The organism is Psychrobacter fjordensis (assembly GCF_904845995.1).
GTDB classification, from domain to species: Bacteria; Pseudomonadota; Gammaproteobacteria; order Pseudomonadales; family Moraxellaceae; genus Psychrobacter; species Psychrobacter fjordensis.
Genome location: NZ_CAJGYP010000001.1, coordinates 1730145 through 1787815 on the forward strand (window position 1 = coordinate 1730145; position 57671 = coordinate 1787815).

General features: G+C 43.3%; 50 protein-coding genes (2 of these 50 cut by a window edge). 24 read left to right on the forward strand and 26 right to left on the reverse strand.

Annotated features, from left to right (window positions below):
* A protein-coding gene (locus JMW61_RS07325) for a GAF domain-containing hybrid sensor histidine kinase/response regulator (RefSeq protein WP_227687383.1) crosses the window boundary here: on the forward strand, nt 1-1391 show its 3' portion. The gene continues 427 nt to the left of window position 1, outside the view; only the last 1391 of its 1818 coding nucleotides appear in the window; its start codon lies off the left edge, out of view; the stop codon is at nt 1389-1391.
* 145 nt (nt 1392-1536) lie between these two features.
* Here the strand turns inward: JMW61_RS07325 and efp are convergent, their stop codons facing one another.
* Entirely contained in the window at nt 1537-2109 is a 573-nt protein-coding gene (gene efp, locus JMW61_RS07330; RefSeq protein WP_110923222.1) for an elongation factor P, read from the reverse strand.
* A gap of 169 nt (nt 2110-2278) precedes the next feature.
* On the opposite strand from efp, the gene epmB reads away from it, so the two are divergent.
* From epmB to JMW61_RS07375, 9 genes are all read left to right on the forward strand, one after another.
* Nucleotides 2279-3286, forward strand: coding sequence for an EF-P beta-lysylation protein EpmB (gene epmB / locus JMW61_RS07335; protein WP_110923221.1), 1008 nt, complete (start codon nt 2279-2281; stop codon nt 3284-3286).
* 216 nt (nt 3287-3502) lie between these two features.
* The gene (locus JMW61_RS07340) at nt 3503-5260 is read left to right on the forward strand and encodes a hypothetical protein (RefSeq protein WP_201550111.1); all 1758 of its coding nucleotides are present in this window, start codon (nt 3503-3505) and stop codon (nt 5258-5260) included.
* 354 nt (nt 5261-5614) lie between these two features.
* Nucleotides 5615-7702 (forward strand): EAL domain-containing protein, encoded by a 2088-nt coding sequence (locus tag JMW61_RS07345; protein ID WP_197101693.1) that lies wholly within the window; start codon nt 5615-5617, stop codon nt 7700-7702.
* A 159-nt stretch (nt 7703-7861) separates the two neighbouring features.
* Nucleotides 7862-8353, forward strand: a complete 492-nt coding sequence (locus tag JMW61_RS07350; RefSeq protein WP_227687384.1) for a c-type cytochrome — start codon at nt 7862-7864, stop codon at nt 8351-8353.
* A 162-nt stretch (nt 8354-8515) separates the two neighbouring features.
* Nucleotides 8516-9475 (forward strand): AAA family ATPase, encoded by a 960-nt coding sequence (locus JMW61_RS07355; RefSeq protein ID WP_227687385.1) that lies wholly within the window; start codon nt 8516-8518, stop codon nt 9473-9475.
* A gap of 403 nt (nt 9476-9878) precedes the next feature.
* Complete coding sequence (locus JMW61_RS07360) at nt 9879-10892, forward strand: DUF58 domain-containing protein (protein ID WP_201550112.1); 1014 nt, start codon at nt 9879-9881, stop codon at nt 10890-10892.
* Nucleotides 10889-13177 carry a transglutaminase family protein gene (locus JMW61_RS07365; protein ID WP_201550113.1) on the forward strand — a complete coding sequence of 763 codons (2289 nt, stop codon included), beginning with the start codon at nt 10889-10891 and terminating at the stop codon, nt 13175-13177. Before JMW61_RS07360 ends, JMW61_RS07365 begins: the two co-directional genes overlap by 4 nt.
* Before the next feature lie 69 nt (nt 13178-13246).
* Nucleotides 13247-13666: a PACE efflux transporter gene (locus JMW61_RS07370; RefSeq protein ID WP_201550114.1), complete on the forward strand. Its 420-nt coding sequence runs from the start codon at nt 13247-13249 to the stop codon at nt 13664-13666.
* A gap of 46 nt (nt 13667-13712) precedes the next feature.
* Nucleotides 13713-14000, forward strand: a complete 288-nt coding sequence (locus JMW61_RS07375; RefSeq protein ID WP_197134325.1) for a DUF4031 domain-containing protein — start codon at nt 13713-13715, stop codon at nt 13998-14000.
* A gap of 83 nt (nt 14001-14083) precedes the next feature.
* Here JMW61_RS07375 and JMW61_RS07380 read toward each other — a convergent pair whose 3' ends face one another.
* Nucleotides 14084-14602, reverse strand: a complete 519-nt coding sequence (locus JMW61_RS07380; protein WP_201550115.1) for a DUF302 domain-containing protein — start codon at nt 14600-14602, stop codon at nt 14084-14086.
* A gap of 134 nt (nt 14603-14736) precedes the next feature.
* The gene (locus JMW61_RS07385; protein ID WP_201550116.1) at nt 14737-15624 is read right to left on the reverse strand and encodes a LysR family transcriptional regulator; all 888 of its coding nucleotides are present in this window, start codon (nt 15622-15624) and stop codon (nt 14737-14739) included.
* A 198-nt stretch (nt 15625-15822) separates the two neighbouring features.
* On the opposite strand from JMW61_RS07385, the gene JMW61_RS07390 reads away from it, so the two are divergent.
* Nucleotides 15823-16947 (forward strand): S-(hydroxymethyl)glutathione dehydrogenase/class III alcohol dehydrogenase, encoded by a 1125-nt coding sequence (locus JMW61_RS07390; RefSeq protein WP_201550117.1) that lies wholly within the window; start codon nt 15823-15825, stop codon nt 16945-16947.
* Nucleotides 16948-17096: 149 nt separating this feature from the next.
* Here the strand turns inward: JMW61_RS07390 and JMW61_RS07395 are convergent, their stop codons facing one another.
* Nucleotides 17097-17750: a DsbA family oxidoreductase gene (locus JMW61_RS07395; RefSeq protein ID WP_201550118.1), complete on the reverse strand. Its 654-nt coding sequence runs from the start codon at nt 17748-17750 to the stop codon at nt 17097-17099.
* A 417-nt stretch (nt 17751-18167) separates the two neighbouring features.
* Between JMW61_RS07395 and nfsB the strand changes: the two genes are divergently transcribed.
* Together nfsB and JMW61_RS07405 are read left to right on the forward strand one after the other, a co-directional pair.
* The gene (nfsB, locus tag JMW61_RS07400; protein WP_201550119.1) at nt 18168-18824 is read left to right on the forward strand and encodes an oxygen-insensitive NAD(P)H nitroreductase; all 657 of its coding nucleotides are present in this window, start codon (nt 18168-18170) and stop codon (nt 18822-18824) included.
* A 214-nt stretch (nt 18825-19038) separates the two neighbouring features.
* Nucleotides 19039-19575 (forward strand): GNAT family N-acetyltransferase, encoded by a 537-nt coding sequence (locus JMW61_RS07405; RefSeq protein WP_201550120.1) that lies wholly within the window; start codon nt 19039-19041, stop codon nt 19573-19575.
* A 123-nt stretch (nt 19576-19698) separates the two neighbouring features.
* On the opposite strand, the gene JMW61_RS07410 is transcribed toward JMW61_RS07405, so the two are convergent.
* The 5 genes from JMW61_RS07410 to JMW61_RS07430 form a co-directional block, all read right to left on the reverse strand.
* Nucleotides 19699-20313 (reverse strand): hypothetical protein, encoded by a 615-nt coding sequence (locus JMW61_RS07410; protein WP_201550121.1) that lies wholly within the window; start codon nt 20311-20313, stop codon nt 19699-19701.
* Nucleotides 20314-20453: 140 nt separating this feature from the next.
* A complete protein-coding gene (locus JMW61_RS07415) occupies nt 20454-21077 on the reverse strand; it encodes a hypothetical protein (protein WP_201550122.1) in 624 nt (207 codons plus the stop codon).
* Between the two features lie 256 nt (nt 21078-21333).
* Nucleotides 21334-22083, reverse strand: coding sequence for a PhnD/SsuA/transferrin family substrate-binding protein (locus tag JMW61_RS07420; RefSeq protein ID WP_201550123.1), 750 nt, complete (start codon nt 22081-22083; stop codon nt 21334-21336).
* Nucleotides 22084-22086: 3 nt separating this feature from the next.
* Nucleotides 22087-22581, reverse strand: coding sequence for a PAS domain-containing protein (locus JMW61_RS07425; protein WP_201550124.1), 495 nt, complete (start codon nt 22579-22581; stop codon nt 22087-22089).
* A gap of 177 nt (nt 22582-22758) precedes the next feature.
* On the reverse strand, nt 22759-23121 hold the full coding sequence (locus tag JMW61_RS07430; RefSeq protein ID WP_010201036.1) for a roadblock/LC7 domain-containing protein: 363 nt from the start codon (nt 23119-23121) through the stop codon (nt 22759-22761).
* A 643-nt stretch (nt 23122-23764) separates the two neighbouring features.
* Between JMW61_RS07430 and gdhA the strand changes: the two genes are divergently transcribed.
* Together gdhA and JMW61_RS07440 are read left to right on the forward strand one after the other, a co-directional pair.
* On the forward strand, nt 23765-25111 hold the full coding sequence (gene gdhA / locus JMW61_RS07435) for an NADP-specific glutamate dehydrogenase (protein ID WP_201550125.1): 1347 nt from the start codon (nt 23765-23767) through the stop codon (nt 25109-25111).
* A gap of 310 nt (nt 25112-25421) precedes the next feature.
* Nucleotides 25422-26000 (forward strand): PepSY domain-containing protein, encoded by a 579-nt coding sequence (locus JMW61_RS07440; protein WP_201550126.1) that lies wholly within the window; start codon nt 25422-25424, stop codon nt 25998-26000.
* 141 nt (nt 26001-26141) lie between these two features.
* Here the strand turns inward: JMW61_RS07440 and hutI are convergent, their stop codons facing one another.
* From hutI to hutU, 5 genes are all read right to left on the reverse strand, one after another.
* The gene (gene hutI / locus JMW61_RS07445; RefSeq protein ID WP_201550127.1) at nt 26142-27482 is read right to left on the reverse strand and encodes an imidazolonepropionase; all 1341 of its coding nucleotides are present in this window, start codon (nt 27480-27482) and stop codon (nt 26142-26144) included.
* Nucleotides 27483-27529: 47 nt separating this feature from the next.
* Nucleotides 27530-28576, reverse strand: a complete 1047-nt coding sequence (hutG, locus tag JMW61_RS07450) for a formimidoylglutamase (protein WP_201550128.1) — start codon at nt 28574-28576, stop codon at nt 27530-27532.
* Nucleotides 28577-28599: 23 nt separating this feature from the next.
* A complete protein-coding gene (gene hutH, locus JMW61_RS07455) occupies nt 28600-30162 on the reverse strand; it encodes a histidine ammonia-lyase (RefSeq protein ID WP_201550129.1) in 1563 nt (520 codons plus the stop codon).
* 221 nt (nt 30163-30383) lie between these two features.
* Entirely contained in the window at nt 30384-31748 is a 1365-nt protein-coding gene (locus JMW61_RS07460; protein ID WP_201550130.1) for a YjiH family protein, read from the reverse strand.
* 70 nt (nt 31749-31818) lie between these two features.
* The gene (gene hutU / locus JMW61_RS07465; RefSeq protein WP_201550131.1) at nt 31819-33537 is read right to left on the reverse strand and encodes a urocanate hydratase; all 1719 of its coding nucleotides are present in this window, start codon (nt 33535-33537) and stop codon (nt 31819-31821) included.
* 329 nt (nt 33538-33866) lie between these two features.
* Here hutU and JMW61_RS07470 point away from each other — a divergent pair, with 329 nt between their 5' ends.
* The 4 genes from JMW61_RS07470 to JMW61_RS07485 all read left to right on the forward strand — a co-directional run bounded on the left by JMW61_RS07470 (nt 33867) and on the right by JMW61_RS07485 (nt 37370).
* Nucleotides 33867-34610 (forward strand): UTRA domain-containing protein, encoded by a 744-nt coding sequence (locus JMW61_RS07470; RefSeq protein WP_201550132.1) that lies wholly within the window; start codon nt 33867-33869, stop codon nt 34608-34610.
* A 308-nt stretch (nt 34611-34918) separates the two neighbouring features.
* A complete protein-coding gene (locus tag JMW61_RS07475; protein ID WP_201550133.1) occupies nt 34919-35755 on the forward strand; it encodes an amino acid ABC transporter substrate-binding protein in 837 nt (278 codons plus the stop codon).
* A gap of 14 nt (nt 35756-35769) precedes the next feature.
* Nucleotides 35770-36513 (forward strand): amino acid ABC transporter permease, encoded by a 744-nt coding sequence (locus JMW61_RS07480; protein WP_110923335.1) that lies wholly within the window; start codon nt 35770-35772, stop codon nt 36511-36513.
* A 110-nt stretch (nt 36514-36623) separates the two neighbouring features.
* Nucleotides 36624-37370, forward strand: a complete 747-nt coding sequence (locus JMW61_RS07485) for an amino acid ABC transporter ATP-binding protein (protein WP_110923194.1) — start codon at nt 36624-36626, stop codon at nt 37368-37370.
* 115 nt (nt 37371-37485) lie between these two features.
* On the opposite strand, the gene JMW61_RS07490 is transcribed toward JMW61_RS07485, so the two are convergent.
* The 10 genes from JMW61_RS07490 to uraD all read right to left on the reverse strand — a co-directional run bounded on the left by JMW61_RS07490 (nt 37486) and on the right by uraD (nt 46950).
* Nucleotides 37486-38439, reverse strand: coding sequence for a DMT family transporter (locus JMW61_RS07490; protein ID WP_201550134.1), 954 nt, complete (start codon nt 38437-38439; stop codon nt 37486-37488).
* A 429-nt stretch (nt 38440-38868) separates the two neighbouring features.
* Nucleotides 38869-39516 carry an anthranilate synthase component II gene (locus JMW61_RS07495; protein WP_201550135.1) on the reverse strand — a complete coding sequence of 216 codons (648 nt, stop codon included), beginning with the start codon at nt 39514-39516 and terminating at the stop codon, nt 38869-38871.
* Nucleotides 39517-39594: 78 nt separating this feature from the next.
* The gene (locus JMW61_RS07500; RefSeq protein WP_201550136.1) at nt 39595-41007 is read right to left on the reverse strand and encodes an anthranilate synthase component I family protein; all 1413 of its coding nucleotides are present in this window, start codon (nt 41005-41007) and stop codon (nt 39595-39597) included.
* Between the two features lie 244 nt (nt 41008-41251).
* A complete protein-coding gene (locus JMW61_RS07505; RefSeq protein WP_201550137.1) occupies nt 41252-41527 on the reverse strand; it encodes a Trp family transcriptional regulator in 276 nt (91 codons plus the stop codon).
* A 222-nt stretch (nt 41528-41749) separates the two neighbouring features.
* Nucleotides 41750-42286: an ureidoglycolate lyase gene (locus JMW61_RS07510; protein ID WP_227687386.1), complete on the reverse strand. Its 537-nt coding sequence runs from the start codon at nt 42284-42286 to the stop codon at nt 41750-41752.
* Nucleotides 42287-42466: 180 nt separating this feature from the next.
* The gene (locus JMW61_RS07515; protein WP_201550138.1) at nt 42467-43303 is read right to left on the reverse strand and encodes a bifunctional allantoicase/(S)-ureidoglycine aminohydrolase; all 837 of its coding nucleotides are present in this window, start codon (nt 43301-43303) and stop codon (nt 42467-42469) included.
* Nucleotides 43304-43377: 74 nt separating this feature from the next.
* Nucleotides 43378-44358, reverse strand: coding sequence for an allantoinase PuuE (gene puuE / locus JMW61_RS07520; RefSeq protein WP_110923188.1), 981 nt, complete (start codon nt 44356-44358; stop codon nt 43378-43380).
* A 133-nt stretch (nt 44359-44491) separates the two neighbouring features.
* Nucleotides 44492-45853 carry a urate hydroxylase PuuD gene (locus tag JMW61_RS07525; protein ID WP_201550139.1) on the reverse strand — a complete coding sequence of 454 codons (1362 nt, stop codon included), beginning with the start codon at nt 45851-45853 and terminating at the stop codon, nt 44492-44494.
* Between the two features lie 171 nt (nt 45854-46024).
* Nucleotides 46025-46393, reverse strand: coding sequence for a hydroxyisourate hydrolase (gene uraH / locus JMW61_RS07530; RefSeq protein ID WP_201550140.1), 369 nt, complete (start codon nt 46391-46393; stop codon nt 46025-46027).
* Between the two features lie 35 nt (nt 46394-46428).
* Entirely contained in the window at nt 46429-46950 is a 522-nt protein-coding gene (gene uraD, locus JMW61_RS07535) for a 2-oxo-4-hydroxy-4-carboxy-5-ureidoimidazoline decarboxylase (RefSeq protein ID WP_201550141.1), read from the reverse strand.
* A gap of 284 nt (nt 46951-47234) precedes the next feature.
* Between uraD and JMW61_RS07540 the strand changes: the two genes are divergently transcribed.
* Entirely contained in the window at nt 47235-47900 is a 666-nt protein-coding gene (locus JMW61_RS07540) for a TetR/AcrR family transcriptional regulator (RefSeq protein ID WP_201550142.1), read from the forward strand.
* A 93-nt stretch (nt 47901-47993) separates the two neighbouring features.
* Here JMW61_RS07540 and JMW61_RS07545 read toward each other — a convergent pair whose 3' ends face one another.
* On the reverse strand, nt 47994-49400 hold the full coding sequence (locus JMW61_RS07545) for a uracil-xanthine permease family protein (RefSeq protein WP_201550143.1): 1407 nt from the start codon (nt 49398-49400) through the stop codon (nt 47994-47996).
* A 778-nt stretch (nt 49401-50178) separates the two neighbouring features.
* Here JMW61_RS07545 and JMW61_RS07550 point away from each other — a divergent pair.
* The 4 genes from JMW61_RS07550 (at nt 50179) to JMW61_RS07565 (ending at nt 57573) form a co-directional block, all read left to right on the forward strand.
* The gene (locus JMW61_RS07550) at nt 50179-52230 is read left to right on the forward strand and encodes a TonB-dependent receptor domain-containing protein (protein WP_201550144.1); all 2052 of its coding nucleotides are present in this window, start codon (nt 50179-50181) and stop codon (nt 52228-52230) included.
* 231 nt (nt 52231-52461) lie between these two features.
* Nucleotides 52462-53217, forward strand: coding sequence for a siderophore-interacting protein (locus JMW61_RS07555; RefSeq protein ID WP_201550145.1), 756 nt, complete (start codon nt 52462-52464; stop codon nt 53215-53217).
* Between the two features lie 535 nt (nt 53218-53752).
* Nucleotides 53753-56050 (forward strand): FepA family TonB-dependent siderophore receptor, encoded by a 2298-nt coding sequence (locus tag JMW61_RS07560; RefSeq protein WP_201550146.1) that lies wholly within the window; start codon nt 53753-53755, stop codon nt 56048-56050.
* Between the two features lie 173 nt (nt 56051-56223).
* Nucleotides 56224-57573, forward strand: a complete 1350-nt coding sequence (locus tag JMW61_RS07565; protein ID WP_201550147.1) for a PepSY-associated TM helix domain-containing protein — start codon at nt 56224-56226, stop codon at nt 57571-57573.
* A 74-nt stretch (nt 57574-57647) separates the two neighbouring features.
* Here JMW61_RS07565 and JMW61_RS07570 read toward each other — a convergent pair whose 3' ends face one another.
* Nucleotides 57648-57671 carry the final stretch of a hypothetical protein gene (locus JMW61_RS07570; RefSeq protein ID WP_197101774.1) on the reverse strand. It continues 300 nt past the right edge of the window, so only the last 24 of its 324 coding nucleotides appear in the window; its start codon lies beyond the right edge, outside the window — the gene reads right to left on this strand; the stop codon is at nt 57648-57650.

The window sequence follows — 57671 nt, forward strand, 5'->3', positions numbered from 1 at the left end:
TGGATATAAAGCCTAATCATGATTTCGACGATGAGCAATTACAGATATTGGCTCAATTTGCGATGATGGCAGCCGACGCTTTGCAGCTACAAGATAAGCAGCGTGATGCTAAACATGCTAATGAGATGAAGTCGAGTTTTCTGGCCAATATGAGTCATGAAATCCGTACACCGATGAATGGTATTATTGGTATGGTAGAAATGCTAGGTGATACTAAACTTAGCAAAGAGCAGCAAGATTGTGTGGATAATATCAAAGTTTCCAATGAACATTTGATGGCCATTATCAATGGCATTTTAGACTTGTCGAAAGTTGAATCTGGGAAAATGACAATTGATCATATTCCGGTCAATTTATCTGAATTATGTAATGAAGTTGCTAGTCTCTTCTCTGTCAAAGCACATCAGCGAAAATTGGTTTTAAACTACAATTATACCGAGTCCTTATCGCCCTATATAGAGGGAGACCCAGTACGTCTCAAACAAATAATTACGAATCTCGTCAATAATGCGATTAAGTTCACCCGTGAAGGTGGTCAAGTCAGTATTGATGTTAAACACGTACTTAATTGCCAGTGTGATGGTGTTGACGTGCATGGTACAGCAGATGAGCAACGCTCTCAAGCAATTCCAAACAGCACTTTGAATGAAATTACTGTTCACGATACGAGTATAAAATCTATTCCTCCTAAAGGAATGACGGTATGTATTGAAGTCACCGATACTGGCGTTGGTATTAAAGAAGAATCGTTGGACGCAATATTTAATGCTTATGACCAAGCAAATCAATTCACACATCGTCTCTATGGTGGCACGGGTCTTGGACTTTCAGTTTGTAAGTCTTTGGTCGATTTGATGGGTGGCCATATTGAGGTCAGTAGCGAAGTAGGTGTTGGCACTACTTTTACTGTTTTGTTGCCTTTACCTACTATTGATGAAGAGCACTACCAAAAATGGCAAGCAGAAAATGACTTCACTATGATGAAGCCGACGCAAGAACGTGCGGGTCATATACTGTTGGTTGAAGATGACACTGTCAATGCGATTATCGCGAAAAAAGCGCTAACTAATAGTGGTCATACTGTGACGCATGTCGCTGATGGGCAGCAAGCCATTGAAGCGTTTGTGCTGTCACCTGAGCGCTACGATGTTATCTTGATGGACCATCATATGCCTATTTTAGATGGGGTGCAGGCGACCATTAAATTGCATGAAATGTATGATTCACAATCATTACCACCTATTATTGCTTTGACGGCCAATGCGATGGATGGCGAACGCGAAAAATATCTAAAAGTTGGTATGCAAGACTATTGCACTAAGCCATTTAAACAAGAGCAGTTGAATGCATTGGTACAGTATTGGTTGATACAAAAACAATCAGCAGAGTAGCTGTATGAGAAATAGTTATTGAGATTGTCAAATTATTATTTTTATCATTGTTATAAGTAAAAAAAGCTGAATCCCTTGATAAGAGATTCAGCTTTTTTATGACATACTCAAAATAATATAGATTGCCTATTATTTTTACGTGATATTAGTTAACGCGAGTTTGATAGTCACCAGTACGAGTATCGACACGTACGACTTCACCTTGCTGTACAAATAAAGGTACACGTACGACAGCGCCTGTCTCTAGCTTAGCTGGTTTACCACCACCACCTGATGTATCACCACGTACACCAGGATCCGTTTCAGTGATCTGTAGCTCAACGAAGTTAGGCGGTGTTACTGATAGAGGTGCACCGTTGAATAAAGTGATGGTGCATGATGCGTTGCTGTTTTCTTTTAGCCACTGTATTGAGTCGCCCATCGCTGTTTTGTCAGCTTGGATCTGCTCAAAACTTTCTGGATCCATAAAATGCCAAAACTCGCCATCGTTATACAGATAGTTCATTTCAGTATCCATCACATCAGCAGCTTCTAAGCTGTCACCTGATTTAAATGTCTGTTCCAACACTTTACCGCTACGAAGATTGCGTAGTTTGACGCGGTTAAAAGCTTGACCTTTACCTGGTTTGACAAACTCATTCTCAAGAATAGAACAAGGATTGCCATCTAGCATAACTTTTAGACCAGCTTTAAATTCATTAGTAGAAAAATTTGCCACAAGAGACTCCTAGGGATGGTAAATATGATGATATAAATAATAAGGGTTTGGGGCTTACGGTAAAAAACCTGCTATTAAGCCTAGTGTAGAACGGGCAGTTGGTATACTTTGATAGGGCACACTCTAAGAGCGTATAATATCGGCTTTTGGGCACAGGTAATAGGCTGTCATGATAAACCATTTAATCACACAAAAAAACTGGCAAACGCAATTATCCGAGGCCATTACTTCTATTGATGAGCTATTAAGTATTTTGCAGCTCGAATCCCTACGTACCAGTGTCTATGTGCCTAAGCATTTTGAGCTGCGGGTACCACGGGGTTTTGTGGCAAAAATGACCGTTGGGGATAGTAACGATCCTTTATTAAAACAAGTCTTGCCAGATCAACAAGAGCAAATCAAGGTGACAGGCTATGTAGCAGACCCTTTACACGAGAATACACAAAACCCAGTAAAAGGTATGCTTCATAAGTATCAGTCCAGAGTATTGCTGACCATTACAGGCGCTTGTGCCATTCATTGCCGTTATTGCTTTCGTCAGCACTTCGACTACAGCGCAAATATGCCAACGGCCGATGCCAAAAAAAATATCATTAGCTATATTACTGAGCATCCTGAGGTCAATGAGGTGATTTTGAGCGGTGGTGATCCATTGAATGTGACGAATAGGCGTTTGTTCGCATGGTTGGATACGCTAGAGTCGATCCCGCAACTGACTACTATTCGACTGCATACTCGCTTACCATTGGTCATTCCAGCGCGTCTAGATGATGCGTTATTGACCAGATTGTCTCAAAGTAGCTGTCATATTGTCATGGTGATTCACTGCAATCATGCCAATGAGATAGATACTTTAACATCAGAATATTTGCAACGTGCGAGGTCCGCTGGCGTGACTTTACTAAATCAAGCGGTTTTATTAAAAAGTATTAATGATAGTGTTGAGACTCAAACACAATTAAGTCAACGTTTGTTCTCATGTGGTGTATTACCTTATTACTTGCATGTATTAGACAAGGTCGCTGGCGCCGCACATTTTGATAAAGACGAGCGGTCGTCAATCGAGCTTTACTGGTCATTACTGGCCGCATTACCAGGCTATCTTGTACCAAAATTGGTAAGAGAGCTACCGAACAAACCTTTTAAGGTGCCAATTAACATTTACAATGTAAATTAATGTAGGCACTATAGGGTATTAAAAAATAGTAAACAAAGAGTGTTTTATTTGAAGGTTTGCATGCTGACAAATAGGTATTGAATGTCTTTATGACTGCTAAAATCTTATCCTGTCAATTTTTGAGAGTAGTGGTTACTTTGCATTATTTTATTATTATAAGTGGTATGGCTAGATAGTTGCCTTTTACTAAGTTACTCAGAGTTACTAGGAAAAATGATGATAACTTTATCGACGTTTCAAGAGTATTTATCGTCTACAGAGCCACTACCGCCATTATCGATTCGAGCGGCAAATGGTCAAGAGAGTTACTTGCTCAAGCTGTTGGCAAATTTGCCTTCGCAAACGCAGGTACAGCAGGTTGAGCAACTAGAAAAGATACTGACGGTATTGCGCGTGGCTAATATAGATGAGCAGCAACGTCTTAAGTTAATGGCTACCGTGATAGGTGCCTCAGACAAATTAATTGCTGCATTGCGGCAGCATTGCATTTATGAGCCAAAAGGGTTTAATAGCGTTCAATTGGGTTATGTGAATCAGATAAAGTCACTGTATTATCTCATCATTATGGTCTATGACAGAGTTATACGGCATAGAATATCGCTATTAAACAGTCAGCATAAATACACGGCAAGTAATGGTTGGCAACGTTATTTCAATGGTGACAAGTCTTCATCACTGACACTTGCTATCGTTATCTATCAGACGTTGATGATGTATCAAAGACTCCTGTTTGCAGAAGCGCTTTGCTATCAAAAACCCTCTCCTTATTTATGGGCCAAAATCAATCAGCTATACTATCTTGCCTATCAATATCATGCCACTGAGATTGATTTAAGTAAAGTGATTGATGTTCAACGTGCGGATAATATACATCGCTTGTACTGTCAAATTTGTTTACACAGCTTACTAAATGTACGTGCTATGCGTCGTCCTAATATCTTGCTAGTACAACGTTTGTTGCCGGTATGGGCTGAGCATATTATTGCGACGATAGAACCACAAACTGATACTCGGATATACGTAGATTTACAAAGTAATAAGCCACCTTCTTATCTCACTGCCAATTCTATAATCAATCCATACGAAGATCGCTATCACTGCTTATTTATAGAGTTGGATCCAATGCTTGAGTATTTTAACTCGCGTAGCCAAGCATTAGTTAGGGACGGCAATGCAGGATTAGAGAGTTACTTACTCCAAAACATAGCAGCGACGATTCGTTATCGTTATCTAAAGTTGCCACTATCGGTAGCACCGAAACGCTATACAGAAAAAGAGGCTGTTTTGGTGACTGGTTTTAATAAAATCCATTACTGCGTGGGTCATTCACAAAGTTTTGCAAGCTTGATTGCTAAAAATGAATTGCCAGATGAGCATCAACCTCGTTACGATACCGTTAGTAAAAAACAAAATGATAGCGATATACTAGCCAATGAAATATTCGACCGTAATGATGATTTATCACTATTTCGCACACTGAAATTATTAGATAAAGTAACCAAGATAGATGAAGAAAGTTTAGAAGAAAACCATGGTAAAGAGAGTATAGAGGCAGTGACTACTGACGATGATGTCGCTATGACGGCACCACCGCCATTACATGTTATGAGTCTTCTATTAGTCTGTCGTGCTGACACCACCACACCGCCCGATTGGTCACTTGGTGTCGTGCGCTGGCTGAGCCTTGATATTGAAAATCCAGAGGTTGATTGGCAAATATTGGGACATCAATTAGTGGCTTGTGGTCTGCGTTTAGAAGGCACAGCAACACGCAGTCAACATTTTGTACCAGCATTCATCCTTGGTCGGGAAGAGCATCTGCAAACCACGGGAACTCTGATAGTACCAACGTCTTACTTCCAGACAGATGACAGAGTCATCATGCGTATCAACACCAAACAAACTTTGTTACGTTTGGGGAAGCGGCTACTGATTACGGATGAATTTAGTCAGTATGAAGTGGTGCAGTTGTAGCCTTTTGAAAGGATTGTCAAAAATAGAAAAGTAGTAATGTAAACACAGAATTGAATAGACTTTGTTTACTTGATTTCGGCTTCAATAATTAAAGTAGATCAGCACGTTAGATAATGATAAGTTAGTCAGCAATCATTAAAATTATTGTCTATAATGTTCGATATTATTGCTATTTCTTATAAAATATCTTTGGCTAAAAAGTATATCATCTTAATCCTAAAAGCATGCCAGTATCATAAAGATAGCTAAGCCTATTCCCCATAGTGCATTCTGTGCTAGGTTGATCTCCGGAACAGATGTAGGGTATTGACAGCAACATATAAAAATAAGATCACAAAGTTTAAAAGGCTTATTATGCGTACTCAATCTATCTTAAATCTATTAGTCATCGATGATGATCAGCTCTATGCTGAACGTCTTGTGCACTTATTAGGCTGTTATTATGACAGTGTGAATTTAGGGTTTTTAGATGATAAAGAAGAATTATTAAAATTACTGCGGCAGCCATGGGATGTCTTGGTATTTGGTAATGCTTACGATATGAATTTTACGGATGTAGTAGGTATCGTCCAAGAACAAAACATTGACCTACCTATGATCTGCTTATCAAATGAGGAGATGGTAGCGACCGCCCATAATAATGAGGGGCTGCCCAATATTATTAGCGGTACAATGGTCAAGGCGCTTAAAGTAGACGAAGAAATGGCCGTTGTGATGTCTATCTGTTTACAACATGATAATCTGCGTAGTCGCCGCGAGCTAAAAACATTGCGTCATGTACTCTCTGAAGCAGAGCAGCGTGCCAATGTATTAATCAAAAACTCTAAAAGTGCAGTGGCTTACATAGACCAAGGCATTCATATCTTCGCCAATGACCCTTATCTTCAGCTTTTTGGGTTTGCATCGATGAATGATGCCATCGGTGTGCCTATTATTGATTTGATTGCAGGCGGTGATAACGTTAAGGGCTTCAAGCAATTCTTACGTCAATTCGCGAAAGGAAACCGTCAAGAAGTAGAGTTTAAGTTTGAAAGTCTACGGACGGATGGGAGTACTTTTGAAGCAAAACTACAACTGGCAGCTGCGACCCTAGAGGGTGAGCCAGTTACTCAGGTCATCATCCAACAAAACAACAGTAACAGCGCTGAGGTGGCCAAACGTTTGGCAGCGGCTGAATGTAAAGACAGCTTGACAGGTATTAACAATCGACGCGGCTTTGAAGAGAAAATGGCAGTAATATATCAGCAAGCTCGCCAAGGAGAGCTGACGGCAGGATTATTATATGTCCAACTCGATAATATTGGTAAGATTCGAAGCAGTTTAGGCTTGCAAGGACTAGATGCAACTGTCAAGCAGGTCGCTTATGCGTTAGATGAGCTAGTAGTAGATGGGCATGTAAGCCGTTTTAGTGATACGGCTTTTACCATCATTGTAGAAGACAAAACAACAGCAGAGCTTAAAACGCTGGCTGAGCAAATCGGCTCGCGTATTAATGGTATGCTCATTGAAGTGGATAAACGCACGACCAGTACCACGGTTAGTATCGGTATTGTCAAAATCGAAAAAAATACAGCAGAGCCAAGCGTATTGCTTGAGCGTGCGATGGACGCTATCAACCAGATTATGATGGAAACAGCCAATAACGGGGCCACTTATCATTTATACGATCCAAGTGAACATGCTAATAGTGATGATCATGCGCTGGCTGAATCATTAATCGAGGCTATTACCAATAATCGTTTTGAGCTAACATTCCAGCCAATATATGATATTAATAACGATCGCAGCGACTTCTTTGAAGTATATTTACGCCTGCCATTGTCAGATGCTGAGAACACAGTGCTGACACCTGACCAGTTTATGGCGGTCGCCAAAAAACATAAGCTGCTCGAAAAGATGGATCGCTGGGTATTGATTAATGCCTGTAGAAAAGTAAACGATGTACGTAAAACACATCCTGAAGCTAAGCTGCTAGTGCAATTGACGAGTGCTTCATTAATAGATAAAAAACTGTCTAGCGTGGCTAGCCAGCTGATAAAAGCCGTGGGCGGTGCAGCAGGCGTGCTTACCTTACAATTTAATGAAAAAGACATTGCAGATCATTTGACGGTCGCGAAAACTCAGTTTGCAGCGCTTAGTCAAGCCGGTTGTCAGATGGGTATTAATAACTTTGGCTCTTCTGCCAAATCCATAGAAATTGCCAGTTTTGTGCAGCCAGATATGGTACGTCTACCGCGTAGCTACGTAGAAGATATTGATTCGGCAGAGAATTTGGAAACGGTCAAATCACTCATCATACGTACTAACGAAGTCAACGTTGATGTGCTGATGCCTTATATTGAAGATGCCGCGACCATGTCTGTCGCTTGGAGCGTAGGTGCACGCTACCTGCAAGGCTATTATTTGGAAGAGCCTAGAAAAATAATGAAAGTTGCGACCTAGACACTACATAATATTTTTCTTCATATCCGTCATTCAAGTATTATTTATCAGTTTAGATCCGATAAATAATGCTGTATTTCTATAAGCAGCCATGTATACGTGACGATTGATTGAGTTCTGTGTTTCTTAACATGGTCTCAATATATATGTCATTCACACATGGCTGACATCCTCTACTCAAAGATTGCTAAAATGCCTATCACTCGTAAATATCAAATGAGCAGTCTGCTTGCCGCTATTTTATTACTCAGTGCTTGCGATCGTACGCCACCTGATCACCGTGCTTCTGTGACATTACCGCTATATACTGACGGTGATGCAGATAATGGTGCTATTATTTATCAAGATGCCTGTGGGCAATGTCATCAGCTCAATGCTGGACTCAATAAAAAAGGTCCACAGCTGATGAATATCTATGGTGCCCATGCTGCTCAGCTAACAGACTACACCTATAGTAAAGGGTTGAAGCAGTCAGAATGGGTATGGGATGCTGAGACGCTCGATCCTTATATTGCTGACGCGCAAAAAGTCATGACAGACTCAAAGATGCTATCAAATCCGATGCCAGATGCCAAAGAGCGTGCTGATGTGATTGCCTATCTATCAACTCTCCGTGAGGCAGTACCAGTCGTTGAAAGCGAAGAAAAGTAGCTTCTCATTTATAATGAAAGCCTGTATTCGAGTCCATAAATTGAGACTTATCTAACGACATGATTCTTACCTTATACTGACCAAATAATGTCTATCTCAATTCTATGACTGAATGTTCAATATGCCCCATTATTTCCATAAAAAATGAGCCGATGATTCACTATGACAATTGTAACCACCGACTACGCCGCTAATCAGCAAAAAATTACGCAGTTAATGATACAACTGAATCAAATTGTATTGGACAAACCTCAAGTGGTGAAGTTGGCACTTAGCGGCATATTGGCAGGTGGACACTTACTATTGCAAGATTTGCCCGGCATGGGTAAGACTACCTTGGCTCAAGGGCTGGCACAGTTATTGGGTCTAAGTTTTAGTCGAGTCCAATTCACTAATGATATGCTACCTGCAGATATCTTGGGTATGAGCATCTATGACCAAAGCAAACTGAAATTTGAATTTCGTCCCGGTCCTATTTTCACTCAGCTCTTGCTCGCTGATGAGATTAATCGTTCCAGTCCTAAAACACAAAGTGCACTACTCGAAGCCATGGAAGAGCGACAGGTAACCCAAGACGGTCAGACCTATCGTTTGCCTCAGCCATTTTTTGTGATTGCAACCCAAAACCCATTGCAGCAAGCTGGTGTATATCCGCTTCCTGAGTCGCAGCTCGATAGGTTCTTACTATGTTTATCGTTGGGTTATCCTTCACCCGCTGCTGAGCGTGAGCTGCTAAAAGGTCAGGATCGCCGTGAGTTATTGAAAGGTTTAGATGCTGTGCTTGATACCGAGGCTGTGTTGTTAGCACAGCAAGGGGTCAAGCAGGTTTATGTCGCAGATGTGGTCTTGGATTACATACAAAGACTGGTCGCAAAAACACGAGCAAGCCAAGAATATCATGGGTTATCACCGCGTGGAGTGTTGTCACTACAACGTGCCGCACAGGCTCATGCCTATGTATCAGGGCATATGGAGATGACCCCTGAAGATGTCCAAGCCGTGTTTGCAGCAGTCACGGATCATCGTCTTGGTCAACGCTTTGTACCGGCGCATGTGACGGGTGGACTAATGACGAAGACTATCGCACAACGTATTTTGGCAGAAGTGCCAGTCGTTATCTAAATGCCTTTTGAGTGAAAGCCGTCTAAGTAAAAGTTAGTTAATTGATTATAGGCTCGAGGGCGTGTCTTCATTTCAAAAATGGTGATAAAAATGAGATAAATTGCCGTCAAACAAGGAAAATAGCACAAATAATATCGGGATATTAACCAGCTATTTGACGATGTTTGGCAAGATTTAGCCATTTTTAGCCCATTGAGATGACTATCGAGTGAATTGAAGACACGCCCTAGTAGTTGAGTTATTTATCAATGAATTAATCAACTAATCAATCAAAGGCTATTGAAAGTTTCTCACTTAACAAAAATTGTGTTCTTTCTAAGTAAATACTCGAAAGGCATCTGTTGTCAAAACTGTCGTCCAATACCGACGATATTATCAATTCTATGGTAAGGATAGGGTAGTCATGAGTCTTTTGCCAAAAGCCTTAACCGTACCAATCAAGTCAAAACTAAGCCGTTGGTTTGCGTCGCGTGCACCCAAAAGTGATAGTGCTACGCTGAACTTGCGCAACGTGTATATCTTCTTTAGTCGCGAAGGGATGCTGTTTGCAGTGTTATTAATCATCACCTTTATCGCTGGCATTAATTATGGCAATAATCTGGTGCTGGGGTTATGTTTTTATCTCATCAGCATTTGGCTTATTAGTTTTCATGTAACCTTTGCCCATATCTCAGGGTTGAAAGTGCATTTATTAGAAGTCACCATGGCAGAGGCAGGTACTCCAGTCTGGGTTACCTTACAACTGCGTAGTGAGAGTCGCCAACCTAGACGACAGCTATTATTTGGCTTTGAAAATTTAAATACGATGGTTGATAGTAGCGTGGACATTCCAAGCTCTGTCTTGGTCACAAGGTTGCAAGGCGAGCAAATCATTAGGTTGCCTGTCCAGACCAATGCCCGTGGGCAGTTCGAATTACCACGTCTCAGAATAAAAACAGTTTATCCTTTGGGTATTATGAAGGCATGGTCTTATGTCTATTTTTCCCGTACCGCTTGGGTATATCCAAAGCCTGAAGCATTTGATTGGGAAACGCAGTATGCCATTGCAAGCTCAGAGGATTTGCCAATAGGTGGGCAATATCGCCAAGGCCAAGATGACTTTGAACGGCTCGATAACTACATAGAAGGTGAGTCGCTGGCACGTGTCTCTTGGGGGCATGTAGCTCGCGGTCAAGGAATGCTTACCAAGCACTTCGCTGACCCTATTGGTCATGAGCAGACACTAGACTATGCCGATATGCCTGCCGCACAACATGAACAAAAGCTATCACAATTGGCGTATGGCGCGATGACGTTGGGTCAGCTAGGTGTGCCATTCAATATGTGCTTACCCAATGATGCACCCTTTGTTACAAAGATGGGTGAAGGTGATGAATTTGCGCAAGATTGCTTGCTAAGGTTGGCAAAAGCACCATGATTAATTCTAAGCGCTTGTCTTCGAGTAAAGATGTGGATGCATCTAACAGTACCTTTACAGCAGACTCTATCAAATCTGCAAGCTTTGAGCAGTTGGCTTTAGGTCAACATCTTACCACTCATGTTGCATTAGGTAGTGGCACTAAGTCAGGCAGTAACGCTAAATGGTATCGCAAGCTACTGGCACTGCCAGCGTATTATTGGATAATAATTGCGCAAGTTATTGTTATTTTGCCGCATGCTGCCCATTTACCATTATGGCTCATAGGCTTTGCTGTGGTGAGTATTATCGCCCAGCTACCTCGTGTAAAGGCTCGATTTCAAAAGACAGCTCATTTAAAGCGTGTCTATCAAGGCATGCAAATGCTTGGCTTCTTATTGGGTCTTTTAGGATTGTGGTTGACCTACAATACGGCATTTGGGCTAGATATGGGCGTGGCATTTTTAGTGCTATGTCTCATCAGTAAGCTCTGGGAATTGTACAAGCGTCGTGACGCCTATGTGGTATTGAATTTATCGCTATTTGTGTTGGCAGCACTGTTTTTGATGGATCAAGGGCTGCTTACGACTTTAGAGGTAATGATAGGGGCAGTCATTGTATTACTGACATTTATTGCGCTAAACGATGATAGCAATGATCGGGGTGATGGTCGCCTGCGCACTTTAGGTGTATTAGGCATTGGTGCGTTACCATTATTGGTGGTGCTATTTCTGTTTTTCCCACGCTTGCCACCGCTATGGTCGGTACAGCTATCAGGCCAGCAAGCGACCACGGGTGTCTCCGACAGCATGTCACCTGGTGACTTTGCTAACTTAGGACAATCAACGGAGTTGGCATTTCGGGTAGAGTTTGAAAATAACCGTCCACCACAGCAGCAGCTCTATTGGCGTGGATTGGTATTTAGCGATTTTGATGGCGTCACGTGGCGTCGTAACCCTCAACAACGACAGTGGCAACCTTCAGAGCAACGTCCTGCTTGGATTGATCATGCGTTTGCTACCATTCCCGAAGAGGCGCAAGTTGCACCAAATAACTATCAAATTATCTTAGAGCCTACTCAGCAAAACTGGCTATTTGGTCTCGATTATCCTTTTGCTCAGCAACAAGATGTCAGCATTACTTCAGATTTCACGTTATTAAAAGACGAGCCTGTCACTCAGCAGCTGCGCTATGACGTATTGCAGTTTTCACCGATGAATATCGATCCTATCCTTACGGATGAGTCGCGGCGAATGAATCTTGCACTACCAAATGATGGGAATCCGAAAGCAAGAGCATTGGCTCAGCAGCTTTTTGCGCAGTCAGGCTCAGACCCTACGCGTTATATAGCAGCTATCGAGCACTGGATAAATCAAACAGATTTTCGCTATACGTTATCGCCGCCACGCTTGAATAACAATCGTATTGACGAGTTTTTGTTTGAGACCAAGGCGGGGTTCTGTGAGCATTACTCTTCAAGTTTTACTTTTATGATGCGGGCAGCAGGTATCCCTGCCAGAGTCGTCGCAGGCTATCAAGGTGGTGAGCCGAGCCGTGGTGGTAATGTGTGGGAAGTCCGGCAGATGGATGCGCATGCGTGGACTGAGGTTTGGCTTGAGGGGCAAGGTTGGGTACGTGTCGATCCAACTGCTTTTGTAGCGCCAGAGCGCGTCGAGCAGGGGATGGATGCGATGACGCAGTCACAAGGTGCTGCGATGTTTGGTGATGGCGCTGGTGCACAGATTGACTATCAACAATATCAAATGCTACAAACCTTACGTCGTCTCTCAGATCAAGCGAGCTACTATTGGCAAAAAGACGTCGTTGGCTACGATCAAGACAAACAAGCAGACTCGTTATTTAAATGGTTCAATATTAGCTCCATCACGCAACAAATTATTTGGTTAGCCGCGAGTGCTATTACGGTTATGATTATCTTGGTGTTTATCATTTGGCAACGTCGCCGTAAACGCTGGCACCCAGTAGATTTACCACTTGCTCAGTTGTCGAAACGTATAGGTAAGCAAGATAAGTCACTGGCTCGTATTGATAATGAAGGTCAGTTAGCGTGGCTTGAGCGCTTAGCGATGGCCATTGATTCTAGTGCCTCAAATGACACTGATGCGAGCAATACCAGTCAATTAACAGACAGTGATCACCCTAAAGTTATTCAAGATAAAATCACCCAAATCAAACAAGACTATCGTCATCTACGCTATGGACGCTTAAGCACTGTTGAAATCAGTGATAATGAGTACCAGAAAGTGCTTAAGCAGTTAAAGAAAAACTTACACGAATTGTTGTAAGTCTATTTAGCCAGTAGCACTTATTAGAAATAGTGAGTAGGTAAATGATAGATAGGTTTGGAACAAATAATGCGTAGTACTAAAGATCGTATTCGCCACGCCTTAGCGTTTGAAATCATTGGGCTACTTATTTTCGCACCACTGGCAAGTTGGGTGTTCGGTTTTGAGCTGCACTCAATGGGTGTGATAGCGATCGCTGGCTCTATTGTCGCGACCGTGTGGAATTATTTTTATAATGTCTTATTTGATAATGCTATGCTTAAGGTCCGCGGTGAGGTAAAAAAGACCGTTCCCATACGAGTGCTACATGCCGCGCTATTTGAAGGTGGTCTGCTAGTGTTATTCTTGCCAGCGATTGCTTGGTATTTGGATATTAGTCTGTGGGAAGCATTTAAAATGGATATTGCTATGGCGACATTTTATTTGGTATATGCTTTTGTGTATAACTGGATTTATGACAGGGTATTTCCTATCGCTGAAGCCGGCTAACGGTGGTTTTATCCAGATATGTAGAACGTATTAAGGAGCCAGTTATATGGCAATATATGTAGATTTTATGCAGATAGAATTTAAAGGTTATAAGTGGTGCCACCTGCTGGCTGATACGTTGCAAGAGCTGCATGAGTTTGCGGCATTCATTGAATTAGATGAGCGTTTGTTCCATCGTAATGCCAGTTATCCGCATTATGACGTCACTGTACAAATGCGAGAAACCGCGATTGAGTACGGCGCGATTCCTGCTGATCGCAGAAAAATTATCGAGTGTGCTAAAAAATTAAAAGTAGAATTACATGCACAAATAGCGCAGTCCGATAGTTTCTAATAACTTCTAATAAGTGCATGAACAAATAAAAAAGGTGGGTTATGCTTTCGCTAACTCACCTTTTTTTTTAGATTTTTTGACTTTTACTTTGCCACTGCTGCTGTACTGAGGCCATTTAGGGCTTTTGAGATGTTATCTATAACGGTGTCACAACCTTTAATATTATGACGGGTTTTTAAGTACTGAGGATCGTTATACGATAGCCATACTTTTTTATCTGCATCTTCACTGATGAGAATTTTTTGTGGCAAATCGATAGCGACGCTTTGCTCACACTGCATTAATGGCGTACCAGCTTTAGGGTTACCAAACATAATAACTTGTGTTGGTCTTAAGGTTAAATCGACACCTTGTGCATTTTTTTGATGATCGACGCGCGCAAATACTTTCATGCCTTTACTTTCGATAATGGCGGCCAGTTTATCAGCAGTCTCTTGGACAGAATGATGACTTTGCATGGTTATCAAGCCTTTTTCGGCGTTGGTAGCAGTCATCGTTTTTGTCACCGAGGGCGTGTCGCTGGGTGAATGTAAAATATTTTCAACACTGGCACAAGAGGCCATGGTCAAAGCCAAAGCGGCGATAGAGACAAGTTTAATCATAAATTTACCTATAGGTTATCCGTAATAGTTTGTAGCATCACATATTTATTATGCATCATAATATTGTGCGTAATAAACGCTGCTTAGTAAAGAGCCGCATTGCAACCTGCCTTAATCAATTACTAAGCCAATTACTAAGCCAAGTGCTCTGCTAGATAGTCTACCAATAGCCTGATTTTTGGTGATAACTGGCGGTTGTGTGGATAAATGGCCCAAATACTTTCTTCAGGCTCTCTATAGTCATCCAACAAGCTTGTCAGCTCCCCAGACGCTAGGTATTTTTGCACATAATAATCTGGCAGCTGGACGATGCCCAAACCTTTTAGGGCAGCATCAACTAAGCTATGACCACTATTATATTGAATGCTCCCCGAGACGCGCAAATTCCTTTCTTTACCTGCGTCACTAGCACGTGGGTCAGTATCTATAAAGTGCCAGTAGTCACGCGTGCCAAGTAAGCAGTTATGTTGACTCAGCTCGCTCAAAGCGTGCGGTGTGCCATATTTATTAAGATAAGAGGGTGCCGCGCAGACAAAGTTGGTGCGATGACTGAGTTTTTTTGCCATCATCGTGGAGTCGCTTAATTTGCCGATACGAATCGCTAAGTCGTAACCACCCTCAATCAAATCGATCTTTTGATTACTCAAAAAAGCCGTCACTTCGATATCGCTATACTGAATCATAAAGTCATTGACCAACGGCAATAATTGCTGCTCGCCATAAGTGACAGGGGCGGTCAGTTTGATCCTGCCTTGCGGTTTTGATTGCAAATTACTGACAGCTTGCTCAGCAGCATCCAAGCCATCGAGCACACTACGGCAATGCTGATAGAACACGCGACCTTCTTCTGTTAATGATACTTTGCGTGTTGTACGATAGAGGAGTTTAATATTAAGGCGTTTTTCTAACGCGCTTATTTGCCGGCTTACTTGTGCCGTTGAGATACCTAGTTCTTTGGCGGCGCGCGTAAAACTCTCGTATTCTGCGACGTAAACGAACTCGCTAACACCATCCCAGCGCATGATTATTACCAATATGTAAAAGATATTTGCAAATATAGCATATTGTTATCACCCTAGAAATAACTATAATGGTAAGCATCTACTCAAGCAGTTGATTGTAATCTAGCGGACTGCAATCATTTGTGAATGAGTATCCTAAAAATAGTGGCCTGCTTCTTATAGGCTGTAAATAATAACTAATTAAAAAGAGAAATTCTTATGTCAGATAAATTTATTAAATCAAAAGCCGCCATCGCGTGGGGGCCAAATCAGCCACTATCTATCGAAGAAGTGGATGTCATGCTGCCACGTAAAGGCGAAGTATTGGTCAAAATCGTGGCCAGTGGCGTTTGCCATACCGATGCATTTACGCTCTCTGGTGAAGACCCAGAAGGTGTATTCCCTGCGATTTTGGGTCATGAAGGTGGCGGTATTGTTGAGCAAATCGGCGAAGGCGTAACTAGTGTCCAAGTTGGCGACCATGTCATTCCGCTATACACCGCAGAGTGTGGCGTTTGTAAAATGTGTACATCAGGCAAAACCAATCTATGCTCAGCGGTACGTGAAACCCAAGGTAAAGGCTTGATGCCGGATGGCACCACACGTTTTTATAAAGACGGCGAACCCATCTATCACTATATGGGCTGCTCAACCTTCTCTGAATATACGGTCTTGCCAGAGATTTCTTTGGCCAAGGTCAACAAAGAAGCACCGTTAGAAGAAGTTTGTTTGCTTGGTTGCGGCGTGACTACCGGTATGGGCGCAGTGATGAATACTGCCAAAGTCGAAGAGGGCGCAACGGTTGCTATCTTTGGTCTTGGCGGCATTGGTCTGTCAGCAGTTATTGGCGCTGCGATGGCAAAAGCCAGCCGTATCATCGCGATTGATATCAACGAAAGCAAGTTTGAATTGGCCAAAAAGTTAGGCGCAACTGACTGCATCAATCCTAAAGATTACGACAAGCCAATTCAGGACGTGATTGTTGAATTGACTGACGGCGGGGTTGATTACTCATTTGAATGTATCGGTAACGTCGATATCATGCGTTCAGCGCTAGAGTGCTGTCACAAAGGCTGGGGCGAGTCGGTCATCATTGGTGTCGCAGGCGCAGGACAAGAAATCTCAACCCGTCCATTCCAGTTAGTGACTGGTCGAGTCTGGCGTGGATCGGCGTTTGGCGGCGTAAAAGGTCGTTCAGAATTACCAGGCTACGTTGAGCGTTACTTAGCTGGTGAAATCCCACTACAAGACTTCATTACGCATACTATGCCATTAGAAGACATCAATGAAGCGTTTGACTTGATGCATAAAGGTGAGAGTATTCGTACGGTCATCCATTTCTAAAAAATATTGTGCAAGAGCAGTATCTGACAGTAACGTTAGATATTGCTCTAAAAATACGGTTTTAAAAATAAAAAGGCCGCTTCGATTTCGAAGCGGCCTTTTTTAAAGCTTATAACATCATTATTTTATATGTATGGTTACAGACCTATTCACTCAGTCATATTAGCCAATTGCTCTAAGATACTGACGTAATTCTCGACCCCTTGCGCACCGCTAACCAGATGACGTTCATTGAAAATGATAGCCGGTACACTTTGAATACCTTGTTGTTGCCAATGCTGTTCTTCAGCTCGTACTTCCTTAGCAAAGAGCTGACCCTCTAATATTGCTAGCGCTTCACTACGATCAAGTCCAGTCTCTGCTGCAATATCAGCAAGCACGTTGATATCTGAAATATCTCTGTTATTGGTAAAATGTGCGGCAAACAATGCTTGTTTTAACTCATGCATGCTTCCTTTCTGATCAGCGAAATGTAGCAGCTGATGCAAATCAAAGGTGTTGTGCATGCGCGTGTCATCATTGAAATTAAATTCAAAGCCAACTTCCTGTCCGGCTTCCGCCATTCTGATTCGACTAGCATCTGACTCTTGCTTGGTCGAGCCATACTTTTCGATGATGTGCTCACGTAGGTTTTGACCCTCGCTTGGCATGTTTGGGTTTAGCTCAAACGGGTGCCAATGGATAGTGTGGGCCGTGTTGGTTTGCTCAAGTGCTGCTGCCAATTGACGATAGCCAACGACGCACCAAGGGCAGACGACGTCTGAGACGATGTCTATTCGGAGTGGTTTTTCTGATGTGCTCATATTTCCTCGCAGGGATTGTTATTTGTATTTTATTTAAGGCTTCTAATTGCTCATATATCTCATCTAAATGTGTCTGCTTAGAGATGGTCGTCGACCAAGAAGCCTCAGTAATAATCATGCTTTAAACATCAAGCGTTAATGAATATTCAAAGCACAATCAGGTGAATACAATGCGCTCTGAGTGACTCATTTGCTCACTGGATTGCTATTATTCATAGATGCTTTTTTGCGATAAGGCAGTCAAAAATCAACCTCTGATAACAAAACGTATGAATATTTAACCAATCTGTCATGGCCATGAAATGGGTTTTTCTCTACAGTAGCTTTGCTGACATGGGTAGTCGTGACTTATAACTCATGCTAACACCAAGTATTTAGCAAATAATAAAAACTTAATATTCGATATAGGATGCACAAATGAAGACTATTACTGAAGCGATGAACTGGCGTTACAGCACAAAAGCATTTGATACCAATAAAAAAATCTCAGCAGAAGACTTTCAGAGTCTAAAAGATATCTTGCGTCTCAGTCCTTCGAGCACCAATATCCAACCTTGGCATTTTGTGATTGCTGATGATGAGGCTGGTAAAGCTCGAATCGCTAAAGGCACGGATGGCATGTATGAATTCAATACGGCAAAAGTAAAAGACGCTTCACATGTCATCGTATTCTGTAGCCGTGTCTATGCTGATGACGAGTTTTTAGATGAGATACTAGACAAAGAAGACGCTGATGGTCGTTTTGCCGAACCAAAATTCAAAGAGCAGATGCACCAAGTGCGTAAGATGTTTTTGGATATTCGCCGTTATGAGCAAAAAGACGAGCCACACTGGTTGATAGAGCAGCTATATCTCAACATGGGCGCTTTGCTACTCGGAGCTGCGACTTTAGGTATTGATGCTGTGCCGATGGAAGGGGCGGATTTGAAAGCACTTGATGAAGAGTTTGATTTACGTAGCAAGGGCTATACGGCTGTTGCGGTCGTATCGCTTGGTTATCGTAGTGAAGATGACTTTAACGCTGAGTTGCCAAAATCACGCTTTGATGAAGAGAGCATTATTACAAAAGCTTGAGCTATCATGACGGCTAAAGCTTTCACGACAGTTTAATGAAAGGATGTGGTTAATCCTGAATAAAATGGACACACGATACTATATTAGTAGGGCCAGTAGAAATAGTAGGGTCAGTAGAACGTGATGACTGTATGTACTACTTTTATTCTGGCTTGGCTATATCGCCCCTATGTGAATATTCAATACGCCCTGATGAGAGAGCCCAACCACCAACATGATAGAAACAGAACGCTTATATCTTAGACAGTGGCGAGCAAGTGATTTTGCGATATTCGCTCAAATGAATGCCGATCTTGAAGTAATGAAGTACTTTCCCAAGCCATTATCGCCAAAAGTGAGCGATTTGATAGCCAATAAATGCTCGCAGCTTATTAAAGATAAAGGTTGGGGGTTTTGGGCGGTCAGTCTAAAAGAGACAGATATCTTTATCGGCATGGTTGGCTTAAATGAAGCGCATGCTGATATGTCATTTGCGCCTGCTGTTGAGATTGCTTGGCGACTACACAAAGATTATTGGGGACAAGGTTATGCAACAGAGGCGGCACGGGCTTCATTAAATTTTGCATTTGACACATTAGGACTCGATGAAGTCGTGGCCTTTACTGCAGTGATTAACGAGCACTCACAACTCATCATGCAGCGTATTGGCATGAGTAATACACAAGAAAACTTTTATCATCCAATGCTTGAGCCTAATCATCGACTTGCTGAGCACGTTTTGTATAAGATTACTCCGGAGCAGAGGCCGTAAGCTTACTCTCAGTGCATTTTTTCACGCGAGAATTGGTAAATAATAGACCCATAATAAGAGTGGAAAAAATAAGTAGTTTAAGGGGTGTTAAATATGAAGACACTCACTAGCTAGGAAATCTCCCTAGTTAAGAAATCTCAATCCAGAGGTTTTGAGTGCCCATACCAGCTCTACAAAGGCGCGACTATTCGTCAGAGGCTCACCATCGATAATGAGCACATAGCCTGAACCATCAATCCATAAGAATACAAAACTGGTCTCAGGAATGAGCAGATCGACCTGCTGAAAGAAAGAGATCGCTTGGCTTTCTACGGCCCATCCGCGTTGCTTTTGTCGTAGCATAAATCCTGAAAAATCAGCTGCCGCGACACTGAGCATGTCTGATTCTTCTTGGCTATAGCCAATACGTGCCAAGCAAAATCCTTCGTCAGAGCCAATAGCAGCACGGCGTTTGCCCGATAAGCTGGCAACCACATAGGGTAAAAACTGATCTAGTGGCAGATTGGGCGCTGGTAACAGAAGAGACAGTTTCTCAATCCAACCTTGTTCTATGAAATTTTGCAGCCATTCATCAGAGTAACGTTCAAGCCAGTCGGCAGCGAGTAACGTCTGCGCATAGGATAACAAGTCTTGTAGTGATAGCTGCTCCTCAGTGGGCTCACCTTGTGAAAATGCCTCAAAAATACCGGCTGGGGTTAGAGTCAGATACGTTTTATCAGCATTTAAATAAGAAGACATAGCAGCTACCATTATGATGAAGGTTATAGAGTGGTGATAAATTAGGTTTTCATATAGTTGAATTCAAATAATTTTGATACAAGGAAACCGAGTACAAGTTATACATTAGTATGCTTGGCGAGGATGACGAGGTAGCGAATTTATATGGATTTGACTATAGTTTGATCAAGGTGCTGCTGACAGTTGTTCCAACGCGCATCGAATTGCCAGTCACTTTTGCCCAAACGAAACCATACTAAAGAGAAAGCAAGGCGATCATTGCGAGCGATACAGTGTGCAAAGAACTCGTTTTCGACTTGCTCAATCGTACCCCAATCCTCATTAGTACGTGCTTGCATTAGCTCAGCTGTGATTTCTTTGGAGATTTCCTTGGCATCATCGCTACTGATACGTAGTCGTTGTTTTTGCTCATTGAGAGACGGTGATATCAATACACTCCAGCGGGTCGCGAGCATACTATTGCGTTGAATATATGCTTTTTTATCAATACAGTCGCGGAACCCTTGTTGAATATGAGGGTACAGGCGATCTTTGACACGAATGAACAAGTTATTCACATCATAAGGTATGTCATACCAGCAGCCATAAAAGAAGTCTGCAACAGCACCTTGCAGCGGCTCTCTCTCCGTCAATAGTAGCGCCGCATTGATGCGTTGTTCATGAAAGTGACGGTTGTTGGGTGCCAAAAATACTTTGCGCGAGTATAAGCGGAATACTCGGCGCGCTTCCCTTTCATTTTCTTTAATAAGATCCGAGTCAGACATAACAGTATCCTTTGAGTCACGGTCGCTATATAGTCAAATTCATATAAATCCGCTACATCGTCATCCTCGCTAAGCATACTAATGTATCACTTACACTCGGTTTACTTGTATCGACATTATTTGAATTTACTACAGTCAATTCCATATAAATCAGATAGAGTGTCAGGCCCGTTCAGTCTACTGTTTATAGTGCTCTTACTTGTAGTGCTCTTACCTGTCTTCTATTGCGTATGTAGCCCAGTAATTAGTCCAACCATTAATCTAGCAGTGTCTGCATCAAATCTATCATAAATTCGGCATCTTCTTCATTCATCGCTTCAAACCCTTGAGGCATACCAAGTTCGGCCAAGGCTTCTTTGCCATCATCATCATTGTGCAGATTGAGAATGGCTTCTATAAAGATTTGGGCATCAGGGAAGCCGTCTTTAATAAGTAGCACGTGACTGATGTCAGCCAAGTCACTTTCGATAAGTACGGAGAGCTGGGTCTTGGTCAACCGCGAAAAGCTATGAAAAATCTCTGCCAAAAAGAACGCGGCTTGGGCATCCCCTTTAATGACTTTACGGGCAGCTGCCTGATAGGTTTCAGTGACATCCCAGTTGAGGTCAGACTCTTCTATATCGACAGCTTCTAGCAAACGCAAACCAATCAGTTTGACATCTCGGTTGTCCGCCATGGCAACTGTAGCGCCAGCCTGAATGTCTTCTAAGTGGTTAATGTCGCTATTTGCCGCAGCGGCAATGACCATTTCATCAGACTTTCCGATAGGGCGAGCGACGGCACGGTAGCCTTGCTCACGGATTAGGGTTGCTGCATCAAAGGGATTGGCGTAAATGACCTGAATGTCACCAGCATTGATGACTTGCTCTTGCTCAGCATGTGATGCAGGGATGTTTAAGTGCATATTTAAGTTGGCACGCTTTTGAATCAACGTATTGAACATGTGCCAGCCTGCAAAACGCTCAGGTGAAAAATCTGGGGCGATTAACATATTGTGTGTCGTCATGATTTAGCCTTCCTCGTTTTGTTTCATTTGGGCATATTGCGCCATTGCCGCTTCGATTTTGCTGCGTGATGGCTTGCGTCGTACGGATGTATAGCCGACGGTTTCGCCGTGACGAACGTTAGGTACGACGGTTGCATAGACCCAATAATGACTACCATCTTTGCATAAGTTTTTGACATAGCCATGCCACTTTTGTCCTGCTGTGGCAGTGTCCCACAGGTCTTTATAAGCCGCTTTTGGCATGTCAGGATGGCGCAAAATATAATGCTGCTGGCCAATCAATTCATCGACATGGTAACCACTAATCTCAATAAAAGCATCGTTGACGTGTGTCAGTATGCCATCCAAATCGGTACGCGATACAATCAACTTACCATCTGGATAAGGGCGTTCGATGCCCGTGTCATAGACAGTACGCGACGTGCCATCATGATAAGTCAGGGTAATTTGTTCGGCAGGCATATCAGGCTTGTGTGCATCAGGGATTGGAGAACCCATGGTCATCTCCTTCATTGGTCGTTATGTAGTCAATCCTCTATAAATTAGAGACGGTCTTAGCCTTGCTTAGTCTACTACTTGCAGTACTTTCACTCGGCTTCCTTGTATCCAAATTATATTGAATCGACTATGTTTATAGTAATTAAAAAGCTAATAAATTCGATAAGCAGTCGCCAATCAAATGAGCTTTGCAAGGGCTTCTGAGGCACGTTTGATATCTAAGAATATCAAACCAAGCTTGGCATTCGGTTTTGCCATAATAGTGAGTACCGCTTCATCTCCCGATGACGTCATAATAACGTAGCCTTTTTCACCCTGAATCATAATACGATCGATACTACCACGCGCCAACTCACGACCTGCACGATCACCCAACGATAATAATGCTGCTGACATAGCACCCACACGATCTTCATCGACGCCAGTTGGTAGAGCTGAAGCAATCATCAGACCATCGTTAGAGATTAGGGCAGATGCTTCAACATCTGCTGATGAGCTGTTTAAGTCTTCCAATATCTGTTGAAATGAGTCTGTACGCATATCGCTTTCTCTATGATAAGTGGTGGATTGTTTAAGTAAAAAAACTGGTTAACTATATCCTTGCTTTAAGAAAGGTATTCTAACTCCTTACTAGTGATATTGATATACATTTGCTCAATAAAAAACGACATTTTTGGATTTTTTTGCCGTTTATCATCGAATATTTGCCTTTTGTCTCCACTTTATAGGGATAAAAACACAAATGCCTATAGATATCTAATGTATCGACGCATGAAAAACAGAACAAGGATGAGTCATCAGTGCTATTTTTAGCCCATTTAGGTGACTGTCGATTGGGTGGAGAACGTGTTCTAATCAATCAGTTTTTTCATCTGCTATAACAGTAGTTGCTTAGACGATACTCATAAAAACCGTTTATGACTTTTCTTGATGTTGATATTTACTAGACTTATACGCTTCAATAATGATATATAGTTATGAGATAAAAAATATTCTTGTCTCTGAATCTGCCAGACAGATATCAATTCAGTCAGCTTTTTTAATCCCATTCATCTCTACAAACACCAGTATGTAGCGATGATGTCAGTGTTGCATCAGTGTTCACAATCCTCTCGTTTGTTGTCATACGACGTGACATCGATGCAGATAAGCACGATCACCATTTTTACCCTAAGGAAAAAATATGAGTATCAGTCAGGCCATCGAAAAAATCGAAGCACGTTATGCGCATCAGCCAGAGTTTATTCAAGCAGTAAAAGAAGTGGCGATTACGATTCAACCTTTATATGATGCCCATCCTGAATATAGTGCATTGAAAGTATTTGAGCGTTTGGTGGAGCCTGATCGGGTATTTGGTTTTCGTGTCAATTGGGAAGATGATAAAGGCGATGTGCAAGTCAATCGTGGCTGGCGTGTGCAGTTCTGTAATGCTTTGGGCCCTTATAAAGGTGGTCTGAGATTTCATCCTACGGTCAATCAGTCCGTATTAAAGTTCTTAGGCTTTGAGCAAATTTTTAAAAATGCGCTAACTGGCTTGCCTATTGGTGGCGGTAAAGGCGGGTCAGATTTTGACCCTAAAGGCAAAACAGATAGTGAGATTCGCCGTTTTTGCTACGCCTTTATGCGTGAGTTACATCATTATGTGAGCAAAGACATGGATGTGCCTGCTGGCGACATCGGCGTCGGTGGTCGAGAAGTCAGTTATATGTTTGCGATGTATAAGAATTTAACGCGTGAATCAACAGGGGTTATTACTGGAAAAGGCGTGGGCTTCGGTGGTAGCTTGATGCGTACCGAAGCGACTGGCTATGGTGCGGTATATTTCTTAGAAAATATGCTTCTCGCCCAAAATGACACGCTCAAAGGTAAAAAGGTACTTATATCAGGGGCAGGTAATGTCTCATTACATGCTGCCGAAAAAGTGAATGCACTTGGTGGTATGGCAATAACGGTCTCTGATTCACAAGGGACGTTGCATGATGAAAAAGGCCTCAATCAAGAAAAAATCGATTGGCTCAAAAAACAAAAACAGCAAAATAAGCCATTGGCAGAGTATGTTGAAGTCTATGGTGGAGAGTGGCTTGCTAAACAAAAACCATGGAAGTTTAAGGCTGATATTGCGATTCCATGCGCCACTCAAAACGAAGTCAATGAAGCTGACGCCAAACTGTTCGTCGAAAATGGTGTGAAGTACGTGGTTGAAGGCGCTAATATGCCGCTCACTGCTGAAGCGATTGATCATATCCGTTTGCACCGTGTTCATTATGCACCTGGTAAAGCTGCCAATGCTGGCGGGGTTGCAGTGTCTGCGCTTGAGATGTCGCAAAACTCTGTACGTCAATATCAAACCTTTGAGCAAGTTGATGAGCGTCTAAAAGGTATTATGAAAGATATCCACGACAGTGCTGCGAACGCTTCAGAACAATATGGTCAAACTGACAATGGTTATGTCGATTATATGGCTGGTGCCAATATGGTTGGTTTCAAACGTGTGGCTGATGCGTTGGTCGCTTTTGGTATTTTGAACTAAGGCTATACTATATAACTCATAGCCTCATCTGATCATTGCAATAACCAATACTGCGTTTGTCCTTTTGAGACAAACGCAGTATTTTTTTGTCGAAATAATAGCAAGTATTAATCGAGAGTAAACGTTTCTATAGGTGATGTATTTAGATTGATTGTCTAAACAAAGTAATTACACTTTGATACTTTTTCATCCTACAGCGAGTAGAAAACCTCGCTAACATGTATCTACGAATAACGAAACCAACGTCTATTAATAATGAAAAGTAAGCAGTTGGCTAAAAAAGTAAGTCATCAGTGAAGGAGATAATATCATGGGAAAGCTGTCTAAAAAGATGCAGTTGACCACTTTAGGGGCAGGCCTAGCAGTCGCACTAACCGCAGGTGTCATGAGCACGACTGTCATAGCCGCTCAAACAAATCTATCTACCGAAGTAAAAGCAGCAAAAGGTAACAAGGTTGGCTTAAAACAAGCGATTACTATCGCAACCAAGCATGCATCAGGTATGCTCATCAGCGCTGATTATGATGAGGACGATGGTGCAGAAAACGGTGTATACGCAATAGAATTTAGCACGGCTAGCGATAGCTATGAAGTGATCGTTGATGCTATTACGGGGGAAGTTGTCAGCACTAATACTGAACGGTTAGATCGTGATGATATTAACGATTACAACGTACAGCGTCGTGTGAAAGTAAATGTCATGAGTGCGATAGGTATCGCTGAGAAGAAAATAGGCGGTATGACATTAGAAGTCGAGTTTGAAGCAGATCGTGATTACAGTGATCATCCTTTATATTATAAAGTGGATTTACTAAAAGGTGATGAGATCGTCGGTATCAACATTGATGCCAATACAGGTGAGACGTTTGCCAACAAATATAAGCGCTAGTAGCAATGTTAATAGCAATGTTAATATTAACTTTAATAGCAATGTTCAAACAGACTAAACCAAAGCCATTAGCTGAACATGTCTGCTAGTGGCTTTTTTAATGGCGATAAATAAAGGTAGGTTGATTGCAAGGTAGGTTGATTACATTGTCTTGCGCCACTTACCTTGAACCATAATGCCTTGGATAGGATTTAACCCCATCTGGTAAGCCAAATCAGCAGGGCGGGCGATATCCCATAGCGCTAAATCAGCATCACAGCCTACTTCGATTTTCCCCTTATTAGGTAATCCTAAAGCTTGAGCTGCATAGACGGTCGAGCCTGCTAGTACTTCTTCAGGTGTCAGGTAAAATAGCGTACAGCCCATATTCATCGTCAACAACAGCGACGTTAACGGTGAGGTGCCAGGGTTACAATCAGTTGAAATCGCCATGGGAACTTGATGTTTACGCAGTGCATCAATCGGTGGCAACTTAGTGTCACGTAGTGTATAAAATGCCCCTGGCAATATCACGGCAACGGTATTGCTAGCCGCCATTTTTTTGATATCTTCTTCTGACAAATGCTCTAGATGGTCGCTCGATAGCCCTTTATATTCAGCGACCAAAGCACTTCCGCCGATATCAGACAGCTGCTCAGAGTGCAGTTTGACTGGTAAATCTAAAGAGCGAGCCACCTCAAACATTCGTCTGATTTGCTCTGTGCTAAAGGCGATGTTTTCACAGAAACCGTCGACTGCATCGACTAAGCCTTCTGAATGCAGAATTGGCAGCCACTCGCAAACTTGCTCAATATAGTCGTCCGCATGATCTTTGTACTCAGTGGGTAGGGCATGCGCTGCTAGATAAGTGGTGCTCACATGAATGTCGTATTTTTCTCCCAGTTGACGAGCGACCGTGAGCATTTTGCGCTCAGTGTCTAAGTCCAAGCCATAGCCAGACTTGATTTCGATACTGGTAACGCCTTCTTTCATAAGCGCGAGTAGACGTTTTTCGCTTTGTGCAAATAGCGATTCAATACTGGCGGTGCGGGTAGCACTGACAGTCGCGACAATACCACCACCTTGTGCTGCAATGTCTTGATAACTGACACCTTGCAAACGTGCTTCGAACTCATTGCTACGGTTGCCACCATAAACGATATGGGTATGACAATCGATAAGTCCTGGGGTTATCCATTTTCCATCTACATCTGTGATTTGGCTAGCTTGATATTTAGGCAGATGATCAGTGATTTGATCGTGTGTGCCAACCCAAGCAATTTTACCGTTTTTAATACCGATAGCCGCGTTCTCTAACTGACCGTATGGGATGCTATCAGTATGCTCATTTTCATCATCACTTATCTCAATACCAAAACCATACTGCGCTGAAAAGGTGGCGATATTGGCGTTAATAATGACGTGGTCAAATGATGTCATAGTAGATTTGTCGAGCGTCTGTTCTGTATGGTTTTTCAGTACGGAGTTCTTTGATTCATTCATAATATGCTCCTGATTTTTGTGAAGTCGATGATCTTTGTTGGCAAGATCTAAGCGCTAAGTAAGTGCTGCTCTACAATAGTGGCCAGTAAGCGAGCAGCGACTTTACAGCTACGACTATCAACATCAAAGGTAGGATTAATCTCAGCAATGTCTGCCATTTTTACTTTGCCTGATGCCATGATGGTTTTGACCATACGCTCAACGAAACCCAGCTCAATACCAAAGGCGGCAGGTGCGCTTACACCCGGAACGACACTAGATGGTAAGCAATCCATATCGATGGTCAAATACACGATATCGACCTGATCTATAAAGCTTTTAACTTGCTCAGCAAGTGTATCCCAAGGCTGATAATGACAGTCTTCATCACTGATAACCTGTACGCCCAATTGCTCAGCACGATCAAAGAGCGCTGCCGTATTAGAAAAGCGACTGACGCCGATACAGCAATAGTGAAAAGGCTGATTATGTGCTGTTAAATGTTCGGCAATTTGGCGAAACGGCGTACCAGAGGTCGCTACATCAGACTGACGAATATCAAGATGAGCATCAAAATTAATAATTCCGATAGTAGTCGTGGCATTTGCTGCGCTTGTATTTTCTAATGCCTGCCATAATCCTAAAAAGCTACCATAAGCAATGGCATGACCGCCACCAAGCCCGATGGGTAATCCGCTTTGCTTAATAATAGTACTCACTGCATCGGCATATTTGATCTGCGCTTGCTCAAGAGAACTGTCGGCAAAATCATCATTGTCGTGACAATGAATGTCACCAGCATCACCCAATAAGGTTGATAATTGACCATCAAAACGTTGTTGTAAATCAGCGATGACTGGCAGCGTAGCAAAAGCTCGACGAATCAATGGCGGAGCAGCTCTAGCACCTACGCGGCCTTGATTGCGTCTGACGCCTTGATCACAGGCAAAACCAATTAGCCCAATATGTTGAGCCTCATAAGGCTGAGCAAGCTGATACCAATAGCGGGCGCGCGCAGTCTCAAATGGCTCTGCACGTCCTGTCCACTGGGTCATATCAGCAGGTGTATGGATAATGCGTGTGGTAGTCGTTGTTGCTGTTCTCGCTATTGTCATCACTGCTCTCCGCTTATTGATCTTTATTTAGACTCGTACCAATCGCTGCGTAGTTCTTGCCAATGTTCAGCAAGCGTACCGTCTAATACCAATTGCTTGGCTGCTTCGATATCTGGGGCGAGGTAGCGATCTTTGTCATAGAAAGTCACTTGCTCACGTAGTTTTTGATGCGCGACTGTCAAAGGCTCTGAGGTGTTTAATCCGCGATGAAAATCAATCCCTTGACCAGCAGCCAATAACTCAATACCGATGATAGTGGCAGTGTTTTGTGCCATCTCGTATAGGCGTCGTGCGCAATAGGTGGCCATAGACACATGGTCTTCTTGATTAGCAGAGGTCGGGATACTATCGACACTGCCTGGATGGGCGATAGATTTGTTTTCTGAGGCCAGCGCTGCGGCAGTCACATGCGCAATCATAAAGCCTGAGTTGACCCCAGCATTATCGACCAAGAATGGCGGCAGACCACCTGATAAAGTGGCATCAATTAGTAAAGCGACACGGCGCTCAGACATCGAGCCAATCTCAGCGATTGCCAAGGCTAAAATATCCGCGGCAAAAGCCACAGGCTCAGCATGGAAGTTACCACCTGAGATAGCGACAGGGCCATCTTCGTTATTAAAGATAAGTGGATTGTCAGTTACGGCATTGGATTCTATTAGCAGAGTTTTCCCTGCTTGGTTGATGATATCAAGACAGGCACCCATGACCTGTGGCTGACAGCGTAGGCAGTAAGGGTCTTGCACTCTATCGTCTTGCTCGCCGTCATGTGAGGCACGGATAGCACTGCCTTTGATGAGTTGACGGTGTGCTTTGGCGATTTCGATTTGACCATGATGACCACGTACTTCGTGAATACGGGCATCAAATGGTGAGTCCGAGCCTTTTGCCGCATCAATCGACATGGAGCCGACAATGGTCGCAGTCTCAAGCAAATCACGCGCTAAGAAATAACCACGTAATGCCAACGCAGTTGAGACTTGCGTACCGTTGATCAGTGCAAGGCCTTCTTTGGCTGCAAGAGTAATAGGCTCAAGCCCATGCTGGGCTAGCGCGTCTGCTGCAGGCACTTTTTTACCGCCAACAAACACATCACCTTCACCCATCATCGCAAGCGTCATATGTGATAATGGCGCTAAGTCACCAGATGCGCCAACTGAACCTTTGGCTGGGATATTGGGTGTGATTTGATTGTTGATTAAGGCAAGTAGACTATCTACTACCTCGCGACGTACACCAGAGACACCTTGCGCCAAACTGGCGACTTTCATCACCATAGTCAGTCGCACGACGCTGTCTGGTAAAGCTTCACCAGTGCCCACTGAGTGAGAAACAATTAGGTTGCGCTGAAGTAGCTCAAGTTGGTCGTCACTGATACGTGTCTTTGCCAATAGGCCAAAACCAGTATTGATGCCATAAGCGCTTTTATCTCGCGCAATGATGGTTCGTACATCTTCATGCGAGGCATCGATGGCCTTATAAGCGCTCTCAGGTAGTGTCAATATGATAGGTTGCTCGTAGATGTCACGTAGCATCGCGAAGCTAAGTTGGCGAGGATGTAGGGTTAGTTGTTTGATATCGTTCATAGGGGTCATCCTAGTGTGGTAAGTCATATAGTCATTCCACTATAAAAGTATTACAGCGTTAACCTCGCTTGAAGTATCACATATACACTCGGTTACCTTGTACTACTTTTAAATTGAATCGACTATATGGGTTATATTATTTTTGTTTCGTGTCTTTATTAAAATTAAATTGTTGAAGTGTTTTTTAGTCAACGCAATAGCTATTATCGGGTTTGAATTTTTTAGCCAATCCAGTTGAAATACATAGCCAGTTGTCCGAATGCCGCAGCCAATAAAATACTGAGTACCACGCGCTCGAACCAAATGATGACCATTTTGCCAACAGAAACAGGAATCTCGGTCGCAAGCACACACGGAATCATGGCTGAAAAGAACAGCACACTGCTAATGGAAATTACCCCTGCCACATAGCGTGTCAGAATATCTGCCTCACTTAGTAGTAATGCTGGCAAGAACATCTCAGCCAATCCCGCTGACATTCCTTTGGCAGCGACAAGCGGTTCTGGTAGGCCGCCAAGCCATGTAAAGGGATAAAGAAGCAAGCCCAACGCATCGAACACGGGCGTATATTTTGCTAATAGTAATCCTGTTAAGCCGACAGCGATGATAGACGGCACGATAGCGGCGGCCATCGTTAGACCGTCGCGAAAGTTAGACCATAAGATTTGTTTGAGGTCAGTGGCACGGCGCGAAGTGGATAAGCCTAAATCAAACGCAGCTGCTAGCCGTGTACCACGTTTATGGTCTAAAGCTGGACGTTCAACGCTATCATCAAAGAGGCTGATAGGCGGAATACGAGCGGTAATCGCAGTGACAATAAAGGTAATTACTAGCGTAGACCAAAAGAACACATTCCAAAACTCCATCAGACCAAGTGTTTTGGCAACAATCACCATGAATGCCGCTGACACGGTTGAAAACCCAGTCGCAATGATAATGGCTTCACGCGCTGAATATTGCTTTTGTAAATACACACGATTGGTGATGAGCAAACCAATGGAGTAGCTACCGACAAAGGAAGCCACAGCATCAATCGCTGATGAACCTGGGGTTTTCCAAATAGGTTTCATAATCGGCTGCATGAGCACACCAACCATTTCTAGTAAGCCAAAACCAACCAAGAATGCCAATATCAATGCCCCAATCGGTACAATCATACCGACTGGTAAGGCCAGTTTTTCAAATAGAAACGGCAGCATGTCTTTTTCCATCATAAAGCGCGGCGCTACGTCAGCCACATACATCACTGCTAGTATCAGACCCATGATTTTAAAAGCAGTCATAATCATATGGGTGATATTTTTACGCCATGAGCCATCGATAAATGGCTTACTCACGCCATAGAGCATGAGTAAAAACAATAGCGTCACGGACAAGGTGTGCTGCTGAGTGACCAGATAGGTTGCGCCATGATCGAACAAAATCGTGCTTTTTTCACCAATGGTAAATGGTACGAAGAACATCACCAAACCGATGGCACTGAATACGATAAGCTGTATTAAAGCAATAGGGGTGGATAGCAGTTTTTGGGACGATGTCGTTGGATTTTCATCGTGCAGATCAGATGTTGTATTTTGCTCAATCATATTATCCTCCTTGATAAAACGCCGATAATGTCCTTACGCCAATTCATCGCTCATAAGGACAAGGGACAAACTATTTGACCATTGGCAGATTCAATCCATAATCTTTCGCTGTTTTGATTGCTAACTCATAACCTGCATCGGCGTGACGCATAACCCCTGAGCCGCAGTCATTGACTAATACACGCGATAAGCGTTTGGCTGCGGCGTCAGTACCATCCGCGACGATGACCATGCCTGAGTGCTGTGAGTAGCCCATGCCAACGCCGCCACCATGATGTAGTGATACCCAAGTGGCACCACCTGCCACATTGAGCATGCCGTTTAATAATGCCCAGTCAGATACTGCGTCTGAACCATCTTTCATGCTTTCAGTTTCGCGGTTTGGACTGGCAACAGAACCCGTATCTAAATGATCACGGCCAATAACGATCGGGCCTTTTAGTTCACCGTTTTTGACCATTTCATTAAATGCCAAACCTGCTTTGTCACGCTCACCAAGCCCCAACCAGCAGATACGAGCAGGCAAGCCTTGGAATTGAATACGTTCCTTTGCCATATCTAACCAGCGATGGATATGTTTGTTTTCAGGGAATAGCTCTTTGATTTTTTGATCAGTCTTATAGATATCTTCTGGATCACCTGATAACGCTACCCAGCGGAATGGGCCTTTACCTTGGCAAAATAGTGGACGAATATAAGCAGGGACAAAACCTGGGAAGTTAAAGGCATCTTTGACCCCTTCATCAAAGGCAACCTGACGGATATTATTACCGTAATCAGTGGCTGGAATTTCCATCGCTTGCAAGTCTAAAATCGCTTGTACATGTACTGCACAAGATTGAGCGGCTGCTTTAGTCAGTGCTGTGTGTTGCTCTGGATCTTCTTGGGCGGCTTTCCATTCCTCTACCGTCCAACCGCTTGGTAGATAGCCATTGATCAAGTCATGTGCTGAGGTTTGATCGGTGACTAAGTCAGGCTTCATACCGCCCGCATTAGCACGCTTGACCATTTCAGGTAAGATGTCTGCGGCATTGCCAAGTAGGGCGATAGAGATAGCTTCACCAGCGTCCGTATGTTGTTTGATTAACTCATAAGCGTGGTCAAGATTATCTGCTTGCTTGTCGACATAACCCGTGCGCAAACGGAAATCTATACTAGACTGCTGACACTCAATGTTCAGTGAGGTTGCACCAGCAAAGGTCGCAGCTAATGGCTGCGCGCCGCCCATACCGCCAAGACCAGCGGTCAGAATCCAACGGCCTGCCCAGCTACCGTCATAATGCTGACGACCTGCTTCAACGAAAGTCTCATAGGTCCCTTGGACGATGCCTTGGGTGCCGATATAAATCCAGCTACCGGCAGTCATCTGACCATACATCATTAAGTCTTTACGATCTAGCTCATTGAAGTGCTCCCACGTTGCCCAGCGCGGTACAAGGTTCGAATTAGCAATCAACACGCGTGGTGCGTTTTCATGTGTTTGAAACACGCCTACTGGTTTGCCAGACTGTACTAGCAACGTCTCATCATCTTCTAACTCTTTTAGTGATTCTAAGATTTGATCATAGCTTTCCCAATTGCGGGCTGCGCGTCCGATACCACCATAAACAACTAGGCTTTTTGGGTTTTCTGCCACATCAGGATGCAGATTGTTTTGCAGCATGCGATAAGGGGCTTCGGTCAGCCAGCTTTTGCAATGCAGCTTGCTACCAGTAGGCGCAGCAATATTACGGCTCTCATCTCGGCGAGTCAGCTTAGTCTCTTTGTTGGTTCCATTGTCAGTAGTCATGATCATATCCTTGTGATAGCGAATAGGGCGATAAAGTCATTAAAGTAAGTGTCTTACAGTCAGTCTAGGTATTTATCTACTAAGCATTCATCTAAATTCATAGAAATATCGAATCGATAAAACAAATTTTCTAGCACCGCTGTAAAGTTGTATATACAAATTATCAAAGATACTTTTTTCATGCAAGGATTTTTTATTTATGGACGCATTATTTTTGTTATTCACTCGATCGAGACTAAACGCTCAGACATTTTGACTAAGGCTTGCGCGATGGTCTCGTGATATTATGTGGTCATTCCTATTAGCAAAACTGACGGTTAAAGGCGGATATGACAAAGACAGTTCCGGCGTATCAACGAATAAAAAATGCCATATTAGACAATATTCACTCTGGTAAATGGCAAGCAGGTAATGCGATTTCGACAGAAATGGCACTGGCTGAAGAGTTTGGCGTGTCACGAATGACGGTCAACCGTGCGCTAAAAGAGCTGAGCGAGGAGCGGGTGTTAGAGCGTCGGCAAGGGTCGGGCACGTTTGTGGCGCAGCAGCAGTTCAACCATACGTTTGTTGAAGTGCGCAATATCGCGCAAGACTTGAAGTCGGCCAATCGCGACTACCGAGCAGAGGTCGTGAGTAAGCGTGTTATTACGGCCGACATGCTCGATGATGAACTACGGCGTGATTTTGGTATTAATAAGGTTGATGGCAGTCTTGGCAAGGATGGTAGTGAAGCCTCTGTGCTATATGAAGTAAAAATCATTCACTTTGCGGATGGTCAGCCGATACAATTCGAAGAGCGCTGGGTGGATGCGAATAAAGTACCAGCGTTCATTGAGCAAGATTTTAGTGTGGTCAATACCAGTGATTATCTAATCGCTAAAAGCCCACTGGAGCGGGGTAGTTATACCATCCGAGCACTGGCTGCACCTGATGAGATTGCTAACTTTCTACAAGTTACACCGCAGTCACCAACGCTTGTATTGTGTCGCCAAACCTATTCGGCTGGTCAAGTCGTCACCTTTGTCAAAATGTGGCATGCTGGCGATCGCTACCAGTTTTCGGGTGATTTGTAGGTGTTACCTTTCGCATGCTCACGGATTTTGTACGTTTTTATGTCTAAATTGAGATACTATGTTTGTAAGCTGCTATTTAATGAGCAGCAATTTTCATTGACTGAATGCGCTATAATAATTGAACAGTCGTTAAAAATTCAAAAATAAACCAGAAACAGTATTGAAAAATAGGCTAAATAACCTCAAATCGAGCAGCCAAAGCCGAATATTGCAGGGCAGTCATTGTACTGGTCTCTTATATCGGCTTTTCCCTATTTATTGGTTGTATGTGTTTTCACTTTATTCATTCACTCTTATAAGGACGTCTTATGAAACGTCGTACTCTTTTAGCCCTTGCCGCCAGCACTATGTTCCTTACCGCTTGTGGTCAGTCTACTACTAATGATGCCGATACTACTGCGACTGACAGCGCTGCGACTGGTGGATCTGATTTGCTACAGCGTATCAATAATGGCGGCACCATCAACGTCGGTACAGAGGGTACTTATCCTCCGTTCACGTATCATGATGAGAGTGGCAAACTGACAGGTTATGATGTTGAAGTGACACGTGCCGTTGCGGACAAACTAGGCGTAGACGTTGAATTCAAAGAAACCCAATGGGACGCGATGTTGGCAGGTTTGGATTCAGGACGTTTCGATATGGTTGCCAACCAAGTCAGTTTGACCACGCCTGAACGTCTTGCTAAGTATGACAAAGCCAGTCCTTATAGCTGGTCAGGTGCAGTAGTATTGGCACCGACTAACGAAACTCGTTATAGCTCATGGGATAACTTAAAGGGTTTGCGTACCGCCCAATCACTCAGCAGTAACTATGGTGAGCTAGCAGAACGTTATGAGGCAGAAATCGTTCCTGTCGATGGTATGGCGCAAGCAATTCAATTGGTTAAGCAAGACCGTGCTGACTTTACAATGAATGACAACTTGGCCGTATTGGACTATCTCAAAAAATTCCCAGATGCAGATCTTGAGATCAAACTGACGGCTCCTGCTAGCGAGATGCGTGGTTCAGGTTTAGTATTGATTAAAGGCGATGATGCAGTCGTAGCAAAACTAAATGACGCGATGGCAGAATTGACCGCAGATGGCACGCTCACCAAGCTTAGCGAAGAGTTCTTTGGTGCTGATATAAGTCAACAAAAATAATGTCAGGTTTTATCATGCCAGCTTCTGTAATGTCAGCATCATGGTTCGCGGACTTATTGGCAGTATTGCCATTCATGAGTCCTGATCGAGCGCAGATTGTCATCTCATCATTTTGGCCGATGCTCAAAGGCGGTATCTATTATTCGATACCGCTAGCATTGATCTCATTTGCGATTGGTATGGCCATTGCATTGACGGTGGCATTAATTCGTATCGTACCGCGTGCCAGTTGGTTCCATGAGGTAATCTATCGGCTTGCGCGCGTGTATGTGTCGGCGATTCGCGGTACACCGATGCTGGTGCAGCTATTTATTATTTTCTATGGTTTGCCAAGTATTGGTATAAAGCTCGATCCCTTTCCTTCAGCGATTATTGCGTTTTCGCTCAATATTGGCGCTTATGCATCGGAGACGGTGCGTGCCTCTATTTTGTCGATTCCAAAAGGGCAGTGGGAAGCAGGCTCGACGGTTGGTTTGACGTATCTACAGACCTTCCGTCATGTCATTTTGCCGCAAGCGCTTCGGGTGTCAGTACCACCGTTATCCAATACTTTTATTAGTTTGGTAAAAGACACCTCTTTGGCCTCACTTGTATTGGTGACTGAGCTATTCAAACAAGCTCAGATTATCACAGCACGTAACTATGAGTTTATGCTGGTTTATACTGAGGCGGCGATTATTTATTGGGGTATTTGTCTGTTCTTGACCTTTATTCAAGGCAAGCTTGAAACTAGGCTAGATCGTTACGTGGCAAAATAAGTGATGGTTGGATAATTTTTAGCCATATAGTCACTAGCTTCATAGCTATCAGTTATACGAGCACTCAAGAATAACCAGTCGCAATAGAGACCAGTACAACAGGAATTTTTATGATCAAAGTCACTAATATTCATAAAGCCTTTGGTGGCAATCAGGTGCTCAAAGGCATCGACTTGACTATCAATAAAGGTAAAGTGGTGGTGATATTAGGGCCATCAGGGTCAGGTAAGACGACGTTTTTGCGTTGTCTCAATGCGCTAGAAATTCCCGATCAAGGTGTCATTGCTTTTGACGATGGTAGCTTGACAGTAGACTTTGCTACTAAGCCTAAAAAGAAAACGTTGCTAGCCCTACAGCGTAAGTCAGGCATGGTATTTCAGTCTTATAACTTGTTTCCACATAAGACAGCTATTGAGAACCTAATGCTTGGGCCTACAGTAGTACAGGGTCAGACCAAAGCACAAGCCCGTACGCAGGCATTGGCACTACTGGAGAAGGTTGGTCTGTCAGATAAAGCGGATCTGTATCCGTTTCAGCTATCTGGTGGTCAGCAGCAGCGTATCGGTATTGCTCGTGCACTTGCTATCGAGCCGTCATTACTGTTGTTTGATGAGCCGACCTCTGCGCTTGATCCGGAACTGGTTCAAGATGTATTAGGCACTATGAAGCAACTGGCCTCTGAAGGTTGGACGATGGTTGTTGTGACCCACGAAATCAATTTTGCTCGTGATGTCGCAGATCATGTGGTATTAATTGAAGATGGTCATGTGGTCGAAGAAGGTAGCCCTGAGCAGATGTTTGAATTGTCAGTGCATCCACGTACGCAGGCATTTTTACAGCGTATCGAGAAGTCATAGCGTTATGACAATCAACTGACGTTCTAAGCGAAAAAAGCCCCAATCACGATGTCATGGTTGGGGCTTTTTTTATAACCGTAGATAGCAGGTGATGTTAAATAATTACACAGAGCGTTTAAACTTTTTTTCGTTTCTTTAACCTTAACCAACGTGGCACACGAGTGGCAGTACCATTTAGCACAGCATTAAACAAAGCTGCTAGTAAAATAAGCACCACACCCACATACTGAATCAAAGACAGTGATTGATGTAGTAATAGTATGGCAAGGGCAATGGCTGTCAGAGGCTCAAAAATCGTAAACACTGAAGCGCGACTGGCAGGGAGCTTCTCTAACGCTTTCATGTACAAACCAAAAGGCACCACGGTTCCTAGTAAAGACAGCCCTAAGACATAACCCCAAGTCAGCAGAGGCAGACTAAATAGTTGCTCATAAGTATTATAAGTCTCTGGTAATAGCAGCAGCACACCTGCACTGATGATGATAGACGTGAAAAATACCAATGGAGCAGGGTGAGCATAATGCATAGCACGCTTGCCGAGTACGCCATATAAGGAGTAGCACACGCCTGCTGACAAGCCCAATAAAATACCCCAATTGACTTGTGCTTGCTCGCCTAGCATCGTCAAGCCGACACCAAATACCGCCATGAGTGCCAATAATGCTGATTGGCGAGTGATAGACTCATTGAGCAAAAAGGCTGAAAACAGCAAGCTAAAAACTGGCGCAGTATAGAGCAAGGCGACGGCTGGCCCAGCACCGACGTAGATCACAGCAAAGAAATAGCAGACCGACATACCAAGCACGCCTATCAAAGACTGGAGCGCCAGTCCGAGCCATTGCTTGGGTTTGAGCTTAATCAGATGCGGCCATAATTTTGGTAGCATGACTAGGATTAGAAAAGCGGCGGTCACGATACGTAAAATCGTAATTTGCCAACCGCTAAAACCCATTTGGTTGATGTAGGTTGAGAATATCCCCAAGGTGCCCCAACAGACTGCTGCCGTAATGATTTGAATGGTGCCTATCCATGACTGCCGCGCCGACATTGCGCTATCAGTGTCTGCCATATCGTTCTCTTTTTTATTTGAGTGTCGCAATGTTTACAAGTTATAGGCTGTCCAAGCCTCTTGGGTAACTACAATCTGATCACTATAAAACTGCTACAGCAGCAACTTCGTTAACCATACCAATGTATAGCTAACAAAGTCTTCTTATATCGATATTGCGTGCTGACGATATACCAAACTCAAAAAATACAGTTAGCTGTGTCAACTTATTCAGGCACTATTATATTCAGGCATTACCAAAAATAGCGCTTGAACTCGTTTTCTTTACTGCTCAAATTTTGTGAATGGTCTGACGTAATGCAATACTGAAATAAGAAAAGACAACCCGATTGAAGGCTGTCTTTTGTTTTTTTTAGTCTATCATGAAAATATTATAGAGTCGCTCAGAAATGCCATCGATATAAATATAATCGCTCTAATATGACGGATTTATACCTGCATCAAAAAGTTGCTAAGCAAGCGCTTGGCACCTTCGGTAGCAAAAGATTCTGGATGAAATTGTACGCCTTGAATGGGATAGTCTTTGTGCGCCAGTCCCATAATTTCATCACCTGCTAACGCTGACTCCGCCAAGCTATGCTCAACATGGGCATCGTTAGTCACGACGGCAGTGACGGTCAAGCAGTCTGGTAACGTATCTGCTTTTACCATTAATGAGTGATAGCGCATGATTTCGATCTCTTGCGGCAGGCCTTGATAGACACCTGAACCATCATGGCTAATTGATGACACCTTGCCATGCATCGGTACATTGGCACGTATCACATCACCACCAAACACATGAGCAATGCCTTGCATACCTAAGCAAACACCCAGTAACGGTGTCGTTTTGCCCATCACTTCGATGACCTCAGCACAAATACCGAAGTAGGCAGGGTCATCAGGTGCACCAGGGCCTGGTGAGATAATGATGCGATCAAGATTCATCGCTTGCACATCAGCCAGCGTAATTTCATTGTTGCGTTTAACGATGACGTTTGCTTCTTCATCGCCATCCATGGTTTGTAAAATCTCACCAATATATTGGTACAGATTAAAGGTAAACGAGTCGTAGTTATCGATAATTAAAACATTCATGGGTCATAAACTCTTTGATAAAAATATAGCTAGGTAAAATGTGGTCAATTTACGAATGACGGCTGGTACAAATGACCGCTACATAAAGCTGTCTAGTACTACTTTCATCGCAGACAGCTTGCGCTGAATTTCCAAGTATTCATCGGCAGGATTGGAGTCGTAAACGTTGCCGCCACAGGTTTGTGCATAAGCAGATTCGCCACTGATAAAGAGGCTGCGAATAGGAATAGCAAAGATACAGTCGCCATTGAAATTGAATGACCCAAGCGCACCACCATAGGCACCGCGACCATCGGGCTCTAGCTCATTGATGACTTTAATGGCTTCAACTTTTGGTGCACCAGACAATGTACCAGCGGGGAAGTTGCTGGCAAGCGCGCTAAACATGTCTTCGTTGGGATGTAAGATGCCGACGATTTCAGAGGAGATATGCTGCACGTGTGAAAAGCGTTTGATATCCATCAAACTACGGACTTTTACGGTACCAAATCTTGCCACACGGCCAATATCGTTACGATGTAAATCGACTAGCATATTGTGTTCGGCAATTTCTTTGTCATCGTTGAGCAATGCGCGGGCGAGCTTACGGTCTTCTATCACATCGACGCCGCGTTTGGCTGTACCTGCGAGTGGATAAGTTTCCATCTCACCTTGACGTAAGCGAAATAGCAGCTCAGGTGAGGCACCGATGATGCACTGCTGAGCAAACTTCATAAAATACATGTGCGGTGAAGGATTGACGGCGCGCAGTTTTTCATAGATTGGCATCTTATCACCCGCGATACGATACTTAGACTTAAACCCTACTTCACACTGAAAGATACGCCCAGAGACAATATCTTCTTTGACCTTCATTACTACTTTGGCATGTTCCTCTTGGCTCATGCCATCGCCCAAAAACTCAACCGTAGGCTTCTCATAGCTTGGAATATCGATATCAAATAAGGCTTTGATTTGCTCGATGCGATTTTCTTGCTGCGCGGTTGGGTAATAGAAGTAGAAAATTTCACCCGTCATCTTATCGAGCGTCAAGCCATCTAAATACACACCAAACTTAAATGGTTCAAAGTCGTCGCTAGACTTGGCATCGAGGCTGGGCTCAAAGAAATTCACACTGTCATAGCCTAGATAACCGACCAGACCACCGCTTTGATCGCGAGCGATGACATGCTGAGGAGTAATCTGACGTAATAGCTGATATGGGTTTTCAGTTTGGTAATGGATAGTTTCAGCCGTTTTGTTGTCCGTAATCGCAAGGGTAGTGCGGTCTAATGCTGCGATGGTCATAACTGGGTCAAAACCAATGGCATGATGACGTGAGATATGGCTATCTTCACCCAAGGATTCGAGCAAGTAGCAGGTGTCAAAAGTGCTTTCGATGCGTTTAAATAGCGCAAAAAAATCGATATCTTGAGTGAGCTTGATACGCTGCGGTTTGCTAGGGATATCAATCGCCGCAGGTTGGCTATGCTGTAATGTAGGAGAGGTCATAACAAAGTCCGAAATAGTTCAAATATGTATTAGGGCGTGTCACCAATTAGCACATTAATACATTTAATGGCCTTAAAATGGCTAAATTTTGCTAAACATCGTCAGCAATTTTGTCAATATATTCATATTAACGGCAATTGCTTCCTTGTTTATCTACAATTTTTCTCATTTTAAGCCTCATTATCTAATTGATGACACGCCCTAGCTAAAAATAAAAAGAATGTTGAGAGTATTGTTTAATACATTAAGAGTCTTGTCTGTGCGTCGCTAATAGGTCGCTGACATCATGACTTTGCATGACTTTAGCACCGCGCGAGACAGTAGCGATACCGACGCCTAGTTTCTCAGAGATTTCACGTTGGGTGATATTGTGTTCTAACAAGTCAAAAATACGGATACGGTTGGCAATTTCGCGTTGTTCTTTGTCGGTCAATAGCGCACTAAACAGCACTTCGATATCAGCGCTGTCATGACAAGCCGCTAGATGCTTTAATAAACTGCGATAAGGGTCAGTACTCATAATGTTCAATCTTAATAAAAGGGTAGATAGCTGTCTTGCTAATGTCAGCCTTAATATTGTTTCAGTATTCTAGTACAGTAGTACGTAAAAGACAAGTAAAGTCATAAAATGCTTCCTTATTTTCACTAAAATTTTCTGTAAGACTCAATTCGTCCAAAGTAAAAAACCAGCTAATAGTGATTAGCTGGCCTGTCTACCATCTGTTATTAACACCGTTCAAACCTACTCTGAGGCAAGCTCAATTTGTACCTGCCAACCGTCTATATCAAGCTCATAGCAATTTTTGCCTTCACCATTAATACGGTCAATTACTAAAAAGTCAGAGTCATGACCCAGTGCGAGTAGGGGGTGATGCCAAACATTGGCGTCATACTGCACCCCTTGATGAGATTTGGCATAAAACACGGTCAAATCATCAGCAGATTGAGGCGGCGTACCTGCAGGAGCAACGACAACGACATAGTCTTGAGCATTCATTGAAAAGAATGCTTGCGTGCCAAACGGATGGTATTCCATCACCGATAAGCAGATAGGGAAATCACGTTTTTTGGCACGGAAGATGCTCATGCCGACATTACCACCGTCAAGCTTAGCTTCGGCGATGGCATGATGACGACACGCATAGCCTTTATTGATATGGTAGCTATTTTCAGGCGTTTGCTCATCCTCGTTATAGGGTTCGATAACGGTGCCGTAGGGCGCAAAATCAGCTTTGGTTAAAGGTTTTGCAACGATCGTAGTCTTCATAAGAGTACTCATGACTTGCCTTACTTTTGGTGATTACTATGTATAATCACTGTTTATAATTACTATGAGCTAATTTATCATAAACCAGTACGCGACCTAAATCACCACTTGAGAATAAATGACATACTCAAATAAACGATGATGCGTCTATATTGTTTATTTATAGTCAGGTTAATACAAAAAAGAGACGACTTATCGCTCTGGGCGAATAAATGGCATATGTCTATTCACATCTTTATATAGTAAGTATCTAAATGGACCCGGTCCACCGGCATAGCAAGATTGTGGGCAAAATGCGCGTAGCCACATAAAATCACCGGCCTCCACTTCGACCCATTCACCGTTTAAGTGATAGACGGCTTTACCTTCTAGTACATACAAGCCATGTTCCATCACATGCGTTTCATCAAATGGAATCACGCCACCTGGTTGGAAAGTGACGATATTCACATGCATATCGTGACGCATATCAGACTGCTCTGTAAATCGAGTGGTTGCCCATACGCCATCTGTGCCCGGCATCTCAATAGCATCAACTTCGTGATCGCTGGTGACAAAAGGCTCAGGCGCATCAATACCGTCTACAAACTGATAGGCTTTGCGGATCCAATGAAATTTAACGTGCTTGTCACTGTTGTTTTTCACCGTCCATTTACATTCCGGCGGTAAGAAAGCATAGCCACCTGCTTCCAGATGATGCGCTTCACCTTCAATGGTAATATCCATTTCACCTTCAACGACAAACAATACGGCTTCGGCTTTGGCATCCAGTTCAGGCTTCTGAGAGCCTCCGTTTGGCGCTACTTCAACGATGTATTGTGAGAAGGTCTCTGAAAAGCCAGTTAAAGGACGTGCAATCACCCACATGCGCATGCCTTCCCAAAATGGTAGATAGCTAATCACAATGTCGGTTAGTACACGTTTGGGAATAATCGCATAAGCTTCAGTGAAGATAGCGCGATCGGATAGTAGTTGTGTTTGTGGAGGTAAGCCGCCAGTTGGTGCGTAATAGGTGCTTTTTTTTGACATTATTGGTGTTCCTTAATGATGTTGTGCCGCGATAATGATGGTGTGCCGCGATAAATTGGTGTCTAAACGTAGAGTTACAGCCAGTTTGCCGTGTTGTCGGCAGTGGCTGGATGGTTTTTATACCAATGTTTGGCAATATCATCGCGGCGGCATACCCACACGTCAGGCTTGCTAGTGATGTATTGCAAAAACTTTTTGAGGGCAGTGATACGACCAGCACGGCCAATGATGCGGCAATGCAAACCGATAGTCAGCATTTTAGGTGTATGTTCGCCTTCTTCATATAAGGTGTCGAAGCTGTCTTTTAAATACTGATAAAAAGGTTCAGCGTTGGTAAATCCGGGACTAGAAGCGAAACGCATGTCGTTGGTTTCTAGCGTATAAGGGATGACCAGATGCGGCTTACGTGCGATTTTGTTACCGTCCTCTACTTTGACATTGAGCCAGTATGGCAGCTCGTCCGCATAAGAGTCAGAGTCATAAATATAGCCACCTTGCTCGGCGACCAGCTCACGAGTGTTGGGGCTATCGCGACCAGTGTACCAACCAAGCGGCTGACCACCAATCATGCTCTCGAATATTTCAGTCGCGCGGCGCACGTGCTCACGCTCGGTTTCGCGGTACATATTTTGATAAGTAATCCAGCGTAGACCATGACTGGCAATTTCGTGTCCATCTTCTAATACGCGCTCGATAATGTGTGGTGTTTTTTCGGCAGCCGCCGCACAAGTAAAGGTGGTAATAGGCAAACCATATTCTTTAAAGGTATCCAATACTCGCCACACACCGACACGGCTACCATACTCAAATGCTGACTCAATCGATTGGTGACGATTGTTAAACTCAGGCGTACCCAAGACGTCAGATAAAAAACGCTCTGATTGACCATCACCATGAATGACGCTGTTTTCTGCGCCTTCTTCAATATTGAGAACGAATTGGACAGCGATTTTAGCACCGCCTGGCCAGTTGGCTTTTGGCGGATTATCACCATAGCCTTTTAGGTCACGAGGGTAGGCATCTTGATTGAAATCACTGGTTATTTTTTTACTCATTGTAAATGTATCCTCAATATCTTAAATGTCTTAAATGTCTTAAATGTCTTAAATGTCTTAAATAAGCCAGAGCAACTACAGCAAAGTAAGGCGTAACTTTGGATTTATGCGATCTTTATCTATCGACTGTGATCTATAACCCTGACGCATAGGCAACCATCTGCTGACGTTCTTCATCCGTCAACTGAGTGAGGTTGGCCAATGGCATATAGCCTGTTTGTACGGCAGTAATGATTTTGGCTTTGTGCATTTTTATGTCTGCTGGCGTTTGCAAGATAATACCTGCTGGCGGCGCGGCAAATCCCTGCTGAGTAGGCTGTGCTGCATGACAAGTGCTACAGCGCGTGTGCACGACATTCATCATGGCATCATCAGCAGAAGCAGTTACAGAGGCCGTAACTGGTACGACATCGGCAGTGACACTTTCATTGGAGACAGCTTCATCAGAAATGGCATCAGTGCTCACAACAGAACTGGCGACTGTACTCTCAATAGTTGGTGGCATATTATCTGGCGGTACGCTATCTGTTGTTGTTTCCGCAGCGACTGCAGCAGTAGCAACAGGCAACGGTTCGATTGGCTCAGGACGCATCCAAATAATTAATAAAACCGTTAATACCGCAGGAATGACCAAATAGCGCGGCTTATGATTGTCCAAATGCTTTTGATTAAAGTAATGACGTACGATTGCAGTGATAATACAAACAAAGACTAAAACCAACCAACCGTGAGCATGAGCGTACATCATTGGATAGTGATTGCTAATCATGATAAAAATAAGCGGCAGGGTGAAATAGTTATTCATCAACGAGCGGTTTTTGGCTTGTAGTGCCAAATCGGCTACTTCCTTGCCCGGTTTCTCTCCGCGCCTCACACAATCGACTAGCGCTCGTTGGGCAGGCATGATGCCAAAGAAAACATTACCTGCCATAACCGTACCTAAAATGGCACCAATATGGATGAACGATGCGCGGTCACTGAATAACTGGTACGAACCCCAGCAAGCGATAATCAATAGGATAAAAATAATACTACTAAAGATAAGTGAGTTTTTGCCCAAGTGACTACGGACAATGACTTCATAGATAAAGTAGCTACCGAATAAGAACAATAAGCTGGTCGAGATAGCACCCACACTGCTACCAAAGGCAACTTTGCTTGGGTCAATCAGATAGGCAGTCGCATTGGCATAGTAGACGATAGACAGCATGGCCATACCCGTCAGCCAAGTGGTATAGGCTTCCCATTTGAACCAATGTAGCGTTTTGGGCATCTCTTCAGGTTCAAGCTTATATTTGGCAATTTCATAAAAGCCACCGCCATGTACCGCCCATAGGTCACCAGAAATACCTTTGTCCATTTTCCACTGTGGTGGTTTACGTAGACTGAGATCTAACCAAACAAAATAAAATGAAGCCCCAATCCATGCTACGCCAGCGATGACGTGGAACCAGCGGAAAAATAAATTTAACCAGTCAAGATAATAAGCGCCCATGTGGCAAATGTCCTTTTTTACAATGTTCTGTCGTCAGCGTTTTTTTGTTCGATATGCTTTGGTATTTAATATACCGTTGTACTGCGATGTATTGTGATGTGCTCTTGCACCATCATTTTGTCGTCATGACCTCAAATCAAATGCCATCAAATCAAATGACATTAAATACAGTCACGAGCCACGATAGGTGCTATAACCATGTGCGCTAAGCAATAATGGTATGTGGTAATGATTGGCATCACGCACCATAAAATCGATGATGACTTGCGGATAAAATGCGGTGAGCTGCTGCGCATCAAAGTAAGACTGCGTATCAAAAGTCAGCGTATAACGGCCATGACTCAAATCAGATTCGCTACCATTAATTTCTGAGTCAAGCTGCCAGCTGTCAGGAGCCACGCGGCCATCGGCATTGGTGATACCATTTGCCAATAGAACAGCATCGCCGCTATCGCTAATACGATGTAGGGTCACGGCGACATCAGCCGCTGGTTTGCCCAGATGAGTGTCTAAAATATGTGATGAGAGAGTAGCTGACATAATAACTCCGTTTATATATGTGTGGCAGATAAGGTTTACGCGGCGCTCAGCAGTTTCTGTAACCGTAAACGCGTGATTTTATTTTGCTCGGTAGCGGCATTGACGAGTTCAGTATCGCGATCATTTGGTAGACGCGCTAACAGTAGATCTAGCATTTGCTGAGCGCTCTTACCGGTGGCAAATACAATAAAGATAAAACCAAATTTATCGAGATAATCTTGATTGCCTTGTGCCAATGCTGCAATGACATCGTCTTCAGCATCATTGGCACCTGATTGCTCATGTGCTGCACTGTCTTGCGTATTACGGTACTTTGCTTTTAGCGAATCGACATTACCAATTTGTGGATGCCCATCAAACGCCTCTAATAGATTCTGCTCATCCGTTTGAGATTGCATCCAAGCATCATCACTATGGGCGAGCACGGCGTGCATGTCGATGAAAGGACGTTTATTTACTAATGTCTGCGCCCAGTGAGTGCTGGTACAACAGGTCAATAGATGTGAGGTTGCGTCAGCTGGCGAGAGTTCGTTAAATTGCTGTAAAGATAATTTCACAGTAATCTCCTTTTCATTTAACAGTGATGGATTAGAATGGGCGGGCATTGGGTTTATGGTGATACGCTCATGCTGCTAGATACAAAATCACATACTGAAATAGTATTTATCGAATAATAATTGGTTTAATATTACTATTCTGCTCAAACCTGACCATTTGGTCAACTACTTTATCAGGATATTTTATTTAAGTGGCTTATATTTCATAAAAATTAGAAATTAAATAGAGCTACTTACTCGAATCCTGCTATCTATTCATCATAATAACGACAGGTATAACTCACATGGCCCAAGAGACCGACATAAACATACAAGAGAGCTTTGAAGCGGCGACACCGCACAACCAGCAAGGCATTCGTGCGCACAATCAGGCTGTCATTTTAGCGGCAGCTGAAGAGGAGTTTGTGCTGCAAGGCTTTGGTGGTGCGACGATGCAAAGTATCGCTGATAGAGCCAAGCTGCCAAAAGCCAATATTCATTACTATTTTAAAAATAAAAAGAATCTGTATCAGATGGTGTTGCACTCTATTATTCAAGAGTGGAATGATGGTCTAGTGACCATGACGATTGATAGTGATCCTAAAGTGGTCATCGAAAAATTTGTTCGTACCAAACTACATCAAGCCTTTGCCAATCCAAACCGACATAAACTGTTTGCGCTTGAAGTCATCGGCGGCGCACCACATCTGAACAATTTTATGTCGACGACAATGAAAGAGTGGGCGATTGATAAAGCGAAGGTCATGAAAGTCTGGCATGAGCAAGGCAAAATTGGCATTGCCGACCCGTTACAGTTATTGATTTTGATTTGGGCAACGACGCAACGCTATGCTGAATTTGAAACAGAAATCGTTGGCTTGATGGAAAAGACTGATTATGACCAGCAGGACGAAACACGTGCCGCTGATTTCTTGGTGCCGTTTATCTTACGCGGCTGTGGTCTTGAATAACGATTGTTTCTTGCCATTTCATAAAAACGAATTATAAAAACAAGTAACGCTAGCCCATTATCAATGCGCTAGCGTTATTTTCATTATGGCAGGTTAAATTTTTTGTCTAAGCGGTTTTAGACCGTCATCCAAATGCTGCTCTGCTGTATCAAATTCAACACCGTAGTTCTTGGGTAAAATCATATCAAGTGCAATGGCGACGATACCCGACATGGTCACCGCTGAACCAAAGATATTACGGAATAGTTGCGGTGCTTGTGCGAATACATCAGGTACAAAAGCCACACCCATTGATAGACCTAGAGAGGTTGCGATAATCAAGATATTGCGATGGGTGAAGTTCACCGTTGATAGGATGCGAATACCAGCAGTCGCTACCGTTGCAAACATCAGCAATGTCACACCGCCAACGACCGGCTTGGGTAACTGAGTAAAGATAGCGCCAAGGATAGGGAACATGCCCATGGTGAATAAGATAGCGCCAACATAGAGACCAATATAGCGGCTGGCAATCCCCGTCATCTGAATAACACCATTATTCTGGCTAAAAGTCGTCACTGGGAACGTGTTGAATACCGCCGCAATTAATGAGTTAACACCATCACCTAGTACACCGCCTTTGATACGTTTCTCGTATACTGGGCCTTTGATTGGCTCGCCTGAGATCATCGAAGTCGCTGTTAAATCACCTGACGTCTCAATACTGGTGATGACATACATAAAGGCGATAGGGATAAAAGCCTGCCAGTCAAAACCAAAACCGAACTTAAAAGGTACAGGCATCGTAAATAGAGGGGCTTCAGAGACCAAAGAAAAATCTATACGTCCCATAAAGACAGCAGCTATCAGCCCAAGCATCAATCCGATAAATATCGCACTTGAGCGAATGACTTTATTATTGACGATACTAATCAGTACCACACTGACCAACACACCGCCACCTAGTAGTAAGTTTTGCATACTACCAAAGTCTTCAGCACCGACACCGCCTGCCAAATCTGTCAAGCCAACCTTAGTCAACGACAGACCGATAGTCACGATCACACAACCTGTAACTATTGGACTCATCAATGATTTGAGTTTGGTGATGAACTGACTTAAGAAAATTTCGACAAAGGCACCAAGAAATGACACCCCAAAGATGACAGAGAGAATTTCCTCTGGACTACCGCCCCTGTTTTTTACCACAAAGCCTGCTGCTAGTACGGCGGCTAAGAAGCCAAAACTGGTGCCTTGTAATGCCATTAAACCTGAACCGACTGGCCCAACTTTACGTGTTTGGATAAAGGTTGCAATACCTGAAACCATCAATGACATGCTGATGAGATAGGGGATATGTTCCCCCAAACCCAAGACACCGCCTATGATTAATGATGGAGTAATAATACCAACGAAGCTGGCAAGTACGTGTTGTACTGCCCCTAAAAATGCTTTTGCAGGAGCAGGACGGTCATGCAGTCCATACAATAAATCGGGGTTCCCTTGAGTGTGCTCACTCATCTTGGCTTCCTCCTAAGGTGACTTTCAGTCCCAGCTCTATGGAGATTATTAAGCAATGCGATGATACATAGTGTCAATCAATGCACTATAAATGCGTTACAGCGTCAGCCTCACTTGAAGTATTCGATATACCTCTACACTCGGTTGCCCTGTCATACTTTCCAACTGGATTGATTCTAGTTTAGAGAAGCAGTCGTATTGTTTAGCCATCTCACAAAGAGTCGCACTTATTCTTATGTGAATACATAAAAGTAGGTAGCTATTAGTTATTTATGAGTCTAGCAAATAGCCATTATTACAAACCTGACTAATTGGTCAACTATCTAAGGGTATAGGGAAAGGGTTAGTTATTGCAACATTTTTTTAACATTAGCATGTTTATTTCTAAAATAATGGTTATTTATTATAAGAATGTAGATATGGATTTTACGTTGGAGGCACTGTTATATAAGGATTTGATTAATAAATAATCAGAATTTTTTGATGAAAGGTTAGGACTTCAAATCTGTCTAAATATGAAATTAATCATAGTATTTATTGCTAAATTGTTAATATTTAGTTAGGATACCTGTCTTCAATAAATGCTAACAATTATCATTAGCATTTTTATTTATGAGATAAATTTGGCATGGTAAAAATGGCCATTCATCTGAATGCCTATCATGCAAAAAGCAGTTGTTAATCATTAATAAAATCGGTTATTCAAAACAATCAACGTTTGAATAAATAGTCTTAAAACTCCTAATTCCTAATAGTAAATAAAGTGAGTAAGTTCGTTATGCGTGAAGTAAAATCATCAAAGCTCTCTAGCCCATTAACGGTATTGTCTATGGGTGTTGCTGCGGTATTGTGGTCGCAAGCGGCTAGTGCAGCTCCTGTAGAAGAGGTGCCAAACGTCACGTTACAGACCATCACAGTGACAGCCAATAGCTCTGTACGTGATGATTTGCAAAAGAATTCTGTTGATTCAGCTCAGTATATACCTGCAGGGCAAGCGAGTCTTTTGAGTGACTTTTTAGATGGCGTACCAGGTGCTTCGGTAGGCGGTACAACGGCAATCAATCAACGTGTGCGCATTCGTGGCTTTGATGATACGAATCTAAAAGTGACCGTTGATGGTGCTCGTCAAGAAGGCTATGCGTTCCACCACGCTGGAGATTTGGTCATTGATCCAGATTTGTTGAAGCGCTCGGAAGTTTCAGTTGGTAATAACTCAGTCACTCTAGGTAATGATGCGATTGGTGGTGCGGTTGCTTTTGAGACGGTTGATGCTGCGGACTTGCTCGATGTTGATCAAAAGATTGGTGCAAAAGTCCATACCGGCTACGCCAGCAACAATAACGAGCTGTTAACCTCAACGACCGTATTTGCTGCACCGACAGAAAATGTTGATTTATTGGCTTATTATGGCAAACGCACCTCCGAAGCAGGTGAAGATGGTGATGGTCGCGACATTCAAACGTCAGACGGTGACACCGAAAGTATTTTGTTAAAGGCAGGCACTTATCTAGGTGATAATCATCACGTCAGTGGTAGCTTTAGCCGTACAGAAAATGAGGGCATGTATGCAAACCGAGCAGATTTCCCATTAACTGATGAGAATGGTTGGAACCCTGCTGTACCTTGGAAACAAAGCCGTGATACCTATACATTAGAGTATGGCTACCAACCAGCCAATGACCTAATTGATATCAAAGCAAATATTTATCGATCTGAAACAGAGCTTGATAAAGATAATGGATCTATTGCCGTTGATTTAATCACCACAGGCGGTAAGATCGAAAACACCAGTCACATAGAAAGTAAGCTTGGCTCACATAAGCTGATTACTGGTGTTGAGCATTACACAAAAGAGTCTGAGGTAACGCGTCTAGGTGTCCTTGGAGGAAATGATGAGGCAAAAAATACGTCTGTATATCTAGAAGACCAATGGCAGATGGGTAAACTGACCCTAACACCTGGTGTCCGTTATGATCATTACGAAGCACCAGAAGATGTGGCAAATGGTGAAACATACGACAATGTAGTGGGCGCTTTTGCCGCTAGCTATCAAGTGTTGCCAAGTACCAATGTATTTGCAAGTTATACCCAGTTGTTCAATGGTCCTGACTTACAGGAAGCCATCCGTAATACAGATGGTGAAGATAAATATATTTCTTCTGATTTAGAGCCTGAAACTGGCAGTAATACTGAAGTTGGTGTATCAACTATTTTCCGTGGCTTAACCACTGAAGATGATTCGTTACGCCTCTCTGGTAAGTACTTTGTGACAGATTTGGAAAACTGGATTTCTTACAAAAGTGACCTTGATTGCACCACAGGACTTGCCTCTGATACGGGCACGTGCGCAGGCTCATTTAACGCAGATGAAGATTATGAAATCAAAGGGGTAGAGCTCTCAGCTGATTACCGTACCAATAATTTCAATATGGGATTGAGCTATGCGCGTGCGCGTAGCGAAGGCAAAGAGTCTGGCTATAGTCTGTCTCAAGGCACTGGAGATGAAAACGATTCTGGTGATAAGTATATGGTTAATTTGGGGTATGCCCCAACTGACACACTTGATTTAGGCTGGCGCAGTACGTACGTGACCTCTATCAATCCTAATACAGGTGATGATACAGATACCGAAAAAGAAGGTTATGACGTACATGATATATTCATGACCTACACGCCTCAGCAGTTAGCAGGCGTGAAAGCAACGCTAGGCGTCTACAATATGTTTGATGAAACGTATGCAAATCACTCATCGCGCTACTCAGACGATTCGGACTATACGGATTATGCGATCGGAAGAAATGTGAAAGCCTCTCTAACCTATCAATTTTAATAGCTAGATTTGATAAATAGGTTTGATAGCTAGACAACTGGCATTTGATAATTCATGTTGAACACGTCAATTTGACAGCTAATAGAAGCCAGTTACCTTTTTGAGGTGGCTGGCTTTTTAATGTTTATATGAGGTTGACTGTTCTGTTTTTACCTCTGTTAAAGAACTATTGATTGAGTTGTTATCAGACACTAAACGTTAGATATAAATTTATAGAAAAAGGATGCAAAAATGGCCAAACCAATGCCTAGAATTTTAGCCGTTAAAAGTATTGTCGATATCACGCCCAACATGCGCCGTATTACGCTAGGTGGAGAGGCGTTTGACGGCTTTCCCGCCGATCAGGAAAGCGGCTATATTAAGCTGATGTTTCCGCAGGATGAAGGGAAACTTATTATGCGCACTTACACCATTGTTCAGCAGCGTGACAATGAGATCGATGTCGATTTTGTATTACATGGTCTCAATCATCAAGGTACCGCAGGACTGGCATCGCACTGGGCAAAAACAACTACCATAGGAGATGAGATTTTGATTGGCGGCCCGGGTGAAAAAAAGCTGATCAATCATCAGGCAGGCTGGTTTTTGTTGGTAGGTGATATGACGGCACTGCCAGCTATCACGGTGAATTTAGCACAGCTACCTGATGACGCAGTGGGTTATGCGGTCATAGAAGTGCTGAGCGACGCTGATATTCAGTCTATTAAAAAACCGCAAAATATAGAGATTCATTGGGTTATCAATCCAGCTACAAGCGATAGCCACTATCCCTTGCTAGAGCAAGTCAAAGCACTGACTTGGTTAGAGGGCGAGGCCGCCGTGTGGACAGCGTGTGAGTTCAATAGTATGCGAGCACTGCGCCAGTACTTCAAAAAGGACCGAAATGTGGCTAAAACCCATTTGTATATTTCGAGCTATTGGAAACTGGACAATAGCGAAGATGAGCATAAGGTGATCAAGCGTCAGGATGCAGAATCTGATTCATAGCGTTTATATAACGATGCAGGCTATCACTGAAGGTTTTGTATGTTCTGATAGCTCTTGAAGGTGCTGATAAAGTTTGGCAGTTCTTGGCTTATACGGACGGTATTATGAGGCGTTTCTATTGGCATGTTGATCACTGATTTCGCATTTAATATAGCTATTAGATAGCGTGTGCAAACATTAATGAGAATAAGTATCATTAATGTTTGCATTATCTTTTCTATCTTGCTAAAGTGTGTTCCGTTCATTACAGAATAGTTAAAGGTTCTTTGCTGTACCTATGCTAGAGAACTTATTGTGATCCATATTTTAAACAGTTGGTCTATGCCAGTTGTCGCGTCACCAAACTTTTAACCCTACTCAGTACCTACCTTTACGAATTTGCCTTATACCGATATTTAAGCTCTTTAGCCATATTTTAGTCACACTTTGCATACTCATACTTCATGACATGTTTGTTACGAAGTGGCTGAAAATGTTCGCTGTCGGTGCAATTGAAAGGTACTAATGACCCTAAGTGCTTCAAGGAACGTTATTTATGTTAAACCAATCAGGTCGCTCTGATCATTCATACCTCACTTCTCCAAAGAACGTTCAACGCTTAGTGACGGGCAAAGTTTTGCTCAGTATCGCTGTGGCCTCTATTCTTAGTAGCACGGCTGTTGCTGCAGAAAGCGATGAGATGGTAACGCAAGCAGCGACTGAGCAGGAAGCAGTGCCTACAGCCACACTAGACACGATTGTGGTGCGAGCAGCGAGAGAGGAGTTGGAGCAGGCGGCAGGGCTGTCTATCATTAGTGAAGAAGCCATCGAAAAAGCATCGCTTTCTAATGATATCTCAGAGATTGTACGTAAAATGCCGGGTGTGAATCTATCGGGTTCATCGACTTCGGGTCAACGTGGTAACCAGCGTCAAATTGATTTGCGTGGCATGGGTCCAAATAACACGCTAATCCTAATCGACGGCCGTCCTGTGACCTCGCGTAACTCTGTACGTCCTAGCCGTGGTAGTGAGCAAGACACGCGCGGTGACTCACAATGGGTGCCACCAAGCGCTATTGAAAGTATCGAAGTACTGCGTGGCCCAGCCGCAGCCCGTTATGGCTCTGGTAGTATGGGCGGTGTCGTAAACATCATTACCAAGCGCCCAACAGAAACGGAGTTTTCTGTCAGTGGACATTACGAAGCACCAGAAAGTGATCTAGAAGGCAGTAGCTGGCGTACCAACGTCAATATGTCTGGCGCATTGACTGACAAGCTGTCCTCGCGTACCACCCTTGGTTACCATGATAGTGAAGCGGACGATCCTTCTATCAATGCAGCAGAAGCGCAAGACGATTCTATTGCAGCAGGCACTGAAGGTGTCGAAAATATCGATGTGCGTCAGCTGTTTGAATACGCGATGGATGCGATGAATACCGTCGGTTTTGAAGTGAACTATAGCCGCCAAGAGAATCGCTGGGCAGGTGATTCATTGTTCCAAACCGTGAATCAAAGTTTGTTAGATCAGTTAGAAGGTGAAACAACGAGCAAAATGCAGCGTTATGGTGCGGCAATCACGCATCGCGGTGAGTATGATGATGCTAGTAGTAACAGCTTTATCGAGTATAGTCGGACGGTCAATGAAAGTCTGGCTGTAGGCAGTGCTGGTGGTGGTGAAGGTCAAATTGTCATACCTGATGACGGCGAGGACTTTGAATGGACAGAAGCAACGTATGACACGCTAAATGCTAAGTCAGAGTGGGATATCTATTTTGACCGTCATACTTTGACCGCTGGCGCTGAGTTCCGTGGTGAAAAGCTGGACAACCCTGTGGTATCTGATTTGGCATTTGCAGATGGTTTTGATTTTGGTGATGTAGAGACCGACCCTGAAAAGCGTGACACAACCACAGATGCCTACCTCATCGGTGCTTATTTAGAAGACAATTATGAGATTACACCTGACTGGTATATCACTCCAGGTCTACGCTTTGACTATCATAGCGAGGCTGGCAGTAACTGGTCGCCTAGTATCAACAGCACTTGGCACTTTAGTCCTGATTGGTCAGTGAAAGGCGGTGTCAGCCGTGCCTTCAAGGCGCCCTCTTTATATCAACTTGATCCAAATTACATCTACTACACGGGTGGTAATGGCTGTCCATCTTGGGTACCTGCTGACGAAAGAGGATGTCATGTATTGGGTAATCCCGACCTAGAAAATGAAACCTCTTGGAATAAAGAGCTGACCTTTACTTATGATGATGGTACTGGACTAAATGCTGGCTTGACTTACTATCATAACGCTTATGACAACCGAATCGGCGCTGGTGTCGACCGTGTAGCATTAGATACGGCGACAGGTCGCTCGATCTTCGTATGGGAAAACCAAGGCGAGGCTGTTATCGAAGGTTTAGAAGGGTTTGTAAAAGTCCCTGTTACCGATACGGTGTCATGGTCTTCTAACATAACCGGTATTTTGCGTTCAGAGCGAAAAGACAATGGCGAGCCGCTATCACTCATTCCTAAGTTCACTGTGAACACGGGTGTCGATTGGGACATTACGCCGCGTTGGAATGCTAACGCTGATGTGAGCTACTATGGCACGATTGAGGCCCCCAAGCGTTCAGTGACCACAGATGATGAACTCGATACATTGTTGCTTGACCGTGATCCGTACGCCATTGCTAATGTTAGTACTCGCTATGATCTGACGGATGGTATTACCGTTGGTGCGGGTGTCAAAAACTTGTTTGATACGGGTGTTTATCGCGAAGGTACTAGTACCAATGCTGGGGCACGTACCTTCAATGAACCTGGTCGTACTTATGTGTTTGACGTTAGCGTTGACTTTTAATAGATAGATACTGGGTTTGTTCGATTAAAAAAGGTCTGAGCTATTGGTTCAGGCCTTTTGTGCTGTCAGTAACTTTTTTTAAATGGCTTTCTTGAATTAAGCCTCTTTAAGTGAGCTTCTTTAAGCAAGCTCATTTAATCAATAACTATCACAATATAACAGCAGATTTATTTATGTCATTCAATCTTCGCCTCAGCTGTCTCTGGATTCACCGTTATACGGGACTTGCCATGGCAGCATTTTTAATTATCGCTGGTATTACTGGCACATTATTGGCATTTCATGATGAGCTGGACGATGTGTTCAATCATAAATTGGCTCAGGTTGATGTCCAAGACACGCCGCATCTTCCTATTGCGGTACTTCATGATAGAGTTGTCAGTGCCTATCCAGAACATAATTTTTCTAGTATGCCAACGTCGATAGCGGCAGACAGGTCGGCAGTATTTTCGGTAGATAGAGCCCGAGGTAAGGCTGCCCAAAATCAACCAAAAGCACCGTTTCAAGAAGTTTATGTGAACCCCTATGACGGTAACATCATTGGCACCCGTGATAAAGACCAATGGGCATTGCACAATACCATGTGGAAAGTTTTTTGGTTGCACCGCGATTTATTGCTTGGCGATATCGGTAAATGGGTATTAGGTATCGTGTCTGTCGTTTGGACCATCAACTGTTTTATCGGCTTTTATTTAACGTTTCCGAGAGCAGTTAAAAAGAAAAACGCGCAGAAAAAATCCTCATCTAAAAAACGTGCGTCATTTCTCAAGCGTTGGTTACCAGCGTGGAAAATTCGTACCAAGAGCAATCTGTTTAAACTGAATTATGACTTGCACCATGCCTTTGGATTGTGGCTCTGGGGCATGTTATTTGTCATCGCTTGGTCGAGTGTTGGCTTTAATTTACAGCAAGTCTATCGACCTGTCATGCAGGCAGTCGTTGGGCTCGAAGGCAGAGGCGAAAAACAAGAAAAATCAAAAAAACCACGTGAAAAAGTTGGGCAGACTGCTAATGCAGACAGAGATGCGAGAATTGGCGCTGCAAAGAGTGAGGCTTTGAGTAACGAGGCTAGTAATGTCGATGCTATTGATGTCGTCAACAAAGCCAATAGCATTGCTTATCTAAGTGAGCATGCGAACATCGCGGCTAAAAGTCAGGGTATGACAGTACAGCAGCTATTGGGCATACGCTGGGTAGAGGATGAAGGCCAATGGCAACTGCGCTTTAAAACAGATAAAGATATCGGCAAAAAAGGCGGCGCTTCGTCTATTACTGTCGATGCAAGGACGGGCAACATTGAGCGCGTCAACTTCGGCTATCAAAGCTCATCATTTGGTAGCAAAACTGATCAATGGCTATCGACCTTACATATGGGGCATATCAGTCAAGGTATTGGCTATTTACTGTATCAAATATTTTTAGCATTGATAGGTTTGGCTGTGACAGTGTTGTCTATTACTGGTGTTTATCTATGGTGGAAAGGGCGTCAACAGCGCTTAAAAGCGTTGCAAAAGGGTAGGTAATATTGCCAGATTTCTAAGGTAGGCTTTTAATTCAGTAAATAGCTATGTACTGCATTAAAGGCATGCCCTAGTGATCACTTGAATTGCAAAAATATTGT

Coding starts and splice junctions, on each gene's coding strand:
- JMW61_RS07360 (WP_201550112.1), top strand. CDS start 9,879: ATGAGTCTTTTGCCAAAAGCCTTAACCGTACCAATCAAGTCAAAACTA.
- hutI (WP_201550127.1), bottom strand. CDS start 27,482: ATGAATGAATCAAAGAACTCCGTACTGAAAAACCATACAGAACAGACG.
- JMW61_RS07345 (WP_197101693.1), top strand. CDS start 5,615: ATGCGTACTCAATCTATCTTAAATCTATTAGTCATCGATGATGATCAG.
- JMW61_RS07375 (WP_197134325.1), top strand. CDS start 13,713: ATGGCAATATATGTAGATTTTATGCAGATAGAATTTAAAGGTTATAAG.
- JMW61_RS07490 (WP_201550134.1), bottom strand. CDS start 38,439: ATGGCAGACACTGATAGCGCAATGTCGGCGCGGCAGTCATGGATAGGC.
- JMW61_RS07475 (WP_201550133.1), top strand. CDS start 34,919: ATGAAACGTCGTACTCTTTTAGCCCTTGCCGCCAGCACTATGTTCCTT.
- JMW61_RS07480 (WP_110923335.1), top strand. CDS start 35,770: ATGCCAGCTTCTGTAATGTCAGCATCATGGTTCGCGGACTTATTGGCA.
- JMW61_RS07440 (WP_201550126.1), top strand. CDS start 25,422: ATGGGAAAGCTGTCTAAAAAGATGCAGTTGACCACTTTAGGGGCAGGC.
- JMW61_RS07540 (WP_201550142.1), top strand. CDS start 47,235: ATGGCCCAAGAGACCGACATAAACATACAAGAGAGCTTTGAAGCGGCG.
- JMW61_RS07495 (WP_201550135.1), bottom strand. CDS start 39,516: ATGAATGTTTTAATTATCGATAACTACGACTCGTTTACCTTTAATCTG.
- JMW61_RS07415 (WP_201550122.1), bottom strand. CDS start 21,077: ATGTCTGACTCGGATCTTATTAAAGAAAATGAAAGGGAAGCGCGCCGA.
- JMW61_RS07385 (WP_201550116.1), bottom strand. CDS start 15,624: ATGCGCTGGGATGGTGTTAGCGAGTTCGTTTACGTCGCAGAATACGAG.
- JMW61_RS07460 (WP_201550130.1), bottom strand. CDS start 31,748: ATGATTGAGCAAAATACAACATCTGATCTGCACGATGAAAATCCAACG.
- JMW61_RS07425 (WP_201550124.1), bottom strand. CDS start 22,581: ATGGGTTCTCCAATCCCTGATGCACACAAGCCTGATATGCCTGCCGAA.
- JMW61_RS07420 (WP_201550123.1), bottom strand. CDS start 22,083: ATGACGACACACAATATGTTAATCGCCCCAGATTTTTCACCTGAGCGT.
- hutH (WP_201550129.1), bottom strand. CDS start 30,162: ATGAACGATATCAAACAACTAACCCTACATCCTCGCCAACTTAGCTTC.
- JMW61_RS07350 (WP_227687384.1), top strand. CDS start 7,862: ATGGCTGACATCCTCTACTCAAAGATTGCTAAAATGCCTATCACTCGT.
- nfsB (WP_201550119.1), top strand. CDS start 18,168: ATGAAGACTATTACTGAAGCGATGAACTGGCGTTACAGCACAAAAGCA.
- JMW61_RS07365 (WP_201550113.1), top strand. CDS start 10,889: ATGATTAATTCTAAGCGCTTGTCTTCGAGTAAAGATGTGGATGCATCT.
- JMW61_RS07405 (WP_201550120.1), top strand. CDS start 19,039: ATGATAGAAACAGAACGCTTATATCTTAGACAGTGGCGAGCAAGTGAT.
- JMW61_RS07525 (WP_201550139.1), bottom strand. CDS start 45,853: ATGGGCGCTTATTATCTTGACTGGTTAAATTTATTTTTCCGCTGGTTC.
- gdhA (WP_201550125.1), top strand. CDS start 23,765: ATGAGTATCAGTCAGGCCATCGAAAAAATCGAAGCACGTTATGCGCAT.
- JMW61_RS07380 (WP_201550115.1), bottom strand. CDS start 14,602: ATGATTAAACTTGTCTCTATCGCCGCTTTGGCTTTGACCATGGCCTCT.
- epmB (WP_110923221.1), top strand. CDS start 2,279: ATGATAAACCATTTAATCACACAAAAAAACTGGCAAACGCAATTATCC.
- JMW61_RS07485 (WP_110923194.1), top strand. CDS start 36,624: ATGATCAAAGTCACTAATATTCATAAAGCCTTTGGTGGCAATCAGGTG.
- JMW61_RS07560 (WP_201550146.1), top strand. CDS start 53,753: ATGTTAAACCAATCAGGTCGCTCTGATCATTCATACCTCACTTCTCCA.
- puuE (WP_110923188.1), bottom strand. CDS start 44,358: ATGAGTAAAAAAATAACCAGTGATTTCAATCAAGATGCCTACCCTCGT.
- JMW61_RS07510 (WP_227687386.1), bottom strand. CDS start 42,286: ATGAGTACTCTTATGAAGACTACGATCGTTGCAAAACCTTTAACCAAA.
- hutU (WP_201550131.1), bottom strand. CDS start 33,537: ATGACTACTGACAATGGAACCAACAAAGAGACTAAGCTGACTCGCCGA.
- JMW61_RS07500 (WP_201550136.1), bottom strand. CDS start 41,007: ATGACCTCTCCTACATTACAGCATAGCCAACCTGCGGCGATTGATATC.
- JMW61_RS07370 (WP_201550114.1), top strand. CDS start 13,247: ATGCGTAGTACTAAAGATCGTATTCGCCACGCCTTAGCGTTTGAAATC.
- JMW61_RS07470 (WP_201550132.1), top strand. CDS start 33,867: ATGACAAAGACAGTTCCGGCGTATCAACGAATAAAAAATGCCATATTA.
- JMW61_RS07550 (WP_201550144.1), top strand. CDS start 50,179: ATGCGTGAAGTAAAATCATCAAAGCTCTCTAGCCCATTAACGGTATTG.
- JMW61_RS07355 (WP_227687385.1), top strand. CDS start 8,516: ATGACAATTGTAACCACCGACTACGCCGCTAATCAGCAAAAAATTACG.
- JMW61_RS07555 (WP_201550145.1), top strand. CDS start 52,462: ATGGCCAAACCAATGCCTAGAATTTTAGCCGTTAAAAGTATTGTCGAT.
- JMW61_RS07390 (WP_201550117.1), top strand. CDS start 15,823: ATGTCAGATAAATTTATTAAATCAAAAGCCGCCATCGCGTGGGGGCCA.
- JMW61_RS07565 (WP_201550147.1), top strand. CDS start 56,224: ATGTCATTCAATCTTCGCCTCAGCTGTCTCTGGATTCACCGTTATACG.
- uraH (WP_201550140.1), bottom strand. CDS start 46,393: ATGTCAGCTACTCTCTCATCACATATTTTAGACACTCATCTGGGCAAA.
- JMW61_RS07410 (WP_201550121.1), bottom strand. CDS start 20,313: ATGTCTTCTTATTTAAATGCTGATAAAACGTATCTGACTCTAACCCCA.
- JMW61_RS07515 (WP_201550138.1), bottom strand. CDS start 43,303: ATGTCAAAAAAAAGCACCTATTACGCACCAACTGGCGGCTTACCTCCA.
- JMW61_RS07395 (WP_201550118.1), bottom strand. CDS start 17,750: ATGAGCACATCAGAAAAACCACTCCGAATAGACATCGTCTCAGACGTC.
- JMW61_RS07430 (WP_010201036.1), bottom strand. CDS start 23,121: ATGCGTACAGACTCATTTCAACAGATATTGGAAGACTTAAACAGCTCA.
- JMW61_RS07545 (WP_201550143.1), bottom strand. CDS start 49,400: ATGAGTGAGCACACTCAAGGGAACCCCGATTTATTGTATGGACTGCAT.
- hutG (WP_201550128.1), bottom strand. CDS start 28,576: ATGACAATAGCGAGAACAGCAACAACGACTACCACACGCATTATCCAT.
- JMW61_RS07505 (WP_201550137.1), bottom strand. CDS start 41,527: ATGAGTACTGACCCTTATCGCAGTTTATTAAAGCATCTAGCGGCTTGT.
- JMW61_RS07340 (WP_201550111.1), top strand. CDS start 3,503: ATGATAACTTTATCGACGTTTCAAGAGTATTTATCGTCTACAGAGCCA.